Source organism: Nisaea sp., from assembly GCF_034670185.1.
Lineage (GTDB): Bacteria > Pseudomonadota > Alphaproteobacteria > Thalassobaculales > Thalassobaculaceae > Nisaea.
Window position 1 is genome coordinate 227,854 of the sequence record NZ_JAXMNY010000001.1, and the last position, 56,693, is coordinate 284,546.

53 protein-coding genes (2 of these 53 only partly in view) are annotated in these 56,693 nt (G+C 59.5%); 23 read left to right on the top strand and 30 right to left on the bottom strand.

Annotated features, from left to right (window positions below; translation table 11 throughout):
* On the bottom strand, positions 1-211 hold the 5' end (the start) of the coding sequence (locus tag VOI22_RS01055; RefSeq protein WP_323794751.1) for a LysR family transcriptional regulator. 653 nt of this gene lie to the left of the window's left edge; only the first 211 of its 864 coding nucleotides appear in the window; the start codon lies at positions 209-211; its stop codon lies off the left edge, out of view.
* 178 nt (positions 212-389) lie between these two features.
* Here VOI22_RS01055 and VOI22_RS01060 point away from each other — a divergent pair, with 178 nt between their 5' ends.
* The gene (locus tag VOI22_RS01060) at positions 390-779 is read left to right on the top strand and encodes a cupin domain-containing protein (protein ID WP_323794752.1); all 390 of its coding nucleotides are present in this window, start codon (positions 390-392) and stop codon (positions 777-779) included.
* Between the two features lie 259 nt (positions 780-1,038).
* Here the strand turns inward: VOI22_RS01060 and VOI22_RS01065 are convergent, their stop codons facing one another.
* From VOI22_RS01065 to VOI22_RS01085, 5 genes are all read right to left on the bottom strand, one after another.
* Positions 1,039-1,512: a hypothetical protein gene (locus tag VOI22_RS01065; protein WP_323794753.1), complete on the bottom strand. Its 474-nt coding sequence runs from the start codon at positions 1,510-1,512 to the stop codon at positions 1,039-1,041.
* Positions 1,513-1,520: 8 nt separating this feature from the next.
* Positions 1,521-4,406, bottom strand: coding sequence for a hypothetical protein (locus VOI22_RS01070; protein ID WP_323794754.1), 2,886 nt, complete (start codon positions 4,404-4,406; stop codon positions 1,521-1,523).
* Entirely contained in the window at positions 4,403-5,905 is a 1,503-nt protein-coding gene (locus VOI22_RS01075) for a site-specific integrase (RefSeq protein ID WP_323794755.1), read from the bottom strand. The genes VOI22_RS01070 and VOI22_RS01075 overlap by 4 nt, the downstream gene beginning before the upstream one ends.
* Positions 5,895-7,184, bottom strand: a complete 1,290-nt coding sequence (locus VOI22_RS01080; protein ID WP_323794756.1) for a site-specific integrase — start codon at positions 7,182-7,184, stop codon at positions 5,895-5,897. Before VOI22_RS01080 ends, VOI22_RS01075 begins: the two co-directional genes overlap by 11 nt.
* A 155-nt stretch (positions 7,185-7,339) precedes the next feature.
* Complete coding sequence (locus VOI22_RS01085; protein WP_323794757.1) at positions 7,340-11,026, bottom strand: vitamin B12-dependent ribonucleotide reductase; 3,687 nt, start codon at positions 11,024-11,026, stop codon at positions 7,340-7,342.
* Between the two features lie 572 nt (positions 11,027-11,598).
* On the opposite strand from VOI22_RS01085, the gene VOI22_RS01090 reads away from it, so the two are divergent.
* The 5 genes from VOI22_RS01090 (at position 11,599) to VOI22_RS01110 (ending at position 14,351) form a co-directional block, all read left to right on the top strand.
* Positions 11,599-12,228, top strand: coding sequence for a LysE family translocator (locus VOI22_RS01090; RefSeq protein ID WP_323794758.1), 630 nt, complete (start codon positions 11,599-11,601; stop codon positions 12,226-12,228).
* 38 nt (positions 12,229-12,266) lie between these two features.
* Positions 12,267-12,932 (top strand): RraA family protein, encoded by a 666-nt coding sequence (locus VOI22_RS01095; protein WP_323794759.1) that lies wholly within the window; start codon positions 12,267-12,269, stop codon positions 12,930-12,932.
* Positions 12,933-13,017: 85 nt separating this feature from the next.
* Complete coding sequence (locus tag VOI22_RS01100) at positions 13,018-13,371, top strand: NADH:ubiquinone oxidoreductase subunit NDUFA12 (protein ID WP_323794760.1); 354 nt, start codon at positions 13,018-13,020, stop codon at positions 13,369-13,371.
* A gap of 61 nt (positions 13,372-13,432) precedes the next feature.
* The gene (gene mlaD / locus VOI22_RS01105; protein WP_323794761.1) at positions 13,433-13,891 is read left to right on the top strand and encodes an outer membrane lipid asymmetry maintenance protein MlaD; all 459 of its coding nucleotides are present in this window, start codon (positions 13,433-13,435) and stop codon (positions 13,889-13,891) included.
* A 28-nt stretch (positions 13,892-13,919) separates the two neighbouring features.
* Entirely contained in the window at positions 13,920-14,351 is a 432-nt protein-coding gene (locus VOI22_RS01110; RefSeq protein ID WP_323794762.1) for a DUF2155 domain-containing protein, read from the top strand.
* On the opposite strand, the gene aat is transcribed toward VOI22_RS01110, so the two are convergent.
* From aat to VOI22_RS01140, 6 genes are all read right to left on the bottom strand, one after another.
* Positions 14,285-14,938, bottom strand: a complete 654-nt coding sequence (gene aat / locus VOI22_RS01115; RefSeq protein WP_323794763.1) for a leucyl/phenylalanyl-tRNA--protein transferase — start codon at positions 14,936-14,938, stop codon at positions 14,285-14,287. The two genes, VOI22_RS01110 and aat, sit on opposite strands and share 67 nt — an antisense overlap.
* A 47-nt stretch (positions 14,939-14,985) precedes the next feature.
* Positions 14,986-16,332 carry an acetyl-CoA carboxylase biotin carboxylase subunit gene (gene accC, locus VOI22_RS01120; RefSeq protein WP_323794764.1) on the bottom strand — a complete coding sequence of 449 codons (1,347 nt, stop codon included), beginning with the start codon at positions 16,330-16,332 and terminating at the stop codon, positions 14,986-14,988.
* Positions 16,333-16,347: 15 nt separating this feature from the next.
* Complete coding sequence (gene accB / locus VOI22_RS01125; protein WP_323794765.1) at positions 16,348-16,788, bottom strand: acetyl-CoA carboxylase biotin carboxyl carrier protein; 441 nt, start codon at positions 16,786-16,788, stop codon at positions 16,348-16,350.
* Between the two features lie 18 nt (positions 16,789-16,806).
* On the bottom strand, positions 16,807-17,271 hold the full coding sequence (gene aroQ, locus VOI22_RS01130) for a type II 3-dehydroquinate dehydratase (protein ID WP_036553283.1): 465 nt from the start codon (positions 17,269-17,271) through the stop codon (positions 16,807-16,809).
* A 63-nt stretch (positions 17,272-17,334) separates the two neighbouring features.
* Positions 17,335-17,901, bottom strand: coding sequence for a PAS domain-containing protein (locus VOI22_RS01135; RefSeq protein ID WP_323794766.1), 567 nt, complete (start codon positions 17,899-17,901; stop codon positions 17,335-17,337).
* A gap of 144 nt (positions 17,902-18,045) precedes the next feature.
* Entirely contained in the window at positions 18,046-18,558 is a 513-nt protein-coding gene (locus tag VOI22_RS01140; RefSeq protein ID WP_323794767.1) for a MarR family winged helix-turn-helix transcriptional regulator, read from the bottom strand.
* Between the two features lie 116 nt (positions 18,559-18,674).
* Between VOI22_RS01140 and hppD the strand changes: the two genes are divergently transcribed.
* Both hppD and VOI22_RS01150 read left to right on the top strand, forming a co-directional pair.
* Positions 18,675-19,766 (top strand): 4-hydroxyphenylpyruvate dioxygenase, encoded by a 1,092-nt coding sequence (hppD, locus tag VOI22_RS01145; RefSeq protein ID WP_323794768.1) that lies wholly within the window; start codon positions 18,675-18,677, stop codon positions 19,764-19,766.
* Between the two features lie 155 nt (positions 19,767-19,921).
* Positions 19,922-21,178, top strand: a complete 1,257-nt coding sequence (locus tag VOI22_RS01150; protein ID WP_323794769.1) for an MFS transporter — start codon at positions 19,922-19,924, stop codon at positions 21,176-21,178.
* A gap of 1 nt (position 21,179) precedes the next feature.
* Here the strand turns inward: VOI22_RS01150 and VOI22_RS01155 are convergent, their stop codons facing one another.
* Entirely contained in the window at positions 21,180-21,989 is an 810-nt protein-coding gene (locus VOI22_RS01155; RefSeq protein ID WP_323794770.1) for a DsbA family protein, read from the bottom strand.
* 75 nt (positions 21,990-22,064) lie between these two features.
* Entirely contained in the window at positions 22,065-23,369 is a 1,305-nt protein-coding gene (locus VOI22_RS01160; protein WP_323794771.1) for a M48 family metalloprotease, read from the bottom strand.
* A 177-nt stretch (positions 23,370-23,546) separates the two neighbouring features.
* On the opposite strand from VOI22_RS01160, the gene VOI22_RS01165 reads away from it, so the two are divergent.
* Together VOI22_RS01165 and VOI22_RS01170 are read left to right on the top strand one after the other, a co-directional pair.
* Positions 23,547-25,109, top strand: a complete 1,563-nt coding sequence (locus VOI22_RS01165) for a gamma-glutamyltransferase (protein WP_323794772.1) — start codon at positions 23,547-23,549, stop codon at positions 25,107-25,109.
* A gap of 19 nt (positions 25,110-25,128) precedes the next feature.
* Positions 25,129-26,280, top strand: coding sequence for a pyridoxal phosphate-dependent aminotransferase (locus tag VOI22_RS01170; RefSeq protein WP_323794773.1), 1,152 nt, complete (start codon positions 25,129-25,131; stop codon positions 26,278-26,280).
* Positions 26,281-26,282: 2 nt separating this feature from the next.
* Here the strand turns inward: VOI22_RS01170 and VOI22_RS01175 are convergent, their stop codons facing one another.
* The 6 genes from VOI22_RS01175 to VOI22_RS01200 form a co-directional block, all read right to left on the bottom strand.
* A complete protein-coding gene (locus VOI22_RS01175; protein WP_323794774.1) occupies positions 26,283-29,465 on the bottom strand; it encodes an efflux RND transporter permease subunit in 3,183 nt (1,060 codons plus the stop codon).
* A gap of 10 nt (positions 29,466-29,475) precedes the next feature.
* A complete protein-coding gene (locus VOI22_RS01180; RefSeq protein ID WP_323794775.1) occupies positions 29,476-30,585 on the bottom strand; it encodes an efflux RND transporter periplasmic adaptor subunit in 1,110 nt (369 codons plus the stop codon).
* A gap of 66 nt (positions 30,586-30,651) precedes the next feature.
* Complete coding sequence (locus VOI22_RS01185) at positions 30,652-31,197, bottom strand: PadR family transcriptional regulator (protein WP_323794776.1); 546 nt, start codon at positions 31,195-31,197, stop codon at positions 30,652-30,654.
* 143 nt (positions 31,198-31,340) lie between these two features.
* Positions 31,341-32,030 (bottom strand): SDR family NAD(P)-dependent oxidoreductase, encoded by a 690-nt coding sequence (locus tag VOI22_RS01190; RefSeq protein ID WP_323794777.1) that lies wholly within the window; start codon positions 32,028-32,030, stop codon positions 31,341-31,343.
* A gap of 42 nt (positions 32,031-32,072) precedes the next feature.
* Positions 32,073-33,716, bottom strand: a complete 1,644-nt coding sequence (locus VOI22_RS01195) for a thiamine pyrophosphate-dependent enzyme (RefSeq protein ID WP_323794778.1) — start codon at positions 33,714-33,716, stop codon at positions 32,073-32,075.
* Positions 33,717-33,774: 58 nt separating this feature from the next.
* Positions 33,775-36,075, bottom strand: coding sequence for a xanthine dehydrogenase family protein molybdopterin-binding subunit (locus tag VOI22_RS01200; RefSeq protein ID WP_323794779.1), 2,301 nt, complete (start codon positions 36,073-36,075; stop codon positions 33,775-33,777).
* 133 nt (positions 36,076-36,208) lie between these two features.
* Here VOI22_RS01200 and VOI22_RS01205 point away from each other — a divergent pair, with 133 nt between their 5' ends.
* Positions 36,209-36,967: a hypothetical protein gene (locus VOI22_RS01205; protein ID WP_323794780.1), complete on the top strand. Its 759-nt coding sequence runs from the start codon at positions 36,209-36,211 to the stop codon at positions 36,965-36,967.
* Here VOI22_RS01205 and VOI22_RS01210 read toward each other — a convergent pair.
* Together VOI22_RS01210 and VOI22_RS01215 are read right to left on the bottom strand one after the other, a co-directional pair.
* The gene (locus tag VOI22_RS01210) at positions 36,964-37,341 is read right to left on the bottom strand and encodes a hypothetical protein (protein ID WP_323794781.1); all 378 of its coding nucleotides are present in this window, start codon (positions 37,339-37,341) and stop codon (positions 36,964-36,966) included. The two genes, VOI22_RS01205 and VOI22_RS01210, sit on opposite strands and share 4 nt — an antisense overlap.
* Positions 37,338-38,711, bottom strand: a complete 1,374-nt coding sequence (locus VOI22_RS01215) for an acyclic terpene utilization AtuA family protein (protein WP_323794782.1) — start codon at positions 38,709-38,711, stop codon at positions 37,338-37,340. The genes VOI22_RS01210 and VOI22_RS01215 overlap by 4 nt, the downstream gene beginning before the upstream one ends.
* A gap of 93 nt (positions 38,712-38,804) precedes the next feature.
* Between VOI22_RS01215 and VOI22_RS01220 the strand changes: the two genes are divergently transcribed.
* Positions 38,805-39,437 (top strand): 3'-5' exonuclease, encoded by a 633-nt coding sequence (locus VOI22_RS01220; RefSeq protein ID WP_323794783.1) that lies wholly within the window; start codon positions 38,805-38,807, stop codon positions 39,435-39,437.
* Between the two features lie 96 nt (positions 39,438-39,533).
* Positions 39,534-40,007, top strand: coding sequence for a cyclic nucleotide-binding domain-containing protein (locus VOI22_RS01225; protein ID WP_323794784.1), 474 nt, complete (start codon positions 39,534-39,536; stop codon positions 40,005-40,007).
* Positions 40,008-40,017: 10 nt separating this feature from the next.
* Here VOI22_RS01225 and VOI22_RS01230 read toward each other — a convergent pair whose 3' ends face one another.
* The gene (locus VOI22_RS01230; protein WP_028465744.1) at positions 40,018-40,338 is read right to left on the bottom strand and encodes a hypothetical protein; all 321 of its coding nucleotides are present in this window, start codon (positions 40,336-40,338) and stop codon (positions 40,018-40,020) included.
* Between the two features lie 220 nt (positions 40,339-40,558).
* Here VOI22_RS01230 and VOI22_RS01235 point away from each other — a divergent pair, with 220 nt between their 5' ends.
* On the top strand, positions 40,559-41,842 hold the full coding sequence (locus tag VOI22_RS01235; RefSeq protein WP_323794785.1) for a hypothetical protein: 1,284 nt from the start codon (positions 40,559-40,561) through the stop codon (positions 41,840-41,842).
* Between the two features lie 11 nt (positions 41,843-41,853).
* Here the strand turns inward: VOI22_RS01235 and VOI22_RS01240 are convergent, their stop codons facing one another.
* Positions 41,854-42,759, bottom strand: coding sequence for a DMT family transporter (locus tag VOI22_RS01240; RefSeq protein ID WP_323794786.1), 906 nt, complete (start codon positions 42,757-42,759; stop codon positions 41,854-41,856).
* Positions 42,760-42,908: 149 nt separating this feature from the next.
* On the opposite strand from VOI22_RS01240, the gene VOI22_RS01245 reads away from it, so the two are divergent.
* From VOI22_RS01245 to VOI22_RS01280, 8 genes are all read left to right on the top strand, one after another.
* Entirely contained in the window at positions 42,909-45,218 is a 2,310-nt protein-coding gene (locus VOI22_RS01245) for a xanthine dehydrogenase family protein molybdopterin-binding subunit (protein ID WP_323794787.1), read from the top strand.
* An 82-nt stretch (positions 45,219-45,300) separates the two neighbouring features.
* The gene (locus VOI22_RS01250) at positions 45,301-45,927 is read left to right on the top strand and encodes a glutathione S-transferase family protein (RefSeq protein WP_323794788.1); all 627 of its coding nucleotides are present in this window, start codon (positions 45,301-45,303) and stop codon (positions 45,925-45,927) included.
* A gap of 137 nt (positions 45,928-46,064) precedes the next feature.
* Positions 46,065-46,700: a peroxiredoxin gene (locus tag VOI22_RS01255; protein ID WP_028465739.1), complete on the top strand. Its 636-nt coding sequence runs from the start codon at positions 46,065-46,067 to the stop codon at positions 46,698-46,700.
* Positions 46,701-46,891: 191 nt separating this feature from the next.
* Positions 46,892-47,827 carry an NAD(P)-dependent oxidoreductase gene (locus VOI22_RS01260; protein ID WP_323796273.1) on the top strand — a complete coding sequence of 312 codons (936 nt, stop codon included), beginning with the start codon at positions 46,892-46,894 and terminating at the stop codon, positions 47,825-47,827.
* A gap of 200 nt (positions 47,828-48,027) precedes the next feature.
* The gene (locus tag VOI22_RS01265) at positions 48,028-49,050 is read left to right on the top strand and encodes a zinc-binding alcohol dehydrogenase (RefSeq protein ID WP_323794789.1); all 1,023 of its coding nucleotides are present in this window, start codon (positions 48,028-48,030) and stop codon (positions 49,048-49,050) included.
* Positions 49,051-49,063: 13 nt separating this feature from the next.
* Entirely contained in the window at positions 49,064-49,462 is a 399-nt protein-coding gene (locus VOI22_RS01270) for a 6-carboxytetrahydropterin synthase (protein ID WP_323794790.1), read from the top strand.
* Positions 49,459-50,538: a glycosyltransferase family 4 protein gene (locus tag VOI22_RS01275; protein ID WP_323794791.1), complete on the top strand. Its 1,080-nt coding sequence runs from the start codon at positions 49,459-49,461 to the stop codon at positions 50,536-50,538. Before VOI22_RS01270 ends, VOI22_RS01275 begins: the two co-directional genes overlap by 4 nt.
* The gene (locus VOI22_RS01280; protein WP_323794792.1) at positions 50,535-51,347 is read left to right on the top strand and encodes a hypothetical protein; all 813 of its coding nucleotides are present in this window, start codon (positions 50,535-50,537) and stop codon (positions 51,345-51,347) included. The genes VOI22_RS01275 and VOI22_RS01280 overlap by 4 nt, the downstream gene beginning before the upstream one ends.
* Here the strand turns inward: VOI22_RS01280 and VOI22_RS01285 are convergent.
* The 4 genes from VOI22_RS01285 to VOI22_RS01300 all read right to left on the bottom strand — a co-directional run bounded on the left by VOI22_RS01285 (position 51,340) and on the right by VOI22_RS01300 (position 55,052).
* Positions 51,340-52,092 (bottom strand): RibD family protein, encoded by a 753-nt coding sequence (locus tag VOI22_RS01285; protein ID WP_323794793.1) that lies wholly within the window; start codon positions 52,090-52,092, stop codon positions 51,340-51,342. The two genes, VOI22_RS01280 and VOI22_RS01285, sit on opposite strands and share 8 nt — an antisense overlap.
* Positions 52,089-52,895 carry a creatininase family protein gene (locus VOI22_RS01290; protein WP_323794794.1) on the bottom strand — a complete coding sequence of 269 codons (807 nt, stop codon included), beginning with the start codon at positions 52,893-52,895 and terminating at the stop codon, positions 52,089-52,091. Before VOI22_RS01290 ends, VOI22_RS01285 begins: the two co-directional genes overlap by 4 nt.
* Positions 52,896-53,284: 389 nt before the next feature.
* Positions 53,285-53,929, bottom strand: coding sequence for a hypothetical protein (locus tag VOI22_RS01295; RefSeq protein ID WP_323794795.1), 645 nt, complete (start codon positions 53,927-53,929; stop codon positions 53,285-53,287).
* 1 nt (position 53,930) lies between these two features.
* Positions 53,931-55,052, bottom strand: a complete 1,122-nt coding sequence (locus tag VOI22_RS01300; protein ID WP_323794796.1) for an FAD-dependent monooxygenase — start codon at positions 55,050-55,052, stop codon at positions 53,931-53,933.
* Between the two features lie 464 nt (positions 55,053-55,516).
* On the opposite strand from VOI22_RS01300, the gene VOI22_RS01305 reads away from it, so the two are divergent.
* On the top strand, positions 55,517-56,056 hold the full coding sequence (locus tag VOI22_RS01305) for a helix-turn-helix transcriptional regulator (protein WP_323794797.1): 540 nt from the start codon (positions 55,517-55,519) through the stop codon (positions 56,054-56,056).
* Between the two features lie 108 nt (positions 56,057-56,164).
* Here VOI22_RS01305 and VOI22_RS01310 read toward each other — a convergent pair whose 3' ends face one another.
* Complete coding sequence (locus tag VOI22_RS01310) at positions 56,165-56,656, bottom strand: ureidoglycolate lyase (RefSeq protein ID WP_323794798.1); 492 nt, start codon at positions 56,654-56,656, stop codon at positions 56,165-56,167.
* Positions 56,653-56,693, bottom strand: the 3' portion of a protein-coding gene (locus VOI22_RS01315) for a bifunctional allantoicase/(S)-ureidoglycine aminohydrolase (protein ID WP_323794799.1). The gene runs 817 nt beyond the window's last position; the window shows 41 of its 858 coding nt (coding positions 818-858); the start codon falls outside the window, past its right edge; its stop codon occupies positions 56,653-56,655. The genes VOI22_RS01310 and VOI22_RS01315 overlap by 4 nt, the downstream gene beginning before the upstream one ends.

Genomic DNA, 56,693 nt, shown 5'->3' on the forward strand with positions numbered 1-56,693 from the left:
CAGTGCAGCGTTCAAGGAACCTTGTTCCCGCCTCGGTCAAAACGACTTGACGCGGCGAACGCCTTATCAACTGCACGCCAAGCCATTCCTCAAGATTGATGACAAGCCGGCTCGTAGACGAGGTGGAAAGGCCGAGTGCTTTAGCCGCTGCCGCGAAACTGCCCTGTCGCGCCACCTCAACGAAAGTGCGCATGGCCTTGAGGTCGTTCATCTTAAAGTCCTGTAAAACGGGACGTAAAGTCTCACATTTGACTATTTGATTTCATTTAATAACACATAGAATTGCATCTGTCGCTTCTAGGGCGAAGGTCATTTATCAACAGAGGAGATTCCCAATGGCACCTACTCCCATTGTTCTACACGCTTCGGAACGATCGCAGCCGCTTAACGTGCTTGGTGTGGACGTGTCTATTCTTGCCACCAACGCCGCCACCGGCGCTTACGAAATCACGCTTCAAAAAGGCATGGAAGGAATGGGGCCGCCGCCACACAGCCACCCTTGGGACGAAACTTTTTTCATCTTGTCCGGCAGTGTCGAAGTATCCTGCGGCGACAAGACCGAATCCTGCGCTGCCGGCGCGCTAGTGCATGTGCCCGGCGGGACGGTTCACGCGTTCCGGTTTGGTGCGGAGGGAGGAGAAATGCTTGAATTTACAAGCGCGGGAGGCAGCGCGACGCAGATGTTTGCAGACCTCGCGAACACAATCGACATCGAGCACCCGGATATGGCAAAGGCCGTCAAGGTTCTGCAGCGAAACGGCACAACCGTTCATTTGTAAAAGGCACTGGCGACCCAGGCCGATTTCCAGTCGGCCGATTTTGGCACATTCGAGGCATTGGACGTCCGAACGAACGTCCGCTTCCCACCCAGAGCGGACACTCATCGCCCGTTTACGGACCGCATTGTCAGCGTTCGAATCCTCAGTGCAAGGTGGAGCAGGCCGGACGCGTAGGTTGCTTCTCGCCTTTGCAAGCAAGAGAATGCGGTATTGGCTGGTTCGTCACCCGGCCGCGGCCATTGATTAGATTCTTTTGCGACTAAGCGTCATTCTGCTTTCGCGGTTCACGCTTCTTGTTTGTCTGACGATCAAGATGCGTTTTCCGTGCAGGCAATGGTCGATTGAGCAATTCTGGGCTCAATCCATTTGCCTGGGCGTTGTATTGCCAGCGCAAAAACTGTTCAAGCAGGTCTTTGTTTTCTCTCTCTAGTCGTTCGACCTTCGCTTGTAGCGTCTTGTTTTTCTGGACCTCATAGGCCAACGCCATGTCGCCATGACGGACGATCCCGGCTTTTGCCCCAATTGCCTGACGCTGAACTGCGACGCGTGTCTTGGTCTGGTCAAAGCTGTCGGTTATTCGGGGGTATTGGCGAATGCCCTGACGCGTGATGGAAATGCCGGTGACCTTAGCAAGGACCTCTAGGTAAGCGTTCCAGGTCAGCTTCTCATTCCAGCCGTCAAGGATTTGAACGGCTTGATCCACTTGAGTGTCTGAGAGTTTCTGCTTTCGCATCGGGAAACTCAGCTATCGTCGAACATTGCATCGAGTTCTAACTGGACAGGTGATGCACCTTGATCTGATCTCAGCCCGAAATCTTGTGTCGTATTCGCGGAGACCTCATCCATCACCAGTCCGGACCTCGTTTGATCTCTCTCTGGCGGCGGCATAGAGATGATCGTTCCGGGTGGTGTGTCAGGATCTGTCATGAGCTCTAGCTTGAGCTGTAATCGCCTCAGTTTTCGCTCATGTTTGGAGATCCAGCGTTCAATTCCGGGCTCTCCTTCCGCCTGAGCTTTCAGTGAGTTCTCCAAGGCATTCCGATGTAGACGAATTCCCTTTTTCGTCTCAGCGACGAACCGATCGTCGTGGGCGATTGGCATGCTCTCTCCACAATTATCGCAGTCTTTATCTTTGGGACATGGGGTAAGCGCAAAATTGTGGCGGCACAGCCCTTTGCTGGTGACGTGTATGGATCCCAGTTCTAGCTTCAGGGCTTCGTCATATGTGATTACTTCATTGATTGATCGCTGTTGTGCTTTTTCTGCGAGTGGGCCGGTGACGTTAAGCGTCATACCGGATTTCTTGTCCAGAGCTTGCCAAGCTTCGATTACCGCTTCTTGAGGAAGGTGATCGTATGCTGCGTTCTGACCAATGCTCTTGCGACCCGACCAGAACGCGATGAGTGCTTGGGAAAGGTACTTCCCTTGGGCGAGTGTGTTGAGCAGGTGACGCATCTGGTGGGTCTTTAATTTCCAAGGCTTCCCGGTACGAGAGTTCAGCAGCTCGTTCCTGGAGAAGATCGTCTTAGCTTCCTGATTCCCTTTTTCCTGGCCCGAGAGGGCGGTAATGATCGAATTATAATTGACCCAAAAAGGCACATTCCAGAGTGTCGCTTTGTCGGCAATCTGTGCGTTGTAACCAAGACAAAAAAGGGCTTCAGAAAAGGGTAGCTCGGTCTCTGGATCTATGATCGGGAACTGGTCCTGCAACTTCCGCAGGACAAGAGTTTCAAGGCTTTCAAAGCTATATGTTATCAAGTACGACTTTCCAAACGTTCCGCGATCCGGTGCCTTAGTTTGCCCAATTGCCTTCAATTCGTCGGTCGTGATGTAACGAATAGATTTCGGCTTGGTCAGGTCTTTTTCAGTAAGTCCGATGATAGAAAACGCTTCGGCTAACGTTAATGGCTGGTCATCAAGGTGCTTAAGTCTCTCAGGTAGATAAAGCTTGTCGGGGCTGCTTACAAACCAGTCGGCCAGCAATTGGAGATTCGCCGGCAGCGGGCCAGGATACTCTGCGATGTGACCCAGAATATATTCTCGAATACTATTTTGAGAATAGGTCGCTCGGGTCTCATTCGACTGGGCTGCCTGATCATACTCTTTCCGTCTTACTCTCTCTGGATCCGTAGTGGTCCCAGAACGAACCAGCGCCTTCGTGTACCTCTGGCTGAAATGCCTCATCGGGGCATAGTCGCTGTAGGCATTGAGCAGGCGAATCACCTCATCACGTGTAATGGGCTGACCATGCAGGTGCGCGAGATCTTCCGGCAGCTCTAGTTGGTTTGGATGTGCCTCGAACCATGCCCTCATTCGAGCGTTATTTGGGCCTTGCCTGATGTTTTTGGCAAACACGCGCTGTTTGGCAAGGTCGAGGACCGATTGGTATGTGTATGTCCAAGCATGGCCAACCTCACGGATGACCTTCTTCAGTTCACCCATGCGTCGGGGGGCATTGGTCTCGCCGACTTTTTCGAGTGCTTTCGACATGCGGAAGGCAGTACGGAAATTCGGCTTATCTACTGGATCCCAGTCGAGAATTCCCGCTATTTCTGGCCAGGTCAGAGCTTGCCCGCGCAGATGTTCAGTACCAGATGGTAGATATAGTTGACTAGGGTTTTCAGAGTACCATTTTGCAGCCTGCCGGGCACTCCGCCCCATGATTTTCAGCCGATATACAGCCTCCGTCGCGACGGATTCCCACTCGGGGTTTGCTCCCGAGCCAACGGCGAACTTGGTGATCGCGAGGCCCCCCTTTGCCGGGCGCCATCTCAGGCCCATCCGGGGCGGGGCGTGAGTCTCGTCAGCTGAGGCTGTAACGCAGTCTATCGGCAAGGTCGTGATTTCGGCTTGGCGTGAAGGAGCGAACATTCCGAGAGCAACGAAACATGAGTAAATCGTATTGTAGTGGTGCAACAGGCCGCCGTGGCGATTGAAGAGAGAGGCGATGTCTAAAATGGCATTGAGATCTGGAAGTTTATCTTTTCGTGTCTTTTCATCTTTGAATTGTTCAGACTGCTTTTCACTGACCAAAAGATTTTCACGGCTAATTGAGTCTTTGTACCTGTATGGATTGTTGAAAGAGACATCAAACTCAGTCAACGAATGATATTTTAAAACGGAGTTTATGACGGTTCCGAGGTGTTGACCCTGTTGCCACCAACCACCGCGCCCTCCGCGCTCGATATACTCACTGAGCTGGTCGATGACGGTTTGGTCGACCAAGGTTAGATCCGGTTGTTTACCTGTGTGGATTAGGGCCGCGTAAATGGTTCGGAGAGCTCTGACAATCTTTGAAGGCTCGGAATTGGAACTCTTGCGATAAAGTTCAGCGACTATAGCTTTCGCCTGATCTAGGAACGGATAGGGGAACGGCTCTTTGCTGTGCGGCTTCGTTGCAAAATTGCATGAAGTTTTGGATGTCGAGCCGCGAACGCTGTCGAAGACCCATTTTGAAGCATCCCAGTCGATACCAAGCATCGCCATGAAAGGGCTGTGCTGTTGCTGGTGGGCAATGAAATCGGCCATATTTCGGCGCGCAGCCTGCAAATATGCCTGTTGCAAGGTGCTTGGAGAACCGTCCGGACGATTATTCTTGGGGATGAACGGTACGATGGTGGCGGTCACATCGGCGATTCCTCATGGAGTTTTAGCTTTGCGATGCAGGCGTTCTTGATAGCCTGTACGGCGTTAAATTGATCGAGGTGAATCTGTTTGATTTTAGGTTCTGTCTCACCATTGAGATCAACTCGGATTTCATTCTCAAGATAATCCCAATCTGCATCGATAAAGGGCTCGAATAAAAAGCAGGTCAGACAGGCTCGCGGTGCATCAAGGTAGCAATCAGTCTTGGCGCCACAGGCTCCGATTTTCTTCCCGGTCATCCTTTCAAAGTCACGGATCAGCCTGTTGTAGTTCCCGCTGTTTGTCGCCTCGTCGAAGTCATTGATAATCCCGCCGCTAAAGACCCCGGCAAAGAAATCCATTTCTTCGCCGATTGCTTCGTTGATTGGCATCTGCAAGCTCGCCAGTGATGCCCTGTAGTGTTTTATTGAGTTCGTGTTTTTATGGGTCAGAAGACGGGCTACCTGCGCATCCGTTGCGCCTTGGGCGATAGCCCTGGTCGCGAGTGTGTAGCGAAACCTATATGGGGTAATGTGAATCGGACCCTTAGTCCGATCTGAGTAAGTTTCGATTTTCGAGAATACATAGTTAAGGAGAATGTTGAGATCATCTGATACGTCAAAATCAAAGAGGCTGTCGTCCGGATCCGGCGATCCTTTTGAGTTCTGATACCGAATTAGTATGTCGGCCAAGACTGAAGGGGCCCGGCGACGGATATGGCCAGAGCTTTTGCCTCCTCTATTCTTGGCCAGTGGTATCAGAAGTGTTACCTCTCGAGCAATTCCTGCCGGCCCATCTTCGATTTGGACGTGCTTATTTCTCATTCGTACCGTCTGAATGGGCCGCACGCCCGTGCCTACTTGAAACCACGTGATAGCGTACTCCCTGAAGCTAATGGCTCCGCCAATATAGGCTTTATTCACCCCGTTCTGGATGCTCTTAAGTTCTTGTTCTGTAAGGGCTCCTCGATCAGGATCGTTGGTTAAAAGCGCGAAGTATGGGCCGTCGCCATTGTCATTCAGTTCTTGGATTTCTGGGTCAAGGATGAATGCGCGAACTTCCTCGTCAACCATCCGTTCGTCATTCGTTTGTGAGAGTTGATAAAGGTAAAATTTCAGAAATGGCCAATACGATAATGAGGTGTGATGAGACCATTTCTCGATTTGATGAAGGGTGATTGGATGGTAAATGATAAAATGCTTGTCCATAAAAGCAGAAGTCACGGTCCGATGTATATTTCTTGCGTAGTCAATAGAGAAATATATAAGAGTTTCTGTAAGTATCTTGAATGTAATATCTGACAATAATGTTTTGTCTTTAATGAAGCGCAGGTCTGATCGGAATCCTTTGCGGCCATGCACTGCTGGAATCAGCGTTCTCGTCCCCGGTATGAGTCGAATCAATTTCCCATCTTGTAGACGAATTTCTTGCCCTTCGAGCCAATTATGATCCGAATAGTATTCTCGTGCCGAAAGTTGGAAGTTTTCAATCCTAATCGTCATTAGCTATCTCAATTTCAGATTTTGGATTTGTGACGGTCTCGATCTCATCAAAAAGTTTCTCGGCAATTTCGTCAGCTTTTTTCCGAGTGTGGCGGCGCAAGTACTTGTCTGCAGATGTGCTGGCCTCACTCCATCCCATCAGCCTATTTCGAATTTTGCGTTCCATCTCCGAGTCTGGAGCTTCTTTTGATGCATCCAGCATCTCAGAGAGGAACTCATTCCAAGTCCGCCGCATTGTATGGGGCGTCAAGTATTTGGGGATTGCAGCGCTGCTCGCCCGTATATCTTCAAAGATGCGGTTTACCTGGCGTTCGGACAATTGCCGGCCGTCTCGACCCGTAAACAGGTAGCCTTTCTTACGGGCCCATTTAGGCAGCTTTGACCAGTGTTGCGTGATGAACTCGTCGATCAATATTCTTGTGGCGGGCCTGAATGGTACAGTTCGGCGTAGGGTTTTTGAGACGTGAAAAGAAACGTTTGCGCCGGAGAGCTGGAGATTGGCGACGAGGATATTGTGGACCTCGGCACGGCGTCCCCCAGTTTCCAGAAACAGTTTCCAAATCAGATAATTCCTGTCTCTGACAAACGCATCTTTCCAGGGATTATCAGCGCTACATGGGGTTACAATATCTTCAATGATCTGAACAAATTGGCGAGATAACCCCTCCAAGGATTCGTCTTGATCACCTTTGTCAGTCAATCGGGGGATGAAAGATTTTAGACGTTTCAGTCCTTCCTCGGCGAATATCCGCCGGTCAGAGCCAAAATCCTTGAAGCGGATCGGCGTCTTGCGTGCATTGTATGTCCATTCGAGGAAGGAAGCCGTATTCCGAAGTGCTGCCGCATAGCCTTCATCCTGAATCTCTTCATGTCGTTCCCGATTGGTTCTGCGGCGGTTTGGCCGCGCTGCTTCAAGGCCAATGACATTTGGTCGAAGAGGCTTCTTTCTTGCCTCGGCCATCATTGTCAATTCGGTGTTCTGGGCTTGCGCGGTAAGCCTAAGAAAGTCGCCTAACGCTTCGGCTTCGTCATATGAGAGCGGCTCGCCGGTCATCATCCGGGTGCTGAAATCAGTTCCCTCCATCGCGAACATCCAGTCCGATGCCCGGGCAATAGCGATGAGGTGATTTCTGATCGTCTTAGGCGACAGGCCCTGACTGCGAAGGCTGCTAATCACATAATAGTTGGGCCAGTAGGACGGCAGACCGACCGGCTCCATCAACACATAGGTTTCCTCACCCCGAGAATCGATGAAACGGCGAAGGCCATAGCGCTTCATTCTCGGCTCTTTTCTTTACAAAAGAATTGGGTCCTAAACTCGCTAAATCGGATGGTGAACCAAAAATCCGATTTGTAAAGTTTAGAACCCGAGATTCTGCCAAGAAAAAGCGGCGGATAAGGTACTGTAGGTTTACATTTTTAGCTAGAGTCCCATTAGCTGCAGCCGGACGTTCCGCCGCAGGTGTCGCACTTCAGGCAGGTGCCGTTGCGGACCAGGGTGAAGTTGCCGCATTCGCCGCAGCTTTCGCCCTCATAGCCCTTGATGCGGGCCTCACGGATCCGGTTCAACTTTGCGTCGGTAGCATCCATCACGCTTTCGGAGACGGTAACCGATGCGCTCTTCTGCACCGTTGTCGTCACAGTCGCCGTCTGCGCGGCTGTCGTTGCCATGACCGGCTGGGCATGGTCCGTACCGGTGGCCTTCATCTGGTTCGACTGACCACCCTGCAGCACCACCAGGTTCTTGCGGACATAACCGCGGCTGGTGATGGTGCCGACCTGCTCCATGAGCTGGGCCTTGGCCTTGTCGACGGCGTTCTCGTCGTCGCCGCCGCCGATTGCATCCGGCATCAGGTCGCTGGTATCGACATGGCTGAGATCGTGCCGGTCGAGATAGGAGATCGCCAGCTCACGGAAGATGTAGTCGAGGATGGAGGTCGCCATCTTGATGGCGTCGTTGCCTGTCACCATGCCCTGCGGCTCGAACCGCGTGAAGGTGAAGGCGTCGACATATTCCTCAAGCGGCACGCCATATTGCAGGCCGATGGAGACGGCGATGGCGAAGTTGTTCATCAGCGAGCGGAAAGCGGCGCCTTCCTTGTGCATGTCGATGAAGATCTCGCCGAGTTTGCCTTCCTCGTATTCGCCGGTCCGGAGGTACACCTTGTGGCCGCCGACATTGGCCTTCTGGGTGTAGCCCTTGCGGCGATGCGGCAGACGCTCACGTTCCGCGGCCCGTTCGATGATGCGCTCGACGATCCGTTCGGCGACAACCGGCGCCTTTGCGGCGATCGGTGCTTCCATCAGGTCTTCCATCTCGTCCTCGTCCTCATCGTCAACGAGGGAGGAGGAGAGCGGCTGGCTCAGTTTGGAGCCGTCGCGATAGAGCGCGTTGGCCTTGATGCCGAGCTTCCAGGAAAGGATGTAGGCGTCCGAACAATCCTGGACCGTCGCCGCGTTCGGCATGTTGATGGTCTTGGAGATTGCACCGGTGATGAACGGCTGGGAGGCCGCCATCATGCGGATGTGGCTCTCGGTGGAGAGGAACCGCTTGCCGGTCCGGCCGCACGGGTTGGCGCAGTCGAACACCGGCAGATGCTCGTCCTTCAGATACGGCGCGCCTTCCAGCGTCATCGCACCGCAGACATAGGTGTTGGCTTCCTCGACCTGCTTTTTGGTGAAGCCGAGAGACAGCAGCATGTCGAAGGAGAGATCGTTCAGCTGATCGTCGGTGAAGCCGAGCGTATCACGGCAGAAATCCTCGCCGAGGGTCCACTTGTTGAAAGCGAACTTGATGTCGAAGGCGCTGGCCACCGCATCCTGGATCACTTTCACCTGGGCATCGCCGAAGCCTTTTGCCTTCAGGCTTTCCGGGTTGATACCCGTGGCGCCTTCGAGCGTGCCGTGGCCGACGGCATAGCGGATGATCTCTTCGATCTGCTCTTCCGAATAGCCAAGGTTGCTGAGGGCTTCCGGCACGATCCGGTTGATGATCTTGAAGTAACCGCCGCCGGCCAGCTTCTTGAACTTCACCAGAGCGAAGTCAGGCTCGATGCCCGTGGTGTCGCAATCCATCACCAGACCGATGGTGCCGGTCGGTGCAATCACCGTGGTCTGGGCATTGCGGTAGCCGTGCTCCTGGCCGAGTTCCAGAGCCGCGTCCCAGGCAGCGATAGCAGCCGCGTTCAGCTCACGGTTCGGACTGTTCAGAGCGTTCAGAGGCACCGGCTGGATCGACAGATCCTCATATCCCTCGTCCTCACCATAGGCGGCGCGGCGGTGGTTGCGGATGACCCGTAGCATATGTTCGGCGTTCGGCTTGTATTCGGGGAACGTGCCCAACTCGCCGGCCATTTCGGCCGAGGTCTTGTAGGCAATGCCGGTCATCAGAGCGCTGATGCCGCCGCACAGCTCACGGCCTTCGTCGCTGTCATAGGAGAAGCCGCTGGCCATCAGCAGGCCGCCGATGTTGGCGAAGCCGAGGCCGAGGGTGCGGAAGTCGTAAGATAGTTTGGCGATTTCCTTGGACGGGAACTGCGCCATCAGCACGGAGATTTCCAGCGTGATGGTCCAGATCCGGGTGGCGTGCTCGAATGCTTCGATGTCGAAGCTGCCATCCTCATGCCGGAACTGCATCAGGTTCATCGATGCGAGGTTGCAGGCCGTATCGTCGAGGAACATGTATTCGGAGCACGGGTTGGATGCATTGATCCGTCCCGAAGCGGGGCAAGTGTGCCACTCGTTGATCGTGGTGTCGTACTGGATCCCCGGATCGGCGCAGGCCCAGGCCGCGTTGGAGACCTTGTCCCACAGCTCGGCTGCATTGACCGACTCGGAGACCTTGCCGTCGGTACGGCGGATCAGATCCCAGTTCTTGCCTTCGGCAACAGCTTCCAGGAAGTCATTGCTGACCCGGATGGAGTTGTTCGAATTCTGACCGGAGACGGTGAGATAGGCTTCGCTGTCCCAGTCGGTGTCGTAGGTCGGGAAGTCGATTTCGGTGAAGCCCTGCTCGGCGAACTGGATGACCCGCTGGATGTAGTTCTCCGGGATCATCGCCTTGCGGCCGCCGATGATGGCTTTCTTCAGGGCACGGTTCTGCTTCGGATCGAAGCGGGCAGCGCCCTCGACACCGTCGACATCGCGGCAGGCAGCCATGACTTCTTTGAGATGCTTCTGGGCCAGCTTGGAGCCGGAGACCAGGGCAGCGACCTTCTGCTCTTCGCGAACCTTCCAGTCGATGTATTTCTCGATGTCCGGGTGATCGATGTCGACGGTAACCATCTTCGCCGCACGGCGGGTGGTGCCGCCGGACTTGATGGCGCCGGCCGCCCGGTCGCCGATCTTCAGGAAGCTCATCAGGCCGGAAGACCTGCCTCCGCCGGAGAGGGACTCGCCTTCGCCGCGCAGGCGGGAGAAGTTTGAGCCGGTGCCGGAGCCATATTTGAAGAGCCGGGCCTCACGGACCCAGAGGTCCATGATGCCACCGTCATTCACCAGATCGTCGCTGACGCCCTGGATGAAGCAGGCATGGGGCTGGGGATGCTCGTATGCCGACTTGGAACGGGTCAACTTGCCGGTCTTGTAGTCGACATAATGATGGCCCTGTGCGGGACCGTCGACGCCGTAAGCCCAGTGCAGGCCGGTGTTGAACCATTGGGGGGAGTTCGGGGCGGCCATCTGCCGGCAAAGCATATGGCACATTTCTTCGTAATAGGTCTTGGCGTCGGCCTCAGCGTCGAAGTAGCCGCCTTTCCAGCCCCAGTATGTCCAGGTGCCGGCCAGCCGGTTGAAAACCTGCTTGGCGCTGCTTTCGCCAACCGTGCGCTCGTCTTCCGGCAGGGCTGCGATGGCGTCCTTGTCCGGGGTCATGCGCCAAAGCCATGAAGGAACATCGTTCTCTTCGAACGGCTTCAGGCGCGCCGGGATGCCCGCCTTGCGGAAATATTTCTGTGCGAGGATGTCGCAAGCCACCTGCGACCAATCGGCCGGGACTTCAATATCGGCATTCTGGAACACCACAGACCCATCCGGATTGCGGATTTCGCTGCTGGTTTTCCGAAATTCAATACCTGCATAAGGACCCTTTTTAGCGTCCGTAAACCGGCGTTCGATTCTCATACTTGGAACTCCCCCGTTCCGTTTTGGTCAGTGGCTTGAGCGCTGATGCCACAAGATCTAGTGGCCAAGGGTTGAGACGATACCGGATTTGGCTTCCGGGAAGCAATGATAAATGAACCGGAAGAGTGGAAAAAATGAATGCGGTTCGATAGGCGCGGAATTCTGCGAAAATTGCCTGCCCGCGGCGATGTTTAAAGTAAAATGGAAATAAAATAAGAGTAAATTCACCAATTCATTTAGGTGAATTAAGGGTTGCGTGGGGGGTTGCGGGTTGCGCTTCGCAATCCGGCGATCCGAAGTCTTGATCTTGCGGTCAAGCTCCGCATTTCCATTAGGAGGCCCGTGCCAAGCCATCGACCTGAATAATGCCGTTTTCGGTTTTCCGAATCAACATATTTTGTGCGCCGAAATGTCATTAAATCTACATCTAGTAGTTTTCCGCACTGTTGCCTCGTAATGCGAGCGTCCGCCGATACATGGAAAAGCAGGTCTTGCCTGGGGTTCCGGTGCTGTGGCTCTCTTGGTGGCATCGGCGGTGCCGACTTTCAGAGATTTCGCGTGGGAGAAATAATATGGACCTGGCGCTCTGGCTCGCATTCACAGCAGCCTCGGCTTTTATGCTGGCGATACCGGGGCCGACCGTGATGCTGGTTGCGAGCTACGCGATGGCACGCGGGCGGGAATCGGGCTGGGCGACGGTGCCGGGCGTTGCGCTCGGAGATTTGTTGGCAATGACGGTATCGCTGCTCGGCGCGGGTGTTGTTCTGGCCGCATCCGCCGATCTCTTCACCGTGATGAAATTGGCTGGAGCAGGCTATCTCGTCTGGCTCGGTATCCAGCTATGGCGGAGCAAGCCCGAACTTGCGTCGGTACCGGTCGGGACAGGGCGACGCGACAAACTCAGGATGTTCAGCAATGCCTTTGTGGTGACGGCGCTCAATCCCAAGGGTATCGTTTTCTTCGTGGCTTTCGTGCCGCAATTCGTCGATCCATCGCGTCCCATCGTGATGCAATGCTTCATCCTCATTGCGACCTTCGTGATTCTCGGTGCATTGAACGCGGTCTTCTGGGCGGTTATGGCCGGGACGATGCGGAATCGGTTTTCCAGTCCGCGGGCGCTCCGGATAGTGAACAGGCTTGGCGGAAGTGCAATGATTGGCGCTGGACTTCTGACAGCCCTGACCCGGCGTTCTGTCGGGTGAAGGGTAGTAACGACAAAAAAACATATGGGAGCGGACCAATGGCGATCATCAGATACAAGGGCGACTATAAGGCGCTCGATGCAGCGGCGCTGGAGCGCTGGAAAGGCGTGCCGCCAGCGGTCGCCGGAGATTGTCTGAACCGGACGGCGAGCATGGCGGGACGGGTCTCGCCCCTGCATCCGGACATGCGAATCATCGGACATGCCCGGACCATTCGGGTCATGGCCGGCGACAATGCCTGCGTTCATGCGGCTATTCCGCTGATGCGGCAGGGAGAGATCATCGTGATCGATGCCGGTGGCAATCCGGATGTCGCCATCATCGGGGAAATCCTCGTCACCGCAGCGAAGCACAAGGGGGTCGCCGGATTCGTCATAGACGGAGCCGCACGGGATGTGGCGGAACTCCGTGCGGGAGATATCCCGGTCTTCGCCTCGGCGTCTGTTCCGGCCGGGCCGCACAAGGGGTTCGGCGGATCGATCGACGGTCCGATTTCCTGCGGCGGCGTTCCGGTGATGACGGGCGATCTCATCCTCGGCGATGCGGACGGCGTGACCGTCGTGCCGTTGGGCCAGGCGGCCGCGATTCTGGAAGCCGGTGAGGCACATGTCCGCAAGGAAACGGATATGCTGGCGCAGCTTGCGGCCGGCAAGACGACGGCGGAGATGCTCGGCATCGAAATTCCGGAAGTCAACGCGGAATGAGCCGATGCGCGTCCGACTGGACTGCGCGGCGTGGGAATGACATATTCCGCCAACGTATTGATGCAGGTGACAAGGTGGTTGGTCGATGAACATCGGCACGTCAATTTACACATGGCTTCACGGTCGCGAGGTCGGCCAGGACCAGTTCGGCAATCGCTACTACGAGCACAAGTCCGAACCGGCTGCTGGCTACAAGCGGAAGCGCTGGGTGATTTATAACGGCATCGTCGAAGCCTCGAAGGTTCCGGCGGAATGGCATGCTTGGTTGCACTACACAGCCGAAGCGCCGCTGGAAGCCGAGCATGAGTTTGAATGGCAGAAAGAACATCTGCCCAACCTTACGGGCACCCGGTACGCCTACCGTCCACCGGGGCATGTCCTCGAGGGCGGTAAGCGTGACGCGGCTACCGGAGATTATGAAGCCTGGACGCCAAACTGACGGTTCCCGGCTGTGCGAAGGCGTCGTTCCGACGTCGCCTGGTTCAACCTGTTGAGGTCTCATGAAACGCAATACGATCGAAACGGTTATTGGCGCCGTAGTGTTGCTGGTTGCCGGCATATTCACCGTGTTCGCCTATATTTCGGCCGATCTCAACACGCGTGGCGGCTATATCGTGACGGCAAACTTCAACAAGGTTTCGGGCCTTGCCGTCGGCGGTGATGTCCGGATGAGCGGGATCAAGGTCGGTACCATTGTCAGCCAGGAACTGGATCCAAAATCCTTCCTGGCCAAAGTGACAATGAATATCCGCGACGATATTGAACTGCCGGCTGACAGTGCGGCCGCAATCTCGAATGAAGGCCTGCTCGGCGGGAGCTTTCTGGAGATCATTCCGGGTGGCGATCCGGATCTCATCAAGGATGGCGGTACTATCGAATATACGCAGGACCCCGTCGATATCGTTCAACTTCTCGGCAAGTTCATATTTTCGGCCGGTTCTTCCGCTAAGAAGGAATAGTAGGGCGAAACTGGTTGGGACCGCTCCCATGCGACTGTCGAAGTTTGTCTTTATCGGGCTGGCGGTTTTTCTGATCGCCCGGTCTGTTGGCGCCGGTGCTCAGACGCCCGCTCCCGAGCCGGGCTGGATCGAGCTTCCGGTGGCAGTCATGCAGGGGCTGGACAAGATCACGGCGCGGATTTCCACCTTTGAGGCAGAGGTCGGTGAGACGGCGACCTTCGGGACGTTCTCCATTACGCCGCGTGCCTGCCGCAAGCGTCCGCCGACCGAAACACCGGAAAACGCCGCCTTCCTCGAGATAGACGAGCAGAAACCCGATGAAGAGCTGATCCGCTTGTTCTCGGGCTGGATGTTCTCTTCAAGTCCCGCACTGAATGCGGTCGAGCATCCGGTCTACGATGTCTGGCTTCTTGACTGCAGAAGTTCTTCGACGAACGGCCAGTCATCAAACCCCGAGTAAAATTCGGCCGGAATCTTGATGGCTTCGGCGAGCTGGTCGCGGTAACTCTGACGCGGAATCTCGACGGCTCCGAATTGTGCCAGATGGTCGGTGATGAACTGGCTGTCCAGCAGAGTGAAGCCGGACGCCTTGAGCCGGGCAACCAGATGAACAAGCGCGACCTTGCTTGCGTTCGGCTCCCGGCTGAACATGCTTTCGCCGAAAAAAGCGGCCCCCAAAGCTACCCCGTAGAGTCCGCCGACGAGCTTTCCGTCGTGCCAGCATTCCACGCTGTGCCCGTAACCCATCTCATGAAGCGACATGTAAAGCTTGAAGATTTCGTCGTTGATCCAGGTGTCGGGACGCTCGTCCCTCGGTTCCGCGCAGCCCTCGAGGACAGCTTTGAAATTCGTATCGCACCGGATGTCGAAACGCCGCCGCTTTACCTCCTTGCGGAGGCTGCGCGACACATGAAAGGTGTTGAGAGGCAGAACGCCGCGCTTTTCCGGATCAACGAAGAAGGTGCGGGCATCGTCATGGCTTTCCGCCATCGGAAAGACACCGATGGCATAAGCCTGCAGCAACAGTTCGGGCCGCAATTGCGACATCGTGCCGGCACCTCCTCTGCACCCGGTTGGGCGATATGCCGAGCCGGTTAGGCCGGATCGGCGAGGAAAACCTTCTCAAGCCAGTGTATGTCGTATTCGCCGTTTATGAAATCGGGAGCCTGCGAGAGATCCTGATGCAGAGGCACGGTGGTCTCCACATTGCTTATCACGATTTCGTCCAAAGCCCGGCGCAGCCGCAGCAAACACTCATTCCTGTTGGAGCCATGCACGATCAGTTTGGCGATCAGGCTGTCATAGAATGGTGGGATCTGATAGCCGGCATAGAGAGCCGAATCGACCCTGACCCCGAGACCGCCCGGTGCATGGTAGTCGGTGACGCGGCCCGGAGACGGCATGAAGGTGCGCGGGTTTTCCGCATTGATCCGGCACTCGATTGAATGTCCGTTCAGCACCACATCGTCCTGGGTGAAGGACAGCGAAGCGCCCGAGGCGATCTGGATCTGCTCGCGCACGAGATCGATGCCGGTGATCATCTCGGTGATCGGGTGCTCGACCTGCAGGCGGGTGTTCATCTCGATGAAGAAGAATTCGCCATCCTCATAGAGGAACTCGAGCGTTCCAAGGCTGCGATAATTCATCTTCGCGGTGGCTTTTGCGGCAATTGCGCCGATTTTAGCACGGGCAGCTTCGTTCAATGCCGGGGAGGGGGCTTCCTCCAGGACCTTCTGGTGGCGCCGCTGCAGGGAGCAGTCACGCTCGCCCAAATGCACCACATGGCCGTGGCCGTCGCCGACGATCTGCACTTCGATATGGCGCGGCTTGGAGAGATACCGCTCCATATAGACTTCGTCATTGCCGAAGGCGGCCGCTGCTTCCCGGCGGGCCATGTTGTAGGCGTCGCTGACTTCTTCGCGGTTCTGGGCAATCTTCATGCCGCGCCCGCCGCCGCCGGCTGTTGCCTTGATCAGGACCGGAAACCCGATCTCCTCGGCCGCGGCGATGGCGCCCTCGACTGATTCGACTGGCCCGTCCGATCCGGGCACGCAGGGAATTCCCAGTGCCTTTACCGTCCGTTTGGCGATGATCTTGTCGCCCATGTCGCGGATATGCTGCGGCGAGGGGCCGATGAAGACAAATCCATGAGCTTCGACGATTTCGGCGAAATCCGCATTCTCGGACAGGAAACCGACACCGGGATGGATGGCGTCGGCGCCGGTCACGGTCGCGGCGGTCAGAATAGCCGGAATGTTAAGGTAGCTGTCCTTCGCGGCAGGTGGGCCGATACAGACACTCTCATCGGCGAGGCGCACATGCATCGCGTCCGCATCGGCGGTCGAATGCACGGCGACGGTCCGTATGCCCATTTCTCGGCAGGCCCGGTGAATGCGCAGGGCCACGTCGCCGCGATTGGCGATCAGGACTTTCTCAAACATTTCGGCTCCAGCCTGCTACTCGATCACGATCAGCGGCTGGCCGAACTCGATCGGCTGCCCGTTCTGAACCAGTACGTCCTTCACCGTTCCGGCACGGGGCGCGGGAATCGGGTTCATGACCTTCATGGCTTCGATGATCATCAGGGTCTGGCCTTCTGTTACCCTGGTGCCGACAGAAACGAACGGTGCCGTGTCGGGGTCGGGGCCGAGATAGGCTGTTCCGACCATCGGGGAATTCACCGCGCCTGCGATATCGGCAGATGCTGTGTCCGCAGCCGCGGCGGGTGCGACTGCTGCGGGCGCCGGAGCGGCGACCACGCTGGCGGCCTGTTGCACGGCCGGACGGGCCACGCGGATCCGCCAGTCGTCCTTCGCATATTCAAGCTCACCGAGGCCGGTCTCTTCCAGGAGGGCGGCGAGCTTTCTTACGAGTTTGCTGTCAATGTCGTGCGACAAAGGGATCTCCGGGTTCGTTCAGGTGCGATCAAGTATCCGCGCCATACCATCGAGGGCCAGGACATAGCCTTGGGTTCCAAGCCCTACGATGATTCCTTCGGCGACGGAGGAAATATAGGAAGTGTGGCGGAAGCTTTCGCGCCGGTGGATGTTCGAAATATGCACTTCGATGACTGGCAGGTCGGCTACACGCAAAGCGTCGTGAATAGCGACGGAGGTGTGCGTGTAGGCGCCTGCATTGATGATGATGCCGGACGCGCTGCCGCGTGCCTGCTGGATAATCGTTACCAGCTCACCTTCAAAGTTCGATTGCCGAAAATCTGTGTCCAATCCAAGTGTTACCGCATGATCGGCACACATGGCTTCGACATCATCCAATGTCTCGGCCCCGTAGAGCTCAGGCTCCCGGGTTCCAAGCATGTTCAGATTGGGGCCATTGAGAATAAGTATTTCCGGGCGTTCGGACACTATGCTCGCCTGCATCTCAGTTTCGAGGGTTATATCACGCGGCCCGACTGACGCAATCGGAACCGGCTGCCGAGCAATCTAATATAACGGATCCTTGGAATACATGGTGAGAGTGGCGTTGCCTACCTTAATTCGGGTGCCGTCGTTTCTGTAAGTGGCTTCCCGGGAGGGTGCATCCTCTCCGGCACGCCCGGAGACCGTGTCGGTCACTTTTGTGCATCCGAGGATCGTATCCAGCTCTCCCCCGGAGCCGGTCATGGGCAGAAGCAAGCGCTGGACCAGTACATGGCGCTTGTCATGCAAGGTCTGCGCCCCAATCGTATGGATAATGTGTCCGGACTCAAGACAGTCGTCCAGTCGCTCTTTCAGAAGATTGGCTGTTCTACCAGACAGGAAATCTTTCAGAGAGCGACCGCGCAGACCTTGGCCATAAAGTGTGTTCACAGCTTCGCCCACGAGGTGGTAGCGATAGCAATTCAGGTCCGGTTCGCGTTGGCATATCCAGACAAACGGAAGTGCTTGACCAAGCTCAAGCGGTTCAATCGACTTGCGCGCCGGATAGGTGTCGCCGCCGCGCCACGCGAACCATCTTTCCACCAATTTCCCTAATGTAGGGTCTTCGATGTTCTCGAATATCTGGCTCATTGCCTGAACTCTTTCCAAGAGCTTGGACGGGTCCAAAGCGCGATCGCGCGAACCTCAATCGGAATCCGGATATCATGCCGCAATGGTTGTGGCAATAAACCTCGTGTAGAAAATATCAGTCGTGAAGTCTTGAGATGTTAATATTCACATTGGCGGAGTGGTTGTCATGCTTTTGGCCGTTTTTGTCAATTTTTCCAACAATTGAATTAAATCCCGTTTCTCCTTTTCGCTGAGGGCCGATGAGAGATAGGCTTCCCGTTCGAGGGCGATGGGCACGATTTGGTTGTAAATTTTAGAGCCGCTATCGGAAAGAGACAGGGTCGCGCGGCGTTTGTCTTCAGGGTCTACCTGTTTGCGGATATGCCCTGCGTCCAATAATTTCGCGGCGGCACGGCTGACCTGAACCTTGTCCATCGCCGCACGTTGTCGAATGTCGTTAGCCGTCATCGGGCCGTCACTGCCGAGAATGGCCACGAGCCGCCACTCGGGGATGCTGATATCGAATTCCGACGCATACAATTTCTGGATGCTGCTGGAGACCAGTGACGAGAGCAGCGCTAGCCTATAAGGCAAAAAACTGTCGAGAGAGAACGTTACCTGATCTTGGTCCTGATACGGATTGGCGGAAGTATCAGCACTGCTTTCTTGACTCTTCACGCGCAAACCCTAATTAGTTTCACCTGTAACTAAATATATCCTGCCCTGACGTTCCGTTCTCGCCGGTTTGCTGTCAAGGCGGGAGCTAATCCATCAGCAAACCGGAGGAGACATTCATGGCATCCGAAACGCTTTCCCCAATTCCGGGCGGCACCATCGAAAACCCGATGGCGACCGACGGCTTTGAGTTCGTCGAATATACCGCGCCCGATCCGGAAAATCTGAAGACGCTGTTTCGGTCTCTCGGCTTTACCGCGGTCGCCCGTCACCGATCGAAGGACGTAACGCTTTTCCGTCAGGGCGGTGTCAATTTCATCGTCAATGGGGAGCCGGACAGTTTCGCTCAGTCCTTCGCCCGCGTTCACGGGCCGTCCTGCTGCGCCATCGCGTTCCGGGTAAAGGATGCAGCAGCGGCCTATGACCGAGCCATTAAGCTCGGAGCACGACCGTTTGAAGGCAAGGTCGGGCCGATGGAGCTGAACATTCCGGCGATCCACGGTATCGGCGATAGCCTGATTTATCTGGTGGACCGGTATGGCGAGCAAAGCATTTACGATGTCGATTTCGTACCGCTGGACGGTGTGGAGCAGGTGCCGGTCGGAGCCGGATTCACAATGGTGGATCATCTGACCCACAACGTGCATCGCGGACGGATGGATGTGTGGGCCGATTTCTACGAGAAGCTCTTCAATTTTCGCGAGATCCGCTATTTCGACATTGAAGGCAAGCTGACCGGGCTGAAGTCCAAGGCGATGACCAGTCCATGCGGCAAAATTCGGATCCCGATCAACGAATCCTCTGACGACAAATCCCAGATTGAGGAATATCTCACCGCCTACAAGGGGGAAGGTATCCAGCATATCGCAATGGCGACCGACGATATCTTTGCCAGTGTGGAAGCGCTCAAGGCCGCTGGCTCCAGTTTCATGGCGCCGCCGCCGGACACTTATTATGAAATGCTGGACGAAAGGTTGCCCGGGCATGGGGAGGATGTCGCCAGCCTGAAGCAGCACGGTATTCTGATCGACGGAGCACCGACTGAAAACGGCGGTCTTCTGTTGCAGATTTTCACCGAGACGGTGATCGGCCCGATCTTCTTCGAGCTCATTCAACGCAAGGGCGATGAAGGATTCGGCGAAGGTAACTTCAAGGCTCTCTTTGAATCCATCGAACAGGACCAGGTCAAGCGCGGGGTTCTCAACGCCTGATAGAAGATCCTTGACCGGACGGCCAAATCGCTCTTGGCTCCATAGTCAGCCCGCCAGCCGATGCTGGCGGGCTGTTACATTTTGACCGGGGTATTTATGGTTCCGCTGTTGTTTTTCCGAGCGGTCCGCAGTGCCGGTAGGTCCGGGGGTGTCTTGTGACAGGCACTACCGGACATGCCGAGCGCAGCGGCGCCGCTCGGGTTTTCTTTATTCTTTGCGCGTTTTTGACATTGGTGCAGATCAACCGGCTGGGCGGCGGGGTGATTGCCAATGCCTTGATCGAACAGCGCGGTATATCTCCGGCTGAGATCGGGGCGGTGATCGGCATCATGTCGCTTGCCGCTGCTTTTGTGCAGATCCCGATGGGTGTTTTGTTCGACCGGTATGGCGCCCGTATTACCACATCGGCGTTGAGCTTGATCGCCGTGGGCGGGATGGTGCTCTTTGCGCTCTCTGAAAATGCTACCGGATTGATCGGGGGGCGGATACTGCTCGGCGTGGGGCATGCCGGTGCCGTAACTACCGTTTATCTGATTGTGCTCGGCTGGGTCCGTCCGGATCGTGTTGCCACAGTTTCGGCCCGGCTTATCGCATTTTCCGGTGCGACAAGCGGTCTGCTCGCGACGGCTCCGCTCGCCATCATGTTGCAGCAAGCCGGGTTTACCGTGACATTCCTGCTCCTCGCGGCGGCAATCCTGCTGATGACGATCCTGATCTTTCTCTGGGGTCGGGATCACCCTCCCGGCGTTGCGCGCCCCGAGCGGCCTCATGAAAGTATCGGTCAGGCCTTTTCAGCGATCCTGACGATGCTGCGTGACCGAGATATTCGCGGCACTCTGATCATGGCCAGCTGTTTCGCTGCACCCTTCGCAACGGTTGGCGGTCTCTGGGCCGGGCCTTATCTCAGGGAAGTTCATGGGCTTGGCCAGACGGAGGCCGGCTATGCACTGCTCGTTATGGTTCTGGCACAGAATGCCGGGACACTGGGCTTTGGTCCGTTGGACCGGATGTTTAACTCCCGCAAGCGTGTGGTCCTCGGGAGCTGTGTGCTGATGGTGCTGCTGCTCGCCGTTATGGCGGTGATCGCGAGTCCCCCGCTCTGGCTGGCCATGCTTCTGCTGGTCGCGTTCGGTTTCGTCTCGCCGTTCTTCGTCGTGCTGGCCGCACATTGCCGGGGCTTCGTGCCGAACCATCTCGCTGGCAGGGCTATTACAGCCATGAGCCTCGTCGGTGTAGGCACGATTTTTCTCTCGCAGTGGATCACCGGGTTGATCGTGGATCATGCGGGCGGCGGTTCGGACGGAGCATACCGGCTGGTCTTCGCCAGTGTCGCCGGACTGGTCGTGGTAGCCGCTCTGTTCTACAGCCGGGTCCGCGATATTCCGCCGTCCGTTCCTTCAACGGCTTCCTGACTTAGCCTTTCCGCGCGGCTTCGATCTGTTCGACCAGGGTCTCGAGGCTGACGGCGCCCGGTAACACTTCCCCGCCTATGACAAAGGCGGGTGTCCCGTTGATGCCGAGAGTGCGCGCCAGAACCGTGGCGTCCCGGATTGTTTTTCCCGTTTCAGGCGACGCCATGTCCGCTTTCAGTTTGTCCAGGTCAAGACCGACTTCGAGGGCCGTCTGGAACACAACGGCATCACTCAGCCGTCCGCGATATTTCATCAAGGCGACGTGGAACTCGCTATAGGCGCCTTGTTTGTCGGCTGCGATCGACGCATGGGCGGCGGTCACGGATGCCGGGCCGAGAATCGGAAACTCCTTCATCACCCAGCGGACATTCGGATCCTGCTTCAGCAACTGCATCACCGGATCGATCATCCTTTTGCAATAGCCACATTGGTAATCGAAGAACTCGACCACAGTGACATCGCCGTTCGGATTGCCGATGACCGGGTCGTTGTCGTTGCCGGTAATCTGACCCTGCAATTGGGCGAGGGCGGCGCGCTGGCGCTCCTTTTCCGCAACTTCCTGGCGCGCCTGCATGGCGTTCAGGGATTCAACGATGACTTCCGGGTTGGCCAGGATGTAATCGCGGATGGCCGTGTCGAGGGCCGATTTCTGATCCGGTGAAAACGGCTCCGCGGCGGCGGCCTGCTGGCTTGCGGGATAGAGCGCGAGGCCGGAGGCGAGAGTCAGGGCCAGGATTAACGCTTTGTGGGTTTTCTTAAGGGGCGCCATGGTGGCCATGCTGCGTGCCTTTCCGGTCGTGCTTACAGTCATTAAACATTGAGCCGGTCCGTCGTTGCCGACAAACCACGTTATCGTTATTGCATTCTGGCTATGGAACGGCGCGCGCTATTTTTTCTTGGGCGGTTGGTCTTTTTTCCGCTCCCGGTCGCGCGGGGTCGAGATTCCCTCGATATCGCTGGCTCTCAGCCAGGCTTCCGTATGTGGCTGCAGCTTCTGTTTCGCCCGGTTTGCCTGCAGGGCCGCATCCCGTTCATTGCCGGAGCGGAAAGCTTCCTCGGCGAGGGCAAGGGCGGACATGCCGTGATTGCCATTGCGGCCATAGGCGATGGCCAGTTGACGCCAGGCGAACGTCGCATTCGGAAGCAGCCGTACGACATGTTCGAGATGCGCCTGCGCTTCCTCATTGTGCTCCTTTGTGTCGAGAGCCAGCAGGACCCGCGAGAGCTCAAGTTCAATCCGCGGCGCGTCGGGCAGGCTTCCAAGGGCCTTGCGATACGCAACTTCAGCTTCGGCCGGCCGGGCCGCCTCGAACAGGATCTGGCCTTTCAACTCATGGAAAAACGGATCGTCCGGGTTATCGGCCAGCAATTCGTCCACGAGCGCGACGGCCGCGTTGGCATTCGGCAGCCGGTATGTGGCAACGGCCCGGGCGTAACGGGCTTCAATCGATGTATCCGTATCTGGGTATGCCTTGAAGGTGCGTGCTGGTGAGCGGATGAAGCCATGGAGCTTGGCGACCATCCGGCGGTGTTTCTGCTGCAGCTCTTCAGGCAGTTTCTTATCGCTGTAGGGCGAGTTTTTCACCTGTTCTTCGACGAAAGCAATCCGGTCCCGGGTAAGCGGGTGCGTGCTTGCGTACGGAGACCGGCTGCGTCCGCTCAAAAGTTCCTGGCCGCTGAGAGTCGAGAGGAACTCAAGCATGCCTTTTGAGGATTCGCGATTGCTTTCAAGGAAACGGATACCTGCCTGGTCAGCCGAAGATTCCTGCGCCCGGCTGTACTGGAGCAAGGAGCCCTGAACAGCTGACTGACTGCCCTGGATGATCGCAGTGGCGGCGTCGCCCCGGCCAGTCGCGAGGGCAGCGCCGGCACCTAGGATGAGGCCGAGCAAGGCGTTCTGGCTGGCATTCCGCAGGGCCTCTCCGCTCCGCGCCAGATGCCCGCCGGAGATATGCCCTGTTTCATGGGCAATCACGCCGAGCAACTGCTCCGGCGTCTCTGTCGCCATCAGCAAGCCGGTATGGAAGAAGATGTTCTGGCCACCGGCGACGAAGGCATTCAGCGTATCGTCGTTGATGAAATAGAGATCGACCGCAGATGGCGAAAGACCCGCGCTCTGGAAGACCGGGGTCGAAAGCTCGCGGATATAGAGCTCGATCTCAGTATCGGTGATGAAGGATCGCGCATCCACGGACCGGGACCATCCGGCAATACTCAGCAACGTAAAAACTAACGCAATTAGATGCTTGCCAACTAGGGCTTTGCACTTCATGGATTTGGTCCGAGCCTGTTGGTGCGCTGCATGGACTTGTAATGTGCGCGTGTCCGGGGCTGCATTCAATAGCCTGCGGCGATTTGAGAGGACGTTATGTTTAAGAGGACCGTGCCTGTGGCATTGGCGGTTTGCGCCGGATTGCTTGCAGGCTGCGCGAGCGATGAAGCCGTCGAAGTCACCGAAGGGTTCTTCGGATCCGTCGCTGTCGATGAGCCGCGGGCTGCCGTTATCGCCCAGGATGTGCTGGTCCAGGGCGGCACCGCTGCCGACGCCGCTGTCTCCGCTTATTTCACTCTTGCCGTGACGCTGCCGTCTTCCGCCGGACTTGGGGCGGGTGGTTCCTGTCTCGCTTTCGACCCTGTGAGCAAGCGGTTTGAACGCCTCTCATTCTTGCCTCAGCCCCTGTCGGGCGATCAAAGTACGATTGCCGCTCCGCTGGGACCGCGCGCGATGTTCGCATTGCATGCCCGCTATGGCCGGCTTCCGATCACGCAGCTGATTGGTGTTCCGGAGCAGCTTGCCCGGTTTGGTGAACCCGTCTCCCGCCGCCTCGCGGAAGATCTCGCGCGTGATGGCGCCGCTCTGAAATCATCGGGTGCCGGGCGTCCCAGTGTGTTCGCCCCGGATGGTGTTGCCTTGCAAGCGGGCCGCTCACTGGTCCAGTTGGATCTGGCCTCCACTTTCGGCCGGCTTCGGGTCGCGGGGGTTGGAGATCTTTATGCAGGCCAGCTTGCCAGCCGCTTCGTCGCCGAGGCGGAAGCCTTCGGATACGTGGTCGACCGTGACCGGTTGCGCGGCGCGGTTCCGGTTTGGAGCGAGGCCGAGGGTGTCGATTTCGACAATCATCTCTGGGCTGTCGCGGCCAGTCGTAATACCGACACCACCCTGATATCAAAAACTCTTTCGCTTGCCTTCAACGAAGCGGGATGGTCGTCCTCGCCGCAGGATATCGATCCGCTAATGATAGCCGAAATGCAGGTCCGCGCCGCCAATGCAGTGGCAAGTGGCGATACGGATTTGAGTGCGGATGCAGCCGAGTTGCTGTTCGGTGATTTTCGTTCCGGCGCTCGCCGTACTGCCGCAACGCCTGCTGCGGTCGCCTTGTTCGGTGGGGAATCGCGGTCCGGTGCAACGAGCTTTGTCATCACGGACAGGCGGGGGCTTTCTGTTGGCTGTGCGTTGACCATGAATGCGCCTTTTGGAACCGGCCAGACGCTCCCGGATCTCGGCTTCATTCCGGCCCCGGCATTGTCGTCTGCAAACCCGCCGCTGGCCGCCGCGGTTATCGCCGGGAACACCCATGCCTGGCAGGTTCACATGACCGCCATGGCGACCGGTGGCAGGGAGACGATCTCGGCCCTGGTTCCCTCGATTTTGCGTCACTATGTGGCCGGTCAGGCGATGAGCGCTGCCGTGGCCGCACCGCGCTCCCATTTCGATATGGCGGCGGGCACGCTATCGGTGGAATCCGGTATTGCTCCTGCAGCGGGAGCAATGGCTGAGCGTGCCGGCTATCCGGTGCAGCCAGCCACCCAGCCGATCGGCGCCGTCCGTCTGTTTCGCTGCAAGGAAGGCCTGCCGCGCAGTGACAGGGATTGCGGCATAGCCGACGATCCGCGCGGACGCGGCATGATCCTTTTTGAAGGCGGCAACTAACCAACGGGAAGGCGAGTATGTGGCTCTGAAAGTATCCCGGCGGGGCGCTGTACCCGCCTTCATCGTCATGGATGTGATGCAGGCGGCCGCAGACCGAGAGGCTGCCGGCGGCGATGTGCTGCATCTTGAAGTCGGCCAGCCTGCGACCCCGGCACCGCGCGGCGTGATCGAAGCGGCGAAGCGAGCGCTGGATGATGACCGGATTGGCTATACGCTGGCAGCCGGCATCAATCCCCTCCGGGAGCGGATCGCGGAGCATTACAAGGATTGGTACGGCGTCTCTCTGGACCCGGGCCGGATCATGGTGACGACTGGCTCCTCCGGCGCGTTCCAAGTTGCCTTTCTTGCGGCCTTCGAGGCAGGCGACCGGGTCGCCATGGCCTCACCAGGCTATCCGGCCTATCGCAATATCCTCTCCGCTCTCGGCGTTGAAACCGTGCTGCTGGAGACGGAGCGCAAGCACCGTTATCAGCCGACACCGGAACTTCTCGACGCGGTGGAGGGAAAGATCGATGGGCTGATCGTTGCCAGCCCGTCAAACCCGACCGGCACCATGTTGGGGGAGGAGGAGCTCGCCGCCCTGACCGGATACTGCAAGAAAAAGGGCATCCGGGTCGTCTCCGACGAGATCTATCACGGGATCGGCTTCGGCACCCGTCCGGTCTCGGCGCTGGAGAGCGACGATCAGGCGCTGGTCATTAACAGCTTCTCGAAATATTTCTCGATGACCGGCTGGCGGCTCGGCTGGATGGTGGTGCCGGAGGATCTGGCCCGTTCCATGGAGTGTCTGGCACAGAATTTCTTCATCTCGCCGCCGACCCTGTCGCAGCACGCGGCTGTCGCGGCGTTCGATTGTCACGAGGAATTGCAGGCCAATGTGGCGCGCTACGCGAAGAACCGCGAGGTGTTGCTGAACGAGCTTCCGGCCGCTGGGCTGGACGATCTGGCGCCGGCGGACGGCGCATTCTACATCTATGCGGACGTCACTCGCTTCACCAACGACAGTGTCGATTTCTCGAAGCGGATGCTGGCCGAGATCGGCCTCGCCGCAACGCCGGGGGTCGATTTCGACCCGGCGCGCGGCCATGGCTCTCTACGTTTTTCCTTTGCCGGGGCAACGGAGGACATGGTGGAGGCGGCCAGCCGTCTCAAGAACTGGCTGAAACGCTGACGCTATTCAGCGGCGTTGGGGACGCTGCCGTCATAACCGCCATCCTGATCGTGTCCCGCTTTGCGGGCCCGCCGCGCCGCGCGCCAGTCCTGGAAATTACCCCGAAGCTGCAACGCTGAAGGGGTAACGATCAGCGTCAGGATCGTGGCGAAGCCCATGCCGAAGACGATGGCCGAGGCCAGCGCCACCCACCATTGGGTCGAGGGTGCCCCGACCGAGATCTCCCGCGTGAACAGATCGATATTCAGCTGGAACACCATCGGCAGCAGGCCGAGCATCGTCGTGACGGTGGTCAGCATCACCGGACGAAGGCGCTGGGCACCGGTGCGCAAGACCGCTTCCATGGTGCTGCCAGTGGTTGTCTTCAGGGCGTCGAACGTATCGATCAGCACGATATTGTTGTTAACCACGATACCGGCCAGCGCGATCACGCCGATGCCGCTCATCACAATACCGAAGGGCTGCCCCGTGATCATCAATCCGATCATCACGCCGATAGTCGACATGATCACGGCGCTCAGGATCAGGAAGGCGCTGTAGAAGCTGTTGAACTGGGTGACCAGGATGATCGCCATGATGAACAGCGCGACTCCGAAAGCCTTGCCGAGGAAAGCCTCGGCAGCCTTCTGCTCCTCGTCCTCCCCTTTGAACTTATAGGTCACGCCATTTGGCAGTTCGGTCTTGTCCAGCCAGGCGGTCAGTTCCTTGACCTTTTCGTCCGCCAGCACACCGGGCAGCACGTCTGCCTTCACCGCCATGACCTGACGGGCGTCGGAGCGCTTGATGGTCCCGACCTTGGCCTGTGGCGACCAGGAGACGAAGTTCCGCAAGGGAACCAGGCCCTTGTCCGTCATCATCCGGATCGCGAGGAACTGGTCGAGGCGACGGGACGGGCGGGGATAGCGGACGACAATGTCGATTTCCTCGTCGCTGTCGTTCGGCCGGTAGTCGCTGATCTTGAGGCCGCGGGTGACGAGCTGTACGTAGCTGCCGATCAGGGCGATGTCTGCCCCGAACTTCGCAGCCTGGGCCCGGTCGACGGCAATTTGCCACTCGATGCCGGGGATATGCCGGTCATCCTCGATATTCTGCAGTCCGACCATGCGGTCGAACTGTGCCCGGACCATCTCTGTCGCCTCGGTCAGGCGGTCGGGATAGACAGACCGAAGCTGGACCTGCACCGCTTTGCCGGTTGGCGGGCCGCCTTCTTCCTTGGCGGTTTCGACGAAAATGCCGGGATAGGCTTTGGCGCGTTCGGAGATCTCGGCCAGGATTTCGTCGGCGGGGGCACGACTCTGCCAGTCGTCGAATTCGACCTGAATAGTGCCGACGACATCCTCGGCCAGATCCTGACCGCCGCCCTCCTTTTCGCCGACGAATGTGTAGACGGATTTGAAGCCGCCGACATCGAGGACTTCTTTCTCGATCTCGAAGACGAGGCGCGCCTTCTCGGCCGTCGACATGTTGCCGCGGGCATGGACGTGGATCATCGCGTTGTCTGGCTCGACCTCGGGGAAAAACTCCACCCCGTTGCCGTGATTGGCGTAATAATACTGCACTCCGACCAGCAATGCGGCTGCGGCCAGTATCACCTTTCCGGGATTGGTCAGCGCGAGTTTCAGGACTTTCAGATAGCCGCCGGTAAAGCCCCTGACCTTGTTCAGGTCGCCATTCTCCATGGCTGCCAGAGATTCCCGGCTTTCTTCGGTCTGGGCCCCGGACTTGCCGAAGATCGATCCGAGGGCCGGGACAAACAGCAGGGCCATAAAGAGGGAGGCGGTGAGGGTCGCGATCAGGGTTATAGGCAGGAATTTCATGAACTCGCCGACCACACCCGGCCAGAACAGCAACGGCAGGAAGGCGGCAAGAGTCGTCGCGGTCGAGGCGATGATCGGCCAGGCCATGCGTTTGGCAGCTTCCGAATAAGCGATGCGCCGATCCAGTCCTTCAGACAGTTTCCGGTCCGCATATTCGGTCACCACGATGGCACCGTCGACAAGCATGCCAACCGCGAGGATCAGGCTGAACAGGACGACGATATTCACCGTCAGCCCGAGTGAGGAGAGGGTCAGGATGCCGAGCAGGAATGAGCCCGGGATGGCGATCCCCACCAGTGCGGCGGAGCGATAGCCGAGAGCGCCGACAATAACGATCATGACCAGCAGGACGGCACTCAGAACGTTGTTCCGGAGGTCGGTCAGCATGGTCCGGATCTGGCCGGACTTGTCCTGACTGAAAGTCGCGGTAACGCCTGCCGGCCAGGTCTTCTGGGTTTCGGCAACGATGGCGCGGACGTTCTCGACGGTCTCGATGACGTTCGTTCCGATCCGCTTCGTCACCTCGATACCAATTGCGGGTTTGCCCTCAAGCCGGGCATGAGTTTCCCGATCCTTGAAGCCGCGTTCGACATACGCGATGTCCCGGACCCGGACCACGGCATCGCCGTTCGTCTTAATCGGCTGATCGAGGATGTCCTGCAGGTTCTCGTAGAGGCCGGGTACTTTGATGGGGAACCGGCCATTGCCGGTATCGAGCGTTCCGGCGGCTACCAGCTGGTTCGAGCGGGCGACGATCTCAAGCACTGACGACGCATCGATATTGTAGCTGTCGAGGCGGAGCGGATCGATGATGATCTCCACCAGTTCCTCGCGCTCGCCGGTGAGTTTCGCCTCGAGCACGGAGGTGATGCCCTCGATCTCGTCACGGAGAGTACGGGCGAGATGCAGCATCGTGCGCTCGGGCAGCTCGCCAGAGAGAGTCACAACCAGGATCGGGAACAGGCTCACATTGACTTCGTGAACTGTCGGCTCGTCCGTTTCCTCGGGCAGCTCCGGCTTGGCGAGGTCGACTTTCTCGCGGACGTCCAGCATTGCCTGATCGGCATCGAACCCGGCCGTGAACTCCAGAGTAACGTTCGCGCCGCCCTCAAAAGCGGTGGCGCGCATTTCCTTCACGCCTTCGATGCCGCGCAGCTCGGATTCCATCGGTTTCAACAGAAGTCGCTCAGCATCCTCGGGCGAGATGCCGTCATGTTTCATCGAAACGTAGACGATCGGGATATTAACGTCCGGATCTGCCTCTTTCGGAATGGTCACATAGGCGACCGCTCCTGAAATGAGGATAAGGACCAGCACCATCAGGGTGGTGCGGCTGCGGTGCAGGGCGGCGTCGATCAGCGCATGCATCGGGCGATCCTCAGCTTGCTTTGGCGGCGTCGGTACCGACGGCGGATTCCGGGACGGCCCGCACGGTCTCGCCATCGGAGACGAATTCCTGACCGACGGAGATCAATAGGGCGCGCTCCGGCAGGCCGGTGACGTAGGCCCAGTCCGCATCGCTGTCGAGCACATTCACCTTGTTGAAGCGGACGGTGTTGGACGCATCGACTGTCATGACCCCGAGCTGGCCATCATCGTTCAGCGTGAACACGCCGGCGGTCAGTTTGTGTGCGGTAACTTCCGGCAGCGGAAGGATGACACCGGCCGTGATGCCGAGTTCCAGATTCCGATCCGGGTTCGGAACCTCGAGTTCCACCCGGAACGTCCGGGTTTCAGAATCGGCGGCGGCGGAGATGTAGCGGATGGTTCCGGTCAGGTCCGTTCCGTCGAGCAATTTCGCTTTACCAGGCTGCCCGACCGCGAGTTTGATTCGCTCCTGCTCGGAGACCTGGGCGACGACGAGTATCGGGTCGAGATCGAAGAGGGCGGCGACCGGATCGCCGCTCTGCAAGACATCGCCAAGTTCTACATAGACATCGTCGAGTACGGCATCGAATGGAGCTGAAATTGTAAGGCGCCGGATTTCCTCTTCGATCTTGGCGAGTTCGGCCTTGGCCTCCTGCAGGTCCGCAAAGGTTTCGGCGCGGGTGGTTTGTGCCTGAAAGCCCTTGTTGGCGAGCTTGTCGGCGGCATTGAACTGGGTTTCGCGCTGCACGATCCGGGCTTTCGCCATCTGCCGTCTGGCTTCCCGGTCCTCAGGGTCGAAGCGGATAATCGGAGCGCCTTTCTTGACATGGTCGCCGTCTTTCGCGCCGAGCGCGACGACCTTGCCGAGGATCTGCGCTTTCAACTCGATCTCTCGGGAGGGGGCTGTCCGGCCGGTGATCACCACGGCGGAGCGGTATGGCTCCGCGATGCTTTCACGGACGCGCACCGCGGCCATTTCGGAGGCAGGTGCTGCGGTTTTGGTCTCCGCGACGTCCTCGCCTTCCGTCCGGGCCCCGTTTGCGAACTGGCCTGACAAAATCCATGCGCCGGTTCCGATGGCGATGACAGTGGCCAGCAGGATGGAATAGTTGATTCTCATAGGACCTCGGCGGGGCTGTATGGTTTTGGAGCGCAAGCGCGCGATCTGATTAACTGGTACGGAAAATCACTCAGCGGCATGTCGCGTCTCCGCGCTGAGCTGGGCCAGAAGCGTGTCGCGATTGGCCCGCATATAGTCGGCGGCGGCGCGATAGACCGAACTGCCGAGACCTCGGACGAAATTCATGCCGGGGTCGGCGGCGCAGTTCGGGTTGAACTCATCGAGCTCGCATTGCTGGGCATCGTAGAACGCGATCCGCTCATCGATCAGACGCGCGATTTTCTCTGGTGTCTGATAGCGGGCGAAGAAGAGCAGGAAAAACAGATCGGAACGAACCTGGTCCGGCTCCGGTTCGATCTCGCATGCCTTACGTAGGGCCGTCCTGCCAGCCTCGGTCAGGGAATAGACTTTCTTGTCCGGCCGGCCGTCCTGCGCTTCTTCGGTCACTGTCACAAGATCTTCTCTGGCGGCGCGCGTCAGGGCTGGATAGATGGCGCCAAGCGAGGCCTTCTGAAAGTGCGCGAACGGGCCTTCCGCGAATTGCTTGCGGATCTCGTAGCCGGTTGCGTCCCGTCGGCTGAGTACCGCGAGACAGAGAGTCTTTACATCCATGAGCAGGGCCAAACTATATCAGTCTGATATATATCGGACCGATATATGGGGGCTGTCCCTGTCGATGGAAGGAAAAAGTTTCTGAGCCGCTTTATGATGTGAGATTTCACACGTTTTGTGGCTTCAGGGTAACAGCCCTGACGTCAGAAAGTTTCCTTCCATGGGCGCAGTTCGATCTCCCAGGCCCAGCTTGAGCGCGGCTGGCGGTGGAACTGCAGGTAGCTTTCGGCGATGGCGTCCGGGTCGAGCAGTTTGTCCTCACCCGGTTTTTCCCGCTGTTCGTTCGCGGTCCGGATCCCGCCATCGATTACGAAATGGCCGATATGAATGTTCTGCGGATGCAGCTCCCGCGCCATGGATTGCGCGAGACCGCGCAGCCCGAATTTGCCCATCGCGAATGGCGCGGATTGCGGGTAGCCCTTGACCCCAGCCGACGCGCCGGTCAGCAGGATCGTCCCGTGCCCGGCCTTCAGCATGCGTCTCGCTGCTTGCTGGGCGACCAGGAACGCGCCGTGACAGGTGACTGTCGTAGCGGCGAGGACCTCATCCGGATCGAGATCTACAATCGGCCCGCGAGCTCGCTTCGAAGCATTGAACACGACAATGTCAGGGCTGCCGAGCGCGCCATCCATCCAGTCGAACAGGTTGGCGACGCTGGTCTTGTCGGCAACATCGCAAGCCTGCGTCAGGGCGCCGGTCTCCGACGCCAGACCGGCAAGCTTGTCCGTGTCACGGGCCGCCAGTGCGACCTTCATGTCGTTTGCCGAGAAAAGACGGGCGAGGGAGGCGCTGAGACCGGCGCCAGCTCCCACGATCAGGGCTGTTTCGCTCATGGTCCTTCCAAAAGGTTCGGACGGTGCCAGGCAGGATCGCCGTTACCGCTTCGGTCGCGACGGTCCCGGCCTGATCACCGGCCAGGGTTCGGGAAATTCGCCGACCGGAACCTCGATCAGGGTCGGGCGCCCGGAGGCGAAACCTTCCTCGATCTTTTTCTTCAGCTCAGCCGGTGTGGTTGCACGCAAACCTAGCGCACCGCAGCTTTCGGCGAGCTTCACGAAGTCGGGATTCGTGAATTCGCTGCCGATCACCCGGTTGTCATAGAGCTCTTTCTGCATGCGCATCACGTTGCCGTAGGCGCCATCCGCGAAGACGACGGCAACGACATTGATGCCGTGATGCACGGCGGTCGCAAGCTCCGGCATGGTGTACATGAAGCCGCCATCGCCATTGATAGACAGCACCTGCTTGTCCGGATGCGCGACCTGCACGCCGAGCGCGGTGGCATAGCCATAACCGAGCGTGCCCTGATAGCCGGGCGAGATCAGCGTGCGTGGGCCGTAGGTCGGAAAGCCGACGCGGGAGGCATAGGCGACCTGGGTGAATTCATCGATCAGAAAGCCGTCTTCGGGCAGCGCGCCACGAATGGCTGCCACCCATTCCATTTGCGGGCCGATTTTGGCTTCGAACTGCGCCTGGAACTCCGCCTTCAGGGCTTCCAATTCCTCGGTGCGTGATGGCCGTGCGCGGTTATGCGCCGGTATCTTGTCGAGCAATGCACGCGCCGCGCCCGCCGCATCGGCGACGATGCCGATATCGGGCTTGCCGACGCGGGTCAGTTCGGTGGGATCGATATCGACATGAATGATGGAGAGCTTTTCATCCATGCCCCATGTCATGCGCTCGTGCTGCAAGCGGCAGCCGATGGAAATCACCACATCCGCATCGCCCCAGAGCCGGTTGCCGGCGGGGTGGTGCAGGGAAAGCGGGTGCCGGTCGTCCAGCACGCCCTTTCCATTCATGTAGGAAACTACTGGTGCCTGGAGCATTTCCGCCAACGCGCGGATCTCTTCGGTCGCTTCGTAGGCGCCGCCGCCGACGAAGATCATCGGGTTGCTGGCCTCGCCAAGCATTTTTGCGGCATCGGCGATCAGGTCCGGATCAGGCTCCGGCGGCTCCGGGGGCACAGTCGGCGTGATCGGGCCTACGGGGGCTTTCAGATGCAACTGGTCGAGCGGCATTTCGATGCCGACCGGGCGCGGACGGCCGCTCCAGAGCTCCCGGAAGGCCTGATCCATGACGGCGGGGACTTCTGAGGGGTGATTGATCCTGTGGGACCATTTCGTCAGCCGTTCCATCTGGCCGAGCTGATCTGGGATCTCGTGCAGCATGCCAAGGCCGAGGCCGATGGTGTTGCTCGGGATTTGCCCGGTCAGCGCGAGGACGCGGGCATTGCAGCCGTAGGCGGTGGAAAGCGCGGCGAAGGTGTTCAGAAGGCCGGGCCCCGGAACGACGGCATAGGCGCCGACCTTGCCGGTCGACTGGGCATAGCCGAAAGCCATGTATGCCGTGCCCTGCTCGTGCCGGGCATTGATCACCCGGAGGCTGTTTCGGGCGTCATACAAGGCGTTGAACAGCCCGTCGAGCTGGATGCCGGGCAGCCCGAACACCGTGTCGATACCGTTCTCCGTCAGGGCGCGGACCAACGCCGTGCCGCCGGTCATGGAACTGGATGCGGTCATGTTTCCTCCCTGTGGCCGGTGCCGGTCTGATGCCGGCATTCAGCGGCCTTATTGCGGATCAGCCTCCATTGTGGATTGCCGTCCAGACCTTTTGTGGCGTCATCGGAATATCGATGTGTTTGACACCATATCCCGCAAGCGCATCGATCACCGCGTTCATGATCGGTCCCGGCCCGCCAATCGACGGTACCTCACCGACACCCTTCACACCGAGCAGGCTGTTCGGGGACGGCGTGGCCGCCCATGCGTGATCGATGAACGGAACGTCGTCGGCGCGCGGGAAGGCGTAATCCATCAGAGAGCCGGTCAGCAGCTGGCCGGAATCCGGGTCGTAGACGCTGCCTTCCATCAGAACCTCGCCGATGGCCTGGGCAATGCCGCCGGTTACCTGTCCGAAGGCGAGCGGCTCGTTCACGATGTGGCCAAGATCGTCGACACCGACGAAACGGTCGACGGCAACGTGGCCGGTGTCCGGATCAACCTCAACCTCAACCACATAGGCGCCGTTCGGGAAGGTGGTGTGCTTGCCCTCGAAATCCATTTCGCCGACGCAGCCGCCACGCAGGCCCGGCTCCAGCGTCTCCGCCGGAATGTCGCCCATACGGGCCATCAACTCGGGGAAGGAGATTGCCTTGTCGGTGCCGGCCACCTTGAAGGACCCGGCTTCGTATTCGATGTCCTGGGACGCGGTTTCCAGGATGTGCCCGGCGAGCTTCTTGCCGTTCTCGACCATCTCGATGGCTGCGCGATGCACAGTGTTGGCCGCGATCGGCATCAGGCAGGAGCCGCCGGTACCGCCGCCGACCTGAAGATCGTCGCTGTCGCCTTGCTCGACGATGACCTGCGACGGATCGATGCCGAGGGTTTCGGCCGCGACCTGCGCGAGCGTCGTCTGGTGGCCCTGACCTGAATCCTGGGTGCCGGTGCGAACCCGTACCTTGCCATCATCGGTCAGCTCGACCTTGCTGCGCTCGGCGGTGGACCCGCCGGTCGCGTGCACATGGATACCGAAGCCGATGCCGCGCTTCTTGCCGGCAGCCTCGCTTGCTGTGCGGCGGTCCGCGTAAGTTTCGTAGTTTGCCTTGGCGAGCGCTTTCTTGAATATCTCGGGATAGTCGCCGCCATCGTAGTCCTCGCCCATCGGCGTGTGGAACGGCAGGTCCGACGGCGTCATCAGGTTCTTGGCGCGGATTTCCGCCCGGTCGAAGCCGTGCTTGTCGCAGGCATAGTCGATCAGGCGTTCCAGCGTACCGGCACTCTCCGGCTTTCCGGCGCCGCGATAGGCATCGGTCGGCGTGGCGTTCGTGAACACGGCCTGTACCCGGTATTCGGCTGCCGTGATTTTGTAGCAACTGGTGAAGACCCGGACAGCGCCCTTGGTGACGATGGAGGGGTTAACCGCGTTGAGGAACGCGCCCATATCGGCCAGCGCATCAATCCGGAAAGCCGTGATCGTGCCGTCCTTTGTCAGTGCCAGCGTCGCCCGGTCGAGGCGGCCGCGGCCCGGCGCGTCGGCAACAAAACTCTCGGTGCGATCCGCTATCCATTTCACGGGCCGTCCTGTCAGGCGGGCGGCGAGCAGGCAGAGGATCTGCTCCGGATAGGGCCAGATTTTTACGGCGAAGCTGCCACCGACATCGTTGGTGATGACCCGCATCTGGGTTTCCTCGACACCAAGTGCTTCGGACATGGCCGCGCGCAGCATGACGACGCCCTGGCTCGGTGTGTGGAGTGTGTATTTCCCGGTCTCACTGTCGAACGCGCCGACGCAGCCGCGCGGTTCGACCGGCGCAATCACGGCGCGCGGATGGTCGACGGTCAGTTCCACCACATGGTCGGCAGCGGCGATCGCTTCATCGACTTCGCTGCCATTGCCGATACGCCAGTCGAAACTGACATTGCGTGGCGCCTCGTCCCAGATCTTGGGAGCGCCGTCGGAGACGGCATGGGCGAGATCGGTGACGGACTCCAGATCCTCATAGTCGATATCGACCAGCTCGGCGGCTTCGAGTGCGGCGGAAATCGTTTCGGCAACGATGAAGGCAACTGGTTGACCTGCGTATTTGGCAACACCCGTCGCCAGTGCCGGACGCTCCGGCTCGATCATCGGCTTCCCGTCGTGCCCGACCATGGGCATGCGGGATCGCATAGGGCCAATGCTCTCGCTGGCCAGATCATCCCCGGTGAGTACGGTCAGTATACCGGGCACGGCCTTTGCGTTATCCACGGCGACAGAAAGGAGTCGGGCATGCGCCATGGCGGAGCGTACGACGACCGCATGCGCGGCGCCTTCCGGGAACAAATCATCCACATAGCAGCCGTGCCCGGTGAGCAGCCGGTCATCTTCGCGTCGCAACATGTCTCTATGATCTCGTTAATTCGTGGCTGGACTGTCATTATGTCACACGCAAATATACATGCGATCCAGCATTTCTTAACATTGCAATAGTAAGGCTTGGTTGTGAGCACAGAGAATATCGGTGAATTAGAGAATGGGTGATTCGGACAATAGTTCAGCAGCGCTGGATGCTCTGCGGGCGCAATTCGATCAGGCGATGTCGGAGCCGGATACGGTTAAGCGTTTCCGCGTCCTGTTGGATGTTACGGACGGAGCGCGGCATTTGCAGTCGAAGGTCAACAAGAGCCTGAAAGAACACCAGAAATCAGAAACCTTTCTGGAAGTTGAAAAGCGGTTCGTGACCAAGCACGAGACCAAGCTGGATGCTCTCGCACAGGGTTTCTTCAATTGCTATGCGACTCCCGGAAAAGCACGCGCCGCTCTGGATCAGCTTTGTGATAGTTACGATACCCAATATGTCCTCGACGTGGTCGCTCTTGGCGTCTGGCGGCTCTCGAAACCGCTCGGTTTTGATCTGTTCGGGATCAAGAGTGAGGCTCGCCAGATGGCCGAGGCATTTTACGAGAATAATCTGCATCCGGCTCTCGAAAAGGCCATCCCGGATCACGGGGATTATCTGAAACTGAAGCGTCTCAATGTGGAAGAGCGCTACGGAAAAGTTCTTGAGGATATCGAGATGTGCCGGAAGGCCGCGGCGGCGATCGAGGTGGTTCTGAAAAAATACCGGGACCGGTTCGCAACTGAAGCGAAGTCAATGTCCGAGGAAGATGTCGACAAGCTTTCGCCTGCGGAGGCGGTCGAACGGGTGAAGGCTCTCCCCTTGAAAATGCAGGAAGCGATCTTTGAAGCGCAAAAAGAGGCTCTCGCCGCCAAGCCTCGCGCCGCGCACTAACCCTGGCGCCTGCCCTGGGTGAGTTCCTGGACCCGGTCGAGAGGAACCTCGACCGGCAAGTCCAGAAGCATGAAGGACAGGGTCTTGCCATGCAGATCCAGGTTGAGCGTGCTGTTCACACCGCCTTCGAGCGCATCGTCGATAACGAAATTCAGTGCCGGAAGGTTGGGCAGCTCATAGCGGGTGACAGCGCTCGCTCCCTTGTGCGCGAAGAGCGCGAGGACCCGCTTCTCGGTAACCTGATCCAGCAGTAGGGAATAGGCCGCTTCCGTATAGGGAATGACGCTGATGTTCGAGCGGTTTCCCTTGTCGCCGCTGCGCCCATGCGCAATGTCGTGCAGGCGAAGACGTGTTGTGTCGAGAACCTCGGTCATGCGCCGGCTCCGAGAAACTGAACGCTGGGGGAGAGCCTGTTCCTGTCGACCAGGATCGAGGCGGTGTGGATCTGTGCGGTGATGTTGCGTCTGAAGCCGCCACCGCCGGCGGGGCCGGAGCAATAGAGGCTCAGCACCTCGTCCGCGAGATCTTCGGCAATCTCGCGGGAATGACAGGAAACAGCGGCACGGACCCGGTAATCGCCGTCCGGTGCGGCTGTGCCGGCGCCGGGGTAGGGCGCACTGCCACCATCGAAAGTGCTTGATGTGCCAATGATATCGAAACGGTACTCGGCATTGCTTCCGCGTTCGCGGGCCCGCTCGCTCAGGACTTCCCTGGCAAGCTCTGCGCGGGCCAGAGCGTTCGGCCCCGCATAGCTGATCTCAGCCTCGCCGAGCCAGCCGCCGTCGAAACTGATCGTGGTCTTCAATGTATCCGGCCGCGCCTTGCCGCGTGCGCCGGAGACAGCGACAACGTTCTCGCTCGCTTGCTCGACTGACACTCCTGAGATGTCGAGCACAACGTCCGCCGTCAGATAGGCGGAGGGATCGTGCATCTCGTAGAGGATCTGTTCCTTGACGGTCGCTGGTGTCACGCAGCCGCCTGTATTGTCCGCCTTGCCGACCCGTATTGCGCCCTCGCGGGAGATCGTGGCGATGGGAAAACCGACATGGGCAAGGTCGGGCACGTCCTTGAAACCGGGGTCGGCGAAATAGGCGCCGGTTACCTGGGCTCCGCATTCCAGCAGATGTCCGGCCAGCGTTCCGGCGGCAAGTGCATCCCAATCCTCTTCCGTCCAGCCGAATTCGTGGATCAGTGGGCCAAGTACCAGGGCCGGGTCCGTGGTCCGTCCGACCACGACGATATCGGCGCCGCCTGCCAGTGCCTCGGCTATCGGGCGGGCGCCGATATAGGTGTTGGCGGCGACAATCCCGTCACCGATAGGCAGCCCTTCGATGGTCTTGTGACTGCGGATTTCTTTTTCATCCATCACCGTCAGAAGGTCGTCGCCAGAGACGACGGCAATGCGCGGGGTGCGGCAGCCGATCTCTTTGGCAATTTCCAGGATGCGCCTGGCGCCCCCGATCGGGTTCGCAGCTCCAAAGTTGGAGACGATGCGGATGTTATTCGCAAGACAGCGCTCCAGAATCGGCCGGACATAGGCCTCAAGGAACGGCGAGTATCCACGCTCCGGATCACGTTGTTTCTGCTTCTGCGCAAGCGCTAGAGTGCGTTCCGCAAGTGTCTCGAAAATAAGGTATTTCGGGCCGTCACGGGTGGCGAGCGTATCTACCACGGGGCCGCCGGCATCCTTCCGGTCGCCGGCAAAGCCGGCGCCACAGCCGATATGGACGAGATCTTTGGTCATCAGTCTTTCGCTTGGCAGGGTGGGGGGCAGACTGTAGCGTCTGGCGGGCGAATTTTACCAGCCCTCAAATCAACCAGTACGGGGAGAGCGGCGATGCCGGGACGCGTCGATCGCGTCAAAGAGAGTGCTGCCGCAGGTCCATTTCGCGACTTCCCCGATCAGGGTACGGTGGTTGTTTTCGATCTTGAAATTACGGCCTGGGAAGGCTCGCTTGCGCGGGGTTGGAGCGGGCCTGACGAATTCATGGAAGTCGTTCAGATCGGGGCGGTAAAGATTGACGCGGCCATGCCGATGGCGGAGCTGGCGAGCTTCGAGGTGTTGGTGAAGCCGGAGAAAAATCCGGTACTCTCCGACTATTTCATCGAATTGACCGGGATCACCAATGCGAATCTCTCCCATCACGCCATGCCGTTCAAGGAGGCCCTGTGCCGGTTTGCCGATTTCGTCGGCGATGCCGGTCTCGTTGTGTCGAACGGAAATGACTGGTGCGATCTCGTTCAGAATGCCGATTGGGCCGGTATGATTTGGCCATTCAGGGATGATCTATTCGCCAATATCCGTCCGCGCCTTGCCGGGGCGTTGGGGTTGCCGGAGAACCAGACTGTAAGTTCTACGCTGCCTCAGCATCTTGGCCATATGGCCATGCCTGGCGCCCATACCGGACTCGGTGATGCGCGGGCCATCGCCCTCGCAGTTCGCGATCTCAGAGTCCATGGGCGTCTCTGAGTCGCAGGGCTTGTTTTCGCTCTAAATCCTTTCACCTGCGGACAGCAGGCGCATACTATATGGAAGCAATGTATATGGGACTGATTGGGGTAGATGATGAGTTCGGATAAATTCGATTTGGGCGGCGGTTCCGTCAACGCGGACGAGATTGGCCGGATCGGGCTGTTTCTGGATCTCGGGGAAGAAGAGCGTGGGGCCATCGCGGCTCTTTGCCGTAAACGGCGGTTCGCGGCAGGGGAGGTTATTATCGCCAGAGAAGGCGATGACCACGACGTCTATTTCATGCTGGAAGGCTCCGCCGAAGTCCAGAATCATACGATTATCGGCGATGCGCTGAGGCTTGACGGGCTGGGAGCCGGTGCCTATTTCGGCGAGCTTTCGGCGCTGGATGGCGGTCCTCGGTCTGCTGTGGTCCGGGCGACGGACGATTGCATCGTCGCGGCAATGTCACCGAGCGACTTCCGCAACATGTTGTCGGAACATCCCTCGGTGCTGGTTCTTGTGTTACACAATCTGGCCCAGATGATCCGCAACTCGAACCTTACGGTTCTTCAGCACGCTACCCTCTGAGTTTGGGCGGTCAGCTCTCGTCTTCGGCGGTATCGTCGTCGCGGCGGCCGTCGGCCGAGCGGGTGAGGCGGCCCATAAGCTGCTCAAGGGCAGCGTGCAGGTTGCGCACGCCCGATCGGGACATGATCATGCGGGATACGACGGCATGTTCAACCTGAGAGCCGTCGATATTGAAACGCGTGTTCACAAGATTGATCCGAACGACACCGTCTCGCACCATGGCGCCGATGACTCCGTCGACGAAAATATCCTGGCATTCCGGGGCAATCACGATGTTCGGCTGCTGTCCTGCTGCCTGACCGCCGGTGGTGGTGTTCGAAGTATCGCTCATTGAAATTCGCCCGACATAATTTTGTGCCAAATTCGATCTAATACCGATAACACGTTGCCACCGTTGGCGGAAGATCGTTAGGGCAATTCCCGGACGATTGCGCGAGGATTGCCAAATATTCCTCTGCGGCGCAGACTCTTGACTCATCTGACTGCTCCGCTCCCCGCCTTGGAGAAATCCCATCTTTCCGCAGTCTTTTCTGGACTGGCGCGTCCTGCTTTTGACGTCCGTGTGGGCCGGCTCCGTTGCCGGACTCTTCCTTTCCGTCCCCATGCTCGATCATATCGTTGCCGGTGGCCTGTTGCTTTTTGTGCTGGGCACGTTGCCGCAAGCCCGGTTGGAGACGAAAGTACTCGTCGGAATCGGGACGGTCGCGACGCTGATCCTGATTTCCACCGTTGCCGATCCGGAAGCCGTCTGGCGCGGGCTTGAGCGCACGCTGATTTTCGCCGGGCTGCTACCAACACTGAAAATGACACGGGAAGTCGCCCGGCTGATGCCGTCTGTGCGGGCGAGCCAGAACAGACTGGCAGCGCTACCGGACAGCGCTGCGGATGTTGGCATCACCATCGGGGCGACGGTCTTCGGTGCGGTTCTGAATACCGGCTCTTTTGCCCTGGTCTCCGCGGTGGTGCCTGCCAATGCAAGCAAGGAACGCCGCCGTTCTGCGGCATGCGCATCGATGCGGGGGATGAGCATCGCCGTGCTTTGGTCACCCTTCTTCGTCGGCTTTGCTGTGGCTGGTACCTATCTGCCGATGGTCGAACTCTGGGAGATCATTCCACTCGGTTTCGTCTGCGTTGCCATATCCGTCTCGATCGCACTTGCCATGTTCGCCCGGCCATTCAGCTTTGCGGCGGTCGGCGCTGCCCTTGCTTGCCTGAAGCCGATTGCATCGCGGTTGGGGATTGCCGCCGGTACGGTCATTCTGGTCGGGACCGTCACGCCGCTCTCGACACTCGGCTCCATCCTGGTGGTGATGCCTTTGCTATGCATGCTGCAATTCTTCCGTCGGCCGGACGCATTATGGCCGGTGCTGGAGAAAACGGCGGAAGGAATGAAGGAACTCGGGGACGACCTTGCGCTTGTCGCCGTTGCCATCGTGGTCGGCACCGTTGCGGGAGAGGCCGATGCGGTGATTGTCCATGTCGCGCCGCTGCTTGAAGGCGGATTGCCGGCGCCGGTCCTGTTGGCCCTGATGATCGGCATACAGCTTGTGCCGGCCATAATCGGTATTCATCCGATTATCACCGGGACCATCTTCCTCGCCGCCCTGACGAGTCTGGATCACGGTGTGCTGCCGCTGGCTCTCTATGAAGCCATGCTCGCGGGATGGGGGCTCGGGGCCATGGTTTCTATCGCCTCGCTCTCCGTTGTCACGGCGGGCTCAATGTTCGACGTGCGGCCAACGCACGTCGCTCTTGGTCCAAACCTGGCATATGTTTTTGTCGTCTGGGCCGTGCTGGTGCCGATCCTCAGTATCCTGCACTACGCCCTGATCTGAGAGCGGGCAGGCTATTTGGCCCGGCGCGTCATCACAAGGAAGACGGCGGAGACCACGGCTACGAGGGCGGCATAATCGACAATTCCGGGGACGGTGCCGAAGATCAGCGCATCCGCGGCAACGCCGACCACCGGGACCATCAGTGTTCCGACGGTGGAGACAACGACCGGCAGCATGGTCACCACGTTGAAATAGGCCCAGTAACAGAAGATGCCGGTGATCGTCATGTTGTAGACGAGGCCGAGCGTCGGCACGAGGGTGACGCTCTCCGGCATGTTCTGATAGTCCCAGACGATCGCGATCACGGCGATGGGCAGCGCGCCGAGCATCTGCTGCCAGCCGGTAAGCGCGGTCACGGACATGGAAAAGCGGAAATACTTTACCGCCGCCGTGCCGGTGCCCCAGCTGATCGCGGCGAGGACGACCAGCGCCGGGCCAAGCGGATCGCCTGATATGGCGCGGTCGTCGCCGAAGAATAACAGGCACATTCCAACAAGGCCGAGTCCAAGTGCGAGAATCGATCGTGTGCGCAAGGGCTCCTTGACGAGCCACGCGCCGGTCAGGGTTGCCCAGAGCGGCATGGTGTAGGCCAGAATGGCCGCGCGGCCGGACTCCATAAGATCGACGCCGTACAGCACTGCAATGTTCCATACGGACATGTTGAGCAGTGAGACGATTACCAGCCCCTTCCACTCCGCACGCGGCACGCGGAGTGTTCTGCCGCGGGCTTTTGCCATAGCAAACAAGCCCAGAGCCGCCGAAATCCCCGCAATGGCGCGAAAAACGAAGGGTGGGTATTCGGCAAGGGAAAGTTTCATCACCGGCCAGTTGAGGCCCCAGAGCAGGGCCAGCATGGCCAGCAAAAAGATCGCGAATGGCGGGATCGCTGCCGTTTTATGCGGCAAGGGTTGGTTCACGGGCGAAGAGCCCCTAACTGTGTGAAAGGCGAATGAAGATAAAGTTTGCTAACCCATTTGTTGCTTGAGTGCCAGACTTCTAAACCCCTAACATCCGCGCGAGAGATTTCGGCCGCTGCGCCCGCAACGGCCTGACGAGGAGGGACTACATGGTAAAATTCGGCATTGGTCAGGCGATCAAACGCGTTGAGGACCAGCGGCTGCTGACGGGGCAGGGCAATTACACGGATGATGTCACGCCCGACGGCACGGCCCGGGCCTTCATCCTGCGCTCGCCTTATGCTCATGCACGGATCAACGGGATCGACACGGCGGATGCGGAAGCAGCCCCCGGTGTGATCGCCGTTCTGACCAACAAGCATGTGAAGGCAGACGGGCTCGGAGATCTTCCCAGTTTGGCGCCGGCTCCGAACAAGGATGGCAGTGCGCGCGCCGACACACCGCGCCCGATCCTTGAAGGCGATACTGTCCGTCATGTCGGCACGCCGGTCGCCATGGTGATCGCGGAAACACTGGATCAGGCACGCGATGCGGCAGAGCTGATCGATGTCGATTACGAGCCGCTGCAGCCCGCCACCGATACGGAAGGTGCGACCAAGCCGGGCGCCACCCAGCTTTACGATCACATCCCCCACAATGTGTGCTTCGACTGGCACAAGGGCGACCTTGAGACAGCCGAGGCCGCCTTCACCCGGGCGAAGCAGGTCGTTCGCACCAAGGTCGTCAATAACCGCATCATCGTGAATTCCATGGAACCGCGGGGTGCCATCGGCCTTTATGACGCCGAGACCGACCGCACGACGCTCTACAGCTCCACCCAGGGCCCGAGCTTCATCCATCCGATTCTCGCCGAGGCAGTACTGAAGATCGACAAGGAGAAGCTGCGCTGCATCACCACAGATGTCGGCGGCGGCTTCGGCATGAAGATCTTCCTTTATCCCGAGCAGTGCCTGCTCGCCTGGGCCTCCCGCCGCTTGAAGATGGCGGTGAAATACACGCCGGAACGCTCCGAAGCCTTCATGAGCGACACCCAGGGCCGGGACAATGTCAGCTATGTCGATGCCGCGCTCGACGAGAACGGCAAGATCATCGGCATGAAGGTCGAGACCTACGCCAATCTCGGCGGCTACCTCTCCAATTTCGGCCCCTTCATCCCGACCGAAGCGGGCACGCATATGCTGTCCGGCGTTTACGACATCCCGGTGATCTACGTAAATGTGAAGGGCGTGCTGACCAACACCACGCCGGTAGACGCCTATCGCGGCGCGGGGCGGCCGGAAGCGGCCTATCTGATCGAGCGGGTGATGGATAATTGCGCTGCGGAAACCGGTCTCGGCCGGGACGAAATCCGGCGCCGCAACTTCGTCACGCCGCAGCAGATGCCCTACAGCACCACGCTCGGCAACGTTTACGACACCGGCGAATTCCAGATCGTCATGGAGAAATGCCTCGCGAAGGCGGACTGGAACGGATTCGCCACCCGCAAGGCGGCGTCCGAGAAGGCTGGCAAGCTGCGCGGTATCGGTCTTGGCTACTACATCGAGAAATGCGGTGGCGGAAACCCGGAGACGGCGGATATCCGCTTCACCGAGGACAACAAGATCGAGATCTATATTGGCAACCAGTCGAACGGGCAGGGGCACGAGACCGCCTATGCCCAGGTGCTGGGCGATGTGCTCGGCATCGACGGTGAGGATATCCGGATCATCCAGGGCGATACCGACCGCACGCCTCCCGGTCTGACCGGCGGCTCACGCGCCCTGCCTGTGGGCGGCGTCGCCGTGCTGCTCGGCGGCCGCGAGATCGTCGAGAAGGGCAAGAAGGTCGCGGCTCGGGTTATGGAAGCGGCAATTGAGGATATAGAGTTCACCGACGGCACCTTTACGGTCGCCGGGACCGACAAGACCATGTCGATCTTCGAGGTGAATCGGGAAGCCAAGAGCGAGGAAGAGGCCGGCCTCGACACCACGCACAAGCGCACGCCGGAAGCGGCGACGTTCCCGAACGGCTGCCATGTCTGTGAGCTGGAGATCGACCCGGACACCGGCATCGTCGAGATCCAGAAATACAGCGTGGTCGACGATTTCGGCTCGGTCATCAACCCGAACCTGCTGGCCGGTCAGGTGCATGGCGGTGTCGGCCAGGGGCTCGGCCAGGCGCTGTACGAGCACACGATCTATGACGAGGAAAGCGGCCAGCTCGTGACCGGTTCCTACATGGATTACACCCTGCCGCGCGCGGACCATGTGCCATGGGTCGATTTCGAGACCCACAATGTCTGGTGCACGACCAACCCGCTCGGCATCAAGGGCTCCGGCGAGGCCGGTGCCATCGGAGCCCCGCCGGCCGCGATCAGCGCGGTTTGCGATGCGCTCGGCGTCACCAATATCGACATGCCGGCGACGCCGGAGAAAATCTGGGCGGTGGCCAACGCGGGCAAACTCGCGGCGGCCGAATAGGTCTCATTCTGAAAAGACGGTTGCGGAAACGCACCCGTCTTTTCTTGTATGACAGTTCAAGAATTCAAAAGGGGGGGAAGCCATGACGGCACCGATCGAATGCTACACGTGGAAGACGTCGAACGGGCGCAAGATCACGATCATGCTCGAGGAACTCGGGATTCCGTACAACCTGCACCCGATCAATATCGGCGAGGATGACCAGTTCACGCCTGAATTCATCGCCATCAATCCGAACTCGAAAATCCCGGCGATCATCGATCCGGACGGCCCGGACGGCAAGCCGTACACGGTCTTCGAATCCGGCGCGATCCTGATGTATCTGGCCGAGAAGACCGGCAAGTTCATGCCGACCGACATGGCGAAACGCTATGAAGTCATCCAGTGGCTGATGTTCCAGATGGGCGGTATCGGCCCGATTTTCGGTCAGGTGCACCATTTCAAGCGCGCCGCAAAAGAGAAGGTGCCTTACGGCATCGAGCGGTACGGCAAGGAATGCCTGCGGCTCTACGGCGTGCTGAACAGCCGCCTCGAAGGCCGGGATTATCTCGCCAACGACGAGGTCTCCATCGCTGATTTCGCCACCCTGCCCTGGGTGTTCCGGCACGATTGGCAGGAAGTTGACCTGAACCAGTTCCCGAACGTGAAGCGCTGGTTCGATGCGATGATGGCGCGTCCGGCCCTGAGCCGGGGTATGGAACTGCCCTGATCCGAAACCGGATTTATGGTTAATAAGCGGGGTCGCGGCGGTATCGCCCGGCCCCGTTTCTGCATATAGTGCCGCCGCCCGCGCATTCCTCGGGAGGGAGGCGACCGGCTCTAAATTCACACGAGGAGGAGAAGGCCATGACCATCCGGCTTGGCGATATAGCGCCTGATTTCACGCAGGATTCCACGGACGGCAAGATTAATTTCTACGATTATGCAGGCGACAACTGGGTCATCCTGTTCTCGCACCCGAAGGATTTTACCCCGGTCTGCACCACCGAGCTGGGCTACATGGCCGGCCTGAAACCCGAATTCGACAAGCGCGGGGTCAAGGTGCTCGGCCTTTCCGTCGATGGTCTTGGCGACCATGAGAAGTGGGCCGACGACATCAAGCAGACCCAGGGCAACAGCCTGAACTTCCCACTGGTGGCGGACCACGACAAGACCGTCGCCGGTCTTTACGACATGATCCACCCGAACGCGAACGACACGCTGACGGTGCGCTCGGTTTTCGTCATCGACGGCAACAAGAAGGTCCGTCTGATCCTGACCTATCCGGCCAGCACTGGACGGAACTTCGACGAGATCCTGCGCGTCGTGGATTCCCTGCAGCTCACCGACAAGCACAAGGTGGCGACGCCGGTGAACTGGACCAGCGGCGACAAGTGCATCATCGTCCCGGCTCTGTCGAACGACGATGCCAAGAAGCTGTTCCCAGGTGGCTGGGACGAACAGCGCCCCTATCTGCGCGTGGTTGATCAGCCGGGCGCGTAATCAAGGACATATCGAGGAAAAGGGCCGGTTTGACCGGCCCTTTTTTGTTTTTTTGCATCATGATGGTGTCGTCACCTTGGCTAAGGCCGGGAGCCAGGAGATCATAAGGTGGAGCGCATGTTCTCTGGATACCGGCCTCCGCCGGTATGACGATCGAATAGATCTAGGTGAGGAGAAGAATTGTGAGCCAAATGAACCAGCCTATCCGCGCGGCAGCGGATTTCTCCGTCGGTTTCATCGGCCTCGGCGGCATGGGGCGCGGGGTGGTGAAGAACATGCTGGCCGGAGGTGCGGCGGTCTCGGTGCATGATCTTGACCCGGAGGCGGTGGCGCTGGCCGTCTCACAGGGCGCAAAGGCCGAGCCGGACCTGGCGGCGATGGCGGCAAGTGTTGACGTTCTTGGTATCTGCATCACCACGGCGGAGGCGGTCCAGAAACTCGCTCTCGGGCCGGGCGGCCTGCTCTCCCGAATGAAGAAGGGCGCGGTCTTTCTCGATCACACGACGGTTTCTCCTGATCATGTAGACAAGATGCGGGAGGCCTGCGCCGCGCGCGGTATCGATTATTGCGAGGCTCCGATGACCCGGACGCCGGTCCATGCGGACCGGGGCGAGGTTAATATCCTGTTCGGCGGGACGGCGGAATTGCTGGAGCGGCTTCGGCCGCTGTTCGAAACCTACGCCGAAAACATCTTCCATGTCGGCCCGGCAGGACATGCGATCCGCCTGAAATTGATCCACAATTACATCGCTTTCGCCAATGTCGCCTCCTGGTGCGAGGGGTTCGCGCTCGCCGCCCGCGAAGGGCTCGACATGGACAAGGTGATCGGCATCATCTCGGCTGCCGGCGGCAAGTCCGGCATGATGGATCTCTATGGCGAAGCGACCCTGAAACGCGACTTCACGCCACTGATGTCGCTCGCCAACGCCCAGAAGGATGTTCGTTATTACGCGCAATGGCTGGAGCAGGCTGGCCTGCCGGGCTTCATGGCGGAATCGGTACACCAGACCTATGCTCTGGCCTCTATCATGGGTTTCGAGGACGAAAGCTGCACGGCGGTAATCAAGGCTTATGAGAAACTGACCGGCGTTGAGGCCCGGTTGCCGGGTGTCCGGGAAGAAGAGTAACCAGCACAACCCGAGACCGTCATCCCGGCCAGAGAGCCGGGACCTAGGCGATCATAGGGTCGCGCCCATGTTCCCTAGGTCCCCGCGTGCGCGGGAATGACGTTTGTGGGAGGAGGGCGCGGCGCGGGGAAACATCCTGCTCACGATAGTTTTTGCTGCATGCGGGGGCACAACAGACTAGGCCTCCCCTGTAGGGTTTTGTGGCGTCTTCCAATAAGGCGGAGATGATGGGGCAGGATAAGGCAGCAACGGACGGCGCGCGGGCGTTCTGGTCGCTCGGCGATGGCCGGGGCGAGATCAGGGCGGCGGCGCTCGCCGCGCCGGGGCCGGATGACGTGGTGGCGGAGACCGTCTATTCAGCGGTCAGCAAAGGCACGGAGAGTCTTGTCTTTCGGGGCGGTGTGCCGGAGTCCGAGTGGGGCCGCATGGCCTGCCCGTTCCAGGAAGGGCAGTTTCCGGGGCCGGTGAAATACGGTTATGCCGCCGTTGCCCGTGTCGTTGGCGGCACAGCGCTGGAGTCGGGAACGCTGATCTTCGCGCTTTATCCGCATCAGACCCGCTTCGTGTTACCTGCCGCCGCGGCTATCCCGGTGCCGGAAGGCGTAACGCCGGAGCGGGCCGTGCTGGCCGCAAATATGGAGACGGCGTTGAACGCGGTCTGGGATGCCGAAGTTGCACGCACCGGCCTGATTGCCGTCATCGGCGGCGGCATGGTCGGCTTGCTGACCGGCTATCTCGCCCACCGGTTCTGGGGGGCGGAGGTCTGGGTGTTCGATCCGGTGGAGAGCCGCGCCGCTATATGCGATGCGTTGGGGCTCCACTACGCGGAGACGGGCGCGAAACCGGAGAAATTCAGCCTGCTTTTCCATGCCAGCGCGACCGAGGCCGGATTGCGCACGGCCCTTGAGCTTTCGGCTTTCGAAGCGACCATTGTCGAGCTGAGCTGGTACGGGGACCGGGAAGTCTCCCTGCCGCTGGGAGGGGCTTTCCATTCTCAACGCCTGACCATCAAGGCGTCCCAGGTCGGCGCTGTGGCGCCGTCCCGCCGGGAGCAGGCGCGGCATGCCCAGCGTCTGGCCGAGGCGCTCACCCTGCTGGACGATCCGGCGCTCGACGTTCTTATCACCGACGAGAGTCCCTTTGAGGCTTTGCCAAACGTGCTGGCGGAGCTTGTCTCCGGGGCACCGGAAACTCTCTGCCACCGCATCCGTTATTCTGACTGACCGGAGTTTTTCAATGTACGCACTCACCGTTCGCGACCACGTCATGATCGCGCACAGCTTCAATTCTGAAACTTTCGGGCCGGCCCAGCGGCTGCACGGCGCGACCTATGTGATCGATGTGGAGTTCCGCCGCGCCGCGCTGGACGAGGATAATCTGGTGGTCGATATCGGCGCCGCTTCGGAGCGGCTGAAGGAGGTGCTGGAGCCGCTCGGCTACCGCAATCTGGACGATCTGCCGGAATTCGCCGGTGAGAACACAACGACCGAATTCCTGGCCCGGCACATCTTTGACCGGATGGCCGGAGCCATCGAGGCGGGAGAGCTTGGTGAGGGTGCGAAGGAGCTCGCTTCCATGAAGGTGACTTTGCACGAGTCCCACATCGCCTGGGCCTCCTATGAGGGGGCGCTGTGAGCGCGGATCCTTTCAAAGGCTCGGAGCCGCCGGTTCATTTCATCGTGCCGGGTCCTCTGGAGACGCTGACCGGCGGGTTTATCTACGACCGGCACATGGTGGAGGGGCTGGAGGCAGCCGGACGCCTTGGCATGGTGCACGAGCTGGATGGCAATTTTCCAAGGGCGGCCCCGTACGACGTTGCGGCCGGTGCGGCGGTGCTCTCCGGCTTGCCGGACCGGGTGCGCTGCGTCATTGACGGACTTGCCCTGACAGCTCTCGGGCAGGCGGTTTTCCAGCATGCGCCGAGGCTCGATATCGTGGCCATGATCCACCATCCACTGGCTGACGAAACGGGTCTCAGCGAGGCGGAACAGACAGCGTTCTTCCAGGCGGAGAAAGCCGTGTTGCAGGAAGTGGCGAGGATCGTCGTTTCCAGCCGCCGGACGGCCGAACGACTTGCCGATTTCGGCGTGCATCCATCTTCTGTCCATGTGGTTGAGCCCGGCATCGCCGATTGGGCGTCGTCGGTTGAGAGCAAGCCGGCGGAGGGACCGCTGCGCATTCTCTCGGTCGGCACGATGACCCGGCGTAAGGGGCATGACATTGCATTGAAGGCTCTCGCCGATTGCCGGGATCTCGACTGGCAGTTCGATATCGTCGGTGGCGCCCGCGACCCTGATCACGCGGCGGAACTGGCGGCGCTTGTTGGTGAGCTGGAACTGGATGATCGAGTGTCTTTGCACGGTGAGATCCCGGAACAGGATCTGGTGCGCATGCATGCGGCGTCCGGCCTTTTCCTCTCGGCGTCTCACCATGAGGGGTTCGGCATGGCGCTTGCCGATGCGGTCGCCGCTGGTCTGCCGGTGCTGACAACTGAGGCAAGTGCAGTCGCAGCCTCTGTGCGCGAGGCCGCGCAACTGGTTCCTGCAGGTGAGGTTGCACTCCTCTCGGAAGCGCTCCGGGGGCTGCTGCAGGACCCCGCTGCCAGACAGGAGCTGGCGAGCCGGTCCCGTGCTGCGGCTATGAAACTCTCTGACTGGGAATGTGCTGCGGCGGCATTCCAGCGGGCAGTGGATGGGGTGATCCTGCAGTGAGCGGGTTCTCGGACACCTGGCTCAGTGCCCGCGCGGCCTGGGACGGACCGGCCCGGAACCGGACGGTTCAGGGCGCACTGGTCGACTGGACCCGCAAACGTGCGCTGGACGGGCCACGTCTGCGGATCGTCGATCTCGGGGCGGGGAACGGAAACAACCAGCGCCACCTCGCGCCATTGTTCATGCAGCCGGTGGATTGGGTTCTGATCGACAGCGATCGGGATTTGCTGACCATTGCAGGGCGGACGGCTCTTCTGAAAGATGATGACACGCTGATTACCGACGTGTCGGACCTGGCGAGCGCGGACCTGGCAAAGCTCATCGCCGGGGCCGATCTTGTCACGGCGTCGGCCTTGTTCGATCTGGTCGCGCAGGGCTGGCTGGACCGTCTGCTCAATGCTCTGGTGGACGAGGGAGCTGCCCTGCTAGCCGTCCTGACCTATGACGGACGGATCGAGGCTGGCGCGGGTGACGATGGCGTGCTGGCGGTTGTCAGGGATCTGGTCAACAAGCATCAACGGACGGACAAGGGGTTTGGCCCTGCGCTTGGACCTGGCGCGCCGGAGGCGTTGTCCGCCGGTCTCGAAGCGCGTGCGTACGACGTACGGGAAGGGCAGAGCGACTGGATCGTCAGTGCAGAAGATCCGGGGGCATCCGCGCTAGTCGGCGGCTGGGCGGAAGCCGCGTCCGAACTAGCGCCGGAGCGGACCGATCAGCTTGCGGCCTGGGCGGAGGACTTGCTTGCGCGCCCGGCTTTATCCATCCGTGTCGGCCATTGCGACCACTTCGCCACACCGCGGGCTAGCTGAGGCGGCAATCGAACAGGGTGTCCACGCCGAGCGCATATGTGCGGGTCTCGAAACGCCGTGCGCTCGCGAGTGTTTCGATTTCCGGCAGGTCAAGGCCGGGGCGGCCGGAGCCGATCAGCATGGGAGCGACGGCGATGTGAAGCCGGTCGATCAGGCCGGCGGTCATAAAGCGCGAAATCGTATTGCCGCCTCCTTCGATCAGGATTGTGCGCAGACCCTTTTTACGAAGCTGTTCCAGAAGCAGGTTCGGAGAGACCTGTTCGGCGTCGCCTTCCGGGGTAAGAACGGAGCAGTGTGGCGGCAGGCCGGATACATTGCGGCTGGTTACCAGCAAAGTTTCGGCGTCGGGCTCCGCCAGCAAGGCGTGATCCGTCGGCACGCGCCTGTTCGGATCGATTACCACACGGATCGGGTTTGGTCCGGAGACGCGTCGGGTCGTCAATCGGGGATTGTCCAGCGCGGCAGTGCTGGCGCCAACAATGACCGCGTCGGCGATGGCTCGAAGGCGGTGCAGATGGTCGAGACTCTCGGGGCCATTGATGTAGTGGGAATGCCCGCTGGCCGTGGCGATCCTGCCATCAAGACTCTGGCCGATCTGGGCGATGACGAGGGGCCGCTCTATGCAGTCCCTGGCAAGATCGTGGTAAAGCCTCCAGGGCACTCTAACGCTATCTGGTGCGTCCGCAGCGTCCGTGCCGTTCTCCTTGCCGAGCAAGGCGAGGATGCTGGACCAGTCACCGCTCATGGCGTTGCGCCGAAGATTTCACCCTCAGCCAGCGGCCAGTCCGCAACATCGACGATCAGTTCGGCAAGCTGGGTTGCATAGGCGGCGAGCAGGGCCGTGCCCTGTTCCGCTGTGGCCCGGCTGGCATTGCCGGTCGCACCGGCCGGGTTCAGATCCTCGGCATTCCAGGCGTAGCCTCCGGCACCGCTGAGGCCGAGACGCCGCGCCGTGCGGGCATGCGCGGCCGCTTTGTTCGGAAAATCCGTGATCTGGTCCTGACGCACCAGATCCGGGTGTAGCGCCAGCATCAGGGCGGTTTCGATCTGGCCGCCATGCAGGCCGAAGGCCTGTTCGTCTTCGGCGATCAGGTCTGGCGGCAGGTCGAAGCGGAAGCTGTTCGCCCGCACGGCCAGCATGTCTGCTTCGGTGCGGAGCCGTTGTGTCACCAGATCAACGATCTGGGGCTGGCCACCATGGCTGTTCAGGATGATCAGCTTGCGCAAACCCGCCGCGGCGACGGACAGGCCTATTTCCGTCCAGGAGGCGAGCAGGGTTTCGGTTTCATGGGAAAGCGTGCCGGCAAAGCTCATATGTTCCGGGCTAAGGCCGACAGACTGGGAGGGGAGCTGGAGCAGATTGATATCCGGTGCAACCCGTTCGGCGGCCGCCGCGAGGATGCCTTCGCTAATCAGGATATCGGTCGCCAGCGGCAGATGCGGGCCGTGTTGCTCGATAGCGCCCACGGGGAGCACTGCGACGGTGCGCGCCGGATTGAGTGCTGCGACATCAACAGTGGTCAGATGTCCCCACGTCCTGATTGGCATCCTGTTGAAATTCCGGCTGTTTCGGCTGTGATGATGGTTAGAGCACATACTGCCGGGACTGGTCCTGTCAAGTCGATGCACGGCAGCGTGATTCAGCGTTTGTCATATATATGAAGCTGAACCGTCACGATCCAGAAGCAAAAGAGTCAAATAAAAGAATATTCGATTTGTATATTTACTAATTATGGGTAGTAAAAAGTAAATAATAATCCGTTATATTGTTGGTCGCGTGAATGGATGTTGAGTTCATGGCGTTGTTATTGGCATGTCTTGGCACGGCAGGCGTTGGAAAAATGTTAAGCTCACCTTTCCTTGCGGGAGCATTTCTAGGCGTTCGGCGCCGCTGACGGGCATCAGGCCCGGCATCAGCGCTGCATGGTAGGGGACACCTAGTGCTTGTCGCAGGCTGGCGGCTCAAGCCCCTGGTTTTCCGCGCCGTGAATGCGGACCAGAATTCGCCGCGGCAAACTGCGCTGCTGGCGACTGCGCAGCTTCTCGTCTCGGCTGCGGCCGAGAGGTTTCGCCTCCAACGGGTCTGCGCTGTCGGCATCCTTGGTCCTGATGCCCAGGCCGAGATCGTCGAACCCGATCAGATGCAGGGCCCAGCCTTCCTTCCGCCAGGTGATCCGAGCCTCTGCCGGTGTGGCCTGCGGTGGCAGACAGGTCTCGTCCGGCTCTCCTAATGTGGTGACCAGGTTGTTTTGAATATCTCCAGCGCTTTGCCTTGTTGCGGCCGCATGCCGTCGTTCGAGCAGGATTTGCTGCAAAGTCTCGGCATGATCGAATTGCAGATAGATGCGGAAGCTGGAGGCGAACGCCTCGGCTTCAGGCACGACCAGCAGGCCTCTCAGTCGGCCGAAATCAACGCCGGGAACCAGTCGCTCAGCTTGTGGCATGGCATTGGCTGCATCGCTCACCGTCATCCCGAAGGTAAGGCGCGAGAGGGGCGGCGGCAGTCCCGGGCCCTCGGCTGCTGTGGGCTGGCTCGCCATGATCAGTGCGAGAGACAGAAGCGCGGCGGCAACCGGCCGCATCTTATCTGAGACCGGCGCGCATCAGGCCGCGCTTCAGGACGCTGAACTGGCCGATGACGGCGAGCCCCGCCTGACGGATCAGTTTCTGCGGTCCGGCCGGACGGGTGGCGACACCTGCAAGTGCGCCGATGGCAGACAGGCGACTGGCAACATCCACCTGGCGGCGGGGCGCATAGGCGTCGAGCACATCCTGGCTGCCAATATCTTCGCCATTGGCGGCGGCAGGGGTGAGGAGTGACCTCAAGGTCATGATGTCCCGAACAGACATGTTCCAGCCCTGGGCGGCGATTGGCGGCGCAATATGCGCGCTCTCGCCGATCGCAATGACCCGTTCCCGTGCCGGTTGAGGCGTAAAGCCGAGCGCCAGAGGGAAGACGGCCTTCTGACCGGTGAACGCGATATGGCCGAACGTGTCCTGCCGGCGTGTCAGTTTGCGCTCGATCGCCTCGTCGGAATGGGCGGCGAGGGCGGCGATCTCGTCTGGAGAGGCGATGGTGATCAGGGAGGCGTCATGCTCCGCGACGGGGATCAGGGTGAGGGTGCCGACATCGTCATAGCGCTCGATACAGAGGCGCTCGTGTGGGTGCTCAAGCCGGACCGGCACGCAGAGGGCGCTGCGCCCGAGCGGTTTCTTGCGCATCCGGATGCCGGCGGCCTCTCGCGCGATGGATTGTAAGCCATCGGCGGCAACGACAAGCCGGGCTCTGATCTCCCGACCGTCGTCTGTTTCGATCCGGACGCTGTCTGCCAACGTCTGGACCCCGGTAACCGTGGCTTTGTGTTGCCGCACATCCGGCATGACATCCATAAGATCCCGGATGAACAGGTTCTGGGCCAGGAATGGTTCGCCTGCATCCGTCGCCGTGAACAGCTCCGAGACCGTGCCGAATGGTCCGGTGGTCTCGATCCGAAGATCCAGAAGCGGGGTCGCCTTTGTTCGGACATCGATACCCAGCGTATCCAGTGAATCGACGCTCGACGGCATCAGAGCCGTGGTGCGCGGGTCGGCTGAACGGTCTACATCCGGTCCGACCATCACCACATCCTCCCCGCAGTCGCGAAGAGCATGGGCGGCGAGACGAGCGGTTGGGCCATTCCCTATGACAGCGATATCGACGAGCATTGCAGTTCCCTTGTAGCGTTCGCCAGTTTCGGCCCGGAGTCAGTAATCTGCAAGTTTTCGCGACATGATCCACTCAATCCCGTAATGGTTGATATTAATGAGATGATTTTAAGGTGTATTTAGTGCGTATCAGGTGCGAAACGCGCTCTGAGAGCCGTTTTTCTAGTCAAAAGCATTAAATTGAATGTCACTAAAAATCCACCTATGACGATCACGGGAAAATTGAATGTTTCGGCGCAACATGGTATGGTTGCTTATCTGAACGCCAATTGCCCAAATCAATAAAGGCAGCGACGCAAAGCTTCGGCGGAGCAGTACGCATCACGGCGGTGCTGAATCCGGCGCAGCAGAAAGCTTTTAGACACTGCGCTTCATTCCGAAGGGAAGGGAATCCCTGTCCGGATAGTCGCGTGGATACACAAACTTTCGATTCAGGGACGTTAACACGGCATGGGGGTGTGGATATGAAGAACGCGGCCAATCGTCAGATCGACGACTTGTCTGAGGACGCAACGTTGACGGCGGATAGGGATGACGCGGACCGGGGTAAGACAACCTCGAATAATCCGGTCGACGTGTTCGTGGGCGCCCGTCTGCGCCGCCGACGTAAGGAAATGGGGATGACCCAGCGCATCGTTGCGCAGAAGATCGGCGTTACCTCCCAGCAGTATATGAAGTATGAGCGCGGCGATAACCGGATCAGCGCATCGCGTTTGTTCGATGTGGCCTCCGTTCTGAATACACCGGTTTCTTTTTTCTTCGACGAGATGGACGAGCAGACGATTGCCCAGTCCCCGGCGCGCCTGATGGGTGCTGAAGGCATGGCGCCGCCAATGGCCAGCACGCACGATGTCGAGGTTGATTCACCGCTGGCACGCCGTCAGGCCAATGAGCTTGTCCGGCTCTGGTGTGACCTGCCGGAGCATGCACGGACCCGCATTGTCGATCTGGTGCGGACGATGTCCGAGCTGGCCGATCAGGGTGGCGATACCGACCGGGTTTGATCCTGACTTAAGGTAAAGATCCAAACGCAGTAGAGAAATTGCCGCTTCAGCGGCAATTTCTGTTTTCAGGTACCGCCGCCTCTAACCGGACCAGTCCGTAACGCCGGATCAATCCTTAGAGATAATGTACGGCGTGGTCAGGTGATGTTCTTCCAGATTATCTCCCGGCCCCACCCGGTCCACGATCAGGAAATCGGACGGCCCGGTCAGCGGTGCCAGCACGCCGTGCCAGCAATTCATCTTGTATTGAATGCCTTGACGACCGTTCGTAAGGAATGCGTGCGGTATGCTGGGCGTGCCGTTTTGATCCTCGGCGACGATGACCAGAAACCGGGCTCCGCCCATTGGCACGAAGGCCTGGCTGCCATGCGGGTGCCGCTCCATCATGCCGAGGGAGAGCGGCAGGGTGACGGCCTCGCTGCGCCCGACGCTCAGGCTTACGGCGCCGTCAACATCCGTCTCCGGACGGGCGAGATCGTGATGGCGGCCGCAGAGACCGGCGTTGATCATGAAGTCTGGCGTGCCTGTCGCTTCCAGCACGGCGCCGAACGGTGCGAAAGCCTTCGCCGTCAACGGCTCGGCCCGGATGGTCCGGCTCATCGCCCGAACCCGCCGACGCCGGTCAGCTTCGGGTGCC

What these genes read in the sequence shown, in the direction of transcription:
- VOI22_RS01230 (WP_028465744.1), bottom strand. Translation starts at nt 40,338, where the DNA reads ATGAGCGATACTTCGAACACCACCACCGGCGGTCAGGCAGCAGGACAG.
- VOI22_RS01305 (WP_323794797.1), top strand. Translation starts at nt 55,517, where the DNA reads ATGAAGAACGCGGCCAATCGTCAGATCGACGACTTGTCTGAGGACGCA.
- VOI22_RS01095 (WP_323794759.1), top strand. Translation starts at nt 12,267, where the DNA reads ATGGCGATCATCAGATACAAGGGCGACTATAAGGCGCTCGATGCAGCG.
- VOI22_RS01260 (WP_323796273.1), top strand. Translation starts at nt 46,892, where the DNA reads ATGAACCAGCCTATCCGCGCGGCAGCGGATTTCTCCGTCGGTTTCATC.
- VOI22_RS01300 (WP_323794796.1), bottom strand. Translation starts at nt 55,052, where the DNA reads ATGCTCGTCGATATCGCTGTCATAGGGAATGGCCCAACCGCTCGTCTC.
- VOI22_RS01215 (WP_323794782.1), bottom strand. Translation starts at nt 38,711, where the DNA reads ATGACCAAAGATCTCGTCCATATCGGCTGTGGCGCCGGCTTTGCCGGC.
- aat (WP_323794763.1), bottom strand. Translation starts at nt 14,938, where the DNA reads ATGTCGCAATTGCGGCCCGAACTGTTGCTGCAGGCTTATGCCATCGGT.
- VOI22_RS01250 (WP_323794788.1), top strand. Translation starts at nt 45,301, where the DNA reads ATGACGGCACCGATCGAATGCTACACGTGGAAGACGTCGAACGGGCGC.
- VOI22_RS01135 (WP_323794766.1), bottom strand. Translation starts at nt 17,901, where the DNA reads ATGAGCCAGATATTCGAGAACATCGAAGACCCTACATTAGGGAAATTG.
- VOI22_RS01175 (WP_323794774.1), bottom strand. Translation starts at nt 29,465, where the DNA reads ATGCATGCGCTGATCGACGCCGCCCTGCACCGCAGCCGCACCACCCTG.
- VOI22_RS01295 (WP_323794795.1), bottom strand. Translation starts at nt 53,929, where the DNA reads ATGCGGCCGGTTGCCGCCGCGCTTCTGTCTCTCGCACTGATCATGGCG.
- VOI22_RS01090 (WP_323794758.1), top strand. Translation starts at nt 11,599, where the DNA reads ATGGACCTGGCGCTCTGGCTCGCATTCACAGCAGCCTCGGCTTTTATG.
- VOI22_RS01180 (WP_323794775.1), bottom strand. Translation starts at nt 30,585, where the DNA reads ATGAGAATCAACTATTCCATCCTGCTGGCCACTGTCATCGCCATCGGA.
- mlaD (WP_323794761.1), top strand. Translation starts at nt 13,433, where the DNA reads ATGAAACGCAATACGATCGAAACGGTTATTGGCGCCGTAGTGTTGCTG.
- VOI22_RS01205 (WP_323794780.1), top strand. Translation starts at nt 36,209, where the DNA reads ATGGGTGATTCGGACAATAGTTCAGCAGCGCTGGATGCTCTGCGGGCG.
- VOI22_RS01310 (WP_323794798.1), bottom strand. Translation starts at nt 56,656, where the DNA reads ATGAGCCGGACCATCCGGGCCGAGCCGTTGACGGCGAAGGCTTTCGCA.
- accC (WP_323794764.1), bottom strand. Translation starts at nt 16,332, where the DNA reads ATGTTTGAGAAAGTCCTGATCGCCAATCGCGGCGACGTGGCCCTGCGC.
- VOI22_RS01155 (WP_323794770.1), bottom strand. Translation starts at nt 21,989, where the DNA reads ATGACTGTAAGCACGACCGGAAAGGCACGCAGCATGGCCACCATGGCG.
- VOI22_RS01200 (WP_323794779.1), bottom strand. Translation starts at nt 36,075, where the DNA reads ATGTTGCGACGCGAAGATGACCGGCTGCTCACCGGGCACGGCTGCTAT.
- hppD (WP_323794768.1), top strand. Translation starts at nt 18,675, where the DNA reads ATGGCATCCGAAACGCTTTCCCCAATTCCGGGCGGCACCATCGAAAAC.
- VOI22_RS01225 (WP_323794784.1), top strand. Translation starts at nt 39,534, where the DNA reads ATGAGTTCGGATAAATTCGATTTGGGCGGCGGTTCCGTCAACGCGGAC.
- VOI22_RS01290 (WP_323794794.1), bottom strand. Translation starts at nt 52,895, where the DNA reads ATGCCAATCAGGACGTGGGGACATCTGACCACTGTTGATGTCGCAGCA.
- VOI22_RS01190 (WP_323794777.1), bottom strand. Translation starts at nt 32,030, where the DNA reads ATGAGCGAAACAGCCCTGATCGTGGGAGCTGGCGCCGGTCTCAGCGCC.
- VOI22_RS01100 (WP_323794760.1), top strand. Translation starts at nt 13,018, where the DNA reads ATGAACATCGGCACGTCAATTTACACATGGCTTCACGGTCGCGAGGTC.
- VOI22_RS01065 (WP_323794753.1), bottom strand. Translation starts at nt 1,512, where the DNA reads ATGCGAAAGCAGAAACTCTCAGACACTCAAGTGGATCAAGCCGTTCAA.
- VOI22_RS01255 (WP_028465739.1), top strand. Translation starts at nt 46,065, where the DNA reads ATGACCATCCGGCTTGGCGATATAGCGCCTGATTTCACGCAGGATTCC.
- VOI22_RS01195 (WP_323794778.1), bottom strand. Translation starts at nt 33,716, where the DNA reads ATGACCGCATCCAGTTCCATGACCGGCGGCACGGCGTTGGTCCGCGCC.
- VOI22_RS01210 (WP_323794781.1), bottom strand. Translation starts at nt 37,341, where the DNA reads ATGACCGAGGTTCTCGACACAACACGTCTTCGCCTGCACGACATTGCG.
- VOI22_RS01110 (WP_323794762.1), top strand. Translation starts at nt 13,920, where the DNA reads ATGCGACTGTCGAAGTTTGTCTTTATCGGGCTGGCGGTTTTTCTGATC.
- VOI22_RS01085 (WP_323794757.1), bottom strand. Translation starts at nt 11,026, where the DNA reads ATGAGAATCGAACGCCGGTTTACGGACGCTAAAAAGGGTCCTTATGCA.
- VOI22_RS01220 (WP_323794783.1), top strand. Translation starts at nt 38,805, where the DNA reads ATGCCGGGACGCGTCGATCGCGTCAAAGAGAGTGCTGCCGCAGGTCCA.
- VOI22_RS01245 (WP_323794787.1), top strand. Translation starts at nt 42,909, where the DNA reads ATGGTAAAATTCGGCATTGGTCAGGCGATCAAACGCGTTGAGGACCAG.
- VOI22_RS01270 (WP_323794790.1), top strand. Translation starts at nt 49,064, where the DNA reads ATGTACGCACTCACCGTTCGCGACCACGTCATGATCGCGCACAGCTTC.
- VOI22_RS01285 (WP_323794793.1), bottom strand. Translation starts at nt 52,092, where the DNA reads ATGAGCGGTGACTGGTCCAGCATCCTCGCCTTGCTCGGCAAGGAGAAC.
- aroQ (WP_036553283.1), bottom strand. Translation starts at nt 17,271, where the DNA reads ATGCAGGCGAGCATAGTGTCCGAACGCCCGGAAATACTTATTCTCAAT.
- VOI22_RS01080 (WP_323794756.1), bottom strand. Translation starts at nt 7,184, where the DNA reads ATGAAGCGCTATGGCCTTCGCCGTTTCATCGATTCTCGGGGTGAGGAA.
- VOI22_RS01075 (WP_323794755.1), bottom strand. Translation starts at nt 5,905, where the DNA reads ATGACGATTAGGATTGAAAACTTCCAACTTTCGGCACGAGAATACTAT.
- VOI22_RS01165 (WP_323794772.1), top strand. Translation starts at nt 23,547, where the DNA reads ATGTTTAAGAGGACCGTGCCTGTGGCATTGGCGGTTTGCGCCGGATTG.
- VOI22_RS01185 (WP_323794776.1), bottom strand. Translation starts at nt 31,197, where the DNA reads ATGGATGTAAAGACTCTCTGTCTCGCGGTACTCAGCCGACGGGACGCA.